This is a genomic window from Leptospira mayottensis 200901116, from assembly GCF_000306675.2.
GTDB classification, from domain to species: domain Bacteria; phylum Spirochaetota; class Leptospiria; order Leptospirales; family Leptospiraceae; genus Leptospira; species Leptospira mayottensis.
This window is the reverse complement of the sequence record NZ_CP024871.1, coordinates 3,395,172-3,452,842: the sequence shown is the minus strand read 5'-3', so window position 1 is coordinate 3,452,842 and position 57,671 is coordinate 3,395,172. Positions and strand designations below refer to the sequence as shown.

44 protein-coding genes and 8 pseudogenes (2 of these 52 cut by a window edge) are annotated in these 57,671 nt (G+C 41.8%); 14 read left to right on the top strand and 38 right to left on the bottom strand.

Annotated elements, in window-relative coordinates:
* The 4 genes from LEP1GSC190_RS15805 to LEP1GSC190_RS15790 form a co-directional block, all read right to left on the bottom strand.
* Positions 1-871, bottom strand: the 5' portion of a protein-coding gene (locus LEP1GSC190_RS15805; RefSeq protein ID WP_036048184.1) for an alpha/beta hydrolase. It extends 86 nt beyond the left edge of the window; the window shows 871 of its 957 coding nt (coding positions 1-871); its start codon is at positions 869-871; the stop codon falls past the left edge of the window.
* Positions 872-891: 20 nt separating this feature from the next.
* Complete coding sequence (locus LEP1GSC190_RS15800) at positions 892-1,965, bottom strand: alpha/beta fold hydrolase (protein WP_002747307.1); 1,074 nt, start codon at positions 1,963-1,965, stop codon at positions 892-894.
* A 56-nt stretch (positions 1,966-2,021) separates the two neighbouring features.
* Positions 2,022-2,552 (bottom strand): peptide-methionine (S)-S-oxide reductase MsrA, encoded by a 531-nt coding sequence (gene msrA, locus LEP1GSC190_RS15795; RefSeq protein WP_036048142.1) that lies wholly within the window; start codon positions 2,550-2,552, stop codon positions 2,022-2,024.
* 90 nt (positions 2,553-2,642) lie between these two features.
* Entirely contained in the window at positions 2,643-3,896 is a 1,254-nt protein-coding gene (locus LEP1GSC190_RS15790) for an outer membrane beta-barrel protein (protein WP_002747248.1), read from the bottom strand.
* 891 nt (positions 3,897-4,787) lie between these two features.
* Here LEP1GSC190_RS15790 and LEP1GSC190_RS15785 point away from each other — a divergent pair.
* The 5 genes and pseudogenes from LEP1GSC190_RS15785 to LEP1GSC190_RS21215 all read left to right on the top strand — a co-directional run bounded on the left by LEP1GSC190_RS15785 (position 4,788) and on the right by LEP1GSC190_RS21215 (position 10,447).
* Complete coding sequence (locus tag LEP1GSC190_RS15785) at positions 4,788-5,081, top strand: hypothetical protein (protein ID WP_002747493.1); 294 nt, start codon at positions 4,788-4,790, stop codon at positions 5,079-5,081.
* Positions 5,082-5,230: 149 nt separating this feature from the next.
* Complete coding sequence (locus LEP1GSC190_RS15780) at positions 5,231-6,325, top strand: IS110 family RNA-guided transposase (RefSeq protein ID WP_117344635.1); 1,095 nt, start codon at positions 5,231-5,233, stop codon at positions 6,323-6,325.
* Between the two features lie 449 nt (positions 6,326-6,774).
* Entirely contained in the window at positions 6,775-8,487 is a 1,713-nt protein-coding gene (locus LEP1GSC190_RS15775; protein WP_002747463.1) for an acyl-CoA dehydrogenase family protein, read from the top strand.
* A 403-nt stretch (positions 8,488-8,890) separates the two neighbouring features.
* Positions 8,891-9,627 (top strand): annotated as a pseudogene (locus LEP1GSC190_RS21220) (IS3 family transposase); the annotation flags it as partial.
* A 53-nt stretch (positions 9,628-9,680) separates the two neighbouring features.
* Positions 9,681-10,447, top strand: a protein-coding gene (locus tag LEP1GSC190_RS21215; RefSeq protein ID WP_420844268.1) for an IS5 family transposase whose coding sequence is annotated in 2 segments (ribosomal slippage) — positions 9,681-10,026 and positions 10,026-10,447 — 768 coding nt in all. Because the reading frame shifts where the segments join, the coding sequence is not laid out codon by codon here.
* A 10-nt stretch (positions 10,448-10,457) separates the two neighbouring features.
* On the opposite strand, the pseudogene LEP1GSC190_RS15755 reads toward LEP1GSC190_RS21215, so the two are convergent.
* A pseudogene (locus LEP1GSC190_RS15755) lies at positions 10,458-11,686 on the bottom strand (IS256 family transposase).
* Between the two features lie 65 nt (positions 11,687-11,751).
* A pseudogene (locus tag LEP1GSC190_RS20460) lies at positions 11,752-13,099 on the bottom strand (Hint domain-containing protein); the annotation flags it as partial.
* 1,189 nt (positions 13,100-14,288) lie between these two features.
* Between LEP1GSC190_RS20460 and LEP1GSC190_RS19925 the strand changes: the two are divergent.
* Positions 14,289-14,531 carry a hypothetical protein gene (locus LEP1GSC190_RS19925; protein WP_002747651.1) on the top strand — a complete coding sequence of 81 codons (243 nt, stop codon included), beginning with the start codon at positions 14,289-14,291 and terminating at the stop codon, positions 14,529-14,531.
* Between the two features lie 269 nt (positions 14,532-14,800).
* On the opposite strand, the gene LEP1GSC190_RS15730 is transcribed toward LEP1GSC190_RS19925, so the two are convergent.
* From LEP1GSC190_RS15730 to LEP1GSC190_RS15715, 4 genes are all read right to left on the bottom strand, one after another.
* Positions 14,801-15,001, bottom strand: a complete 201-nt coding sequence (locus tag LEP1GSC190_RS15730) for a DUF2283 domain-containing protein (RefSeq protein ID WP_036048221.1) — start codon at positions 14,999-15,001, stop codon at positions 14,801-14,803.
* Entirely contained in the window at positions 14,998-15,228 is a 231-nt protein-coding gene (locus LEP1GSC190_RS15725) for a hypothetical protein (RefSeq protein WP_002747646.1), read from the bottom strand. The genes LEP1GSC190_RS15730 and LEP1GSC190_RS15725 overlap by 4 nt, the downstream gene beginning before the upstream one ends.
* 189 nt (positions 15,229-15,417) lie before the next feature.
* Positions 15,418-15,606, bottom strand: a complete 189-nt coding sequence (locus LEP1GSC190_RS15720; RefSeq protein WP_002747663.1) for a type II toxin-antitoxin system HicB family antitoxin — start codon at positions 15,604-15,606, stop codon at positions 15,418-15,420.
* A 31-nt stretch (positions 15,607-15,637) separates the two neighbouring features.
* Positions 15,638-15,841 (bottom strand): type II toxin-antitoxin system HicA family toxin, encoded by a 204-nt coding sequence (locus LEP1GSC190_RS15715; protein WP_002747648.1) that lies wholly within the window; start codon positions 15,839-15,841, stop codon positions 15,638-15,640.
* A 339-nt stretch (positions 15,842-16,180) separates the two neighbouring features.
* Here LEP1GSC190_RS15715 and LEP1GSC190_RS15710 point away from each other — a divergent pair.
* Positions 16,181-17,146, top strand: a pseudogene (locus LEP1GSC190_RS15710) (IS256 family transposase); the annotation flags it as partial.
* A 35-nt stretch (positions 17,147-17,181) separates the two neighbouring features.
* On the opposite strand, the pseudogene LEP1GSC190_RS15705 reads toward LEP1GSC190_RS15710, so the two are convergent.
* Positions 17,182-18,410, bottom strand: a pseudogene (locus tag LEP1GSC190_RS15705) (IS256 family transposase).
* A gap of 64 nt (positions 18,411-18,474) precedes the next feature.
* Here LEP1GSC190_RS15705 and LEP1GSC190_RS15700 point away from each other — a divergent pair.
* Positions 18,475-18,747: pseudogene (locus tag LEP1GSC190_RS15700) on the top strand (transposase); the annotation flags it as partial.
* Positions 18,748-18,821: 74 nt separating this feature from the next.
* Here the strand turns inward: LEP1GSC190_RS15700 and LEP1GSC190_RS19920 are convergent.
* The 9 genes from LEP1GSC190_RS19920 to LEP1GSC190_RS15640 form a co-directional block, all read right to left on the bottom strand.
* On the bottom strand, positions 18,822-19,067 hold the full coding sequence (locus LEP1GSC190_RS19920) for a hypothetical protein (protein WP_167880662.1): 246 nt from the start codon (positions 19,065-19,067) through the stop codon (positions 18,822-18,824).
* Between the two features lie 322 nt (positions 19,068-19,389).
* The gene (locus tag LEP1GSC190_RS15690; RefSeq protein ID WP_002746333.1) at positions 19,390-20,112 is read right to left on the bottom strand and encodes an NADase-type glycan-binding domain-containing protein; all 723 of its coding nucleotides are present in this window, start codon (positions 20,110-20,112) and stop codon (positions 19,390-19,392) included.
* A 9-nt stretch (positions 20,113-20,121) separates the two neighbouring features.
* Positions 20,122-21,960, bottom strand: a complete 1,839-nt coding sequence (locus tag LEP1GSC190_RS15685; RefSeq protein WP_237578388.1) for a polymorphic toxin-type HINT domain-containing protein — start codon at positions 21,958-21,960, stop codon at positions 20,122-20,124.
* 460 nt (positions 21,961-22,420) lie between these two features.
* Entirely contained in the window at positions 22,421-22,954 is a 534-nt protein-coding gene (locus tag LEP1GSC190_RS15675; protein WP_117344637.1) for a leucine-rich repeat domain-containing protein, read from the bottom strand.
* Positions 22,954-25,011 carry a hypothetical protein gene (locus LEP1GSC190_RS15670; protein ID WP_117344709.1) on the bottom strand — a complete coding sequence of 686 codons (2,058 nt, stop codon included), beginning with the start codon at positions 25,009-25,011 and terminating at the stop codon, positions 22,954-22,956. Before LEP1GSC190_RS15670 ends, LEP1GSC190_RS15675 begins: the two co-directional genes overlap by 1 nt.
* A gap of 677 nt (positions 25,012-25,688) precedes the next feature.
* A complete protein-coding gene (locus LEP1GSC190_RS15665) occupies positions 25,689-26,168 on the bottom strand; it encodes a hypothetical protein (RefSeq protein ID WP_126160286.1) in 480 nt (159 codons plus the stop codon).
* An 18-nt stretch (positions 26,169-26,186) separates the two neighbouring features.
* Positions 26,187-30,800, bottom strand: a complete 4,614-nt coding sequence (locus tag LEP1GSC190_RS15660; RefSeq protein ID WP_420844316.1) for a hypothetical protein — start codon at positions 30,798-30,800, stop codon at positions 26,187-26,189.
* Between the two features lie 582 nt (positions 30,801-31,382).
* Positions 31,383-32,454 (bottom strand): IS3 family transposase gene (locus tag LEP1GSC190_RS15650; RefSeq protein WP_420844315.1). Its coding sequence is split into 2 segments (ribosomal slippage): positions 31,383-32,208 and positions 32,207-32,454, totalling 1,074 coding nucleotides; the frame shifts between segments, so codons are not numbered across the junction.
* Positions 32,455-32,498: 44 nt separating this feature from the next.
* The gene (locus LEP1GSC190_RS15640; protein ID WP_237578318.1) at positions 32,499-34,091 is read right to left on the bottom strand and encodes a TIGR04388 family protein; all 1,593 of its coding nucleotides are present in this window, start codon (positions 34,089-34,091) and stop codon (positions 32,499-32,501) included.
* A 265-nt stretch (positions 34,092-34,356) separates the two neighbouring features.
* Between LEP1GSC190_RS15640 and LEP1GSC190_RS15635 the strand changes: the two genes are divergently transcribed.
* The gene (locus LEP1GSC190_RS15635) at positions 34,357-35,742 is read left to right on the top strand and encodes a DDE-type integrase/transposase/recombinase (protein WP_117344640.1); all 1,386 of its coding nucleotides are present in this window, start codon (positions 34,357-34,359) and stop codon (positions 35,740-35,742) included.
* 97 nt (positions 35,743-35,839) lie between these two features.
* Here the strand turns inward: LEP1GSC190_RS15635 and LEP1GSC190_RS19915 are convergent, their stop codons facing one another.
* The 4 genes and pseudogenes from LEP1GSC190_RS19915 to LEP1GSC190_RS15615 all read right to left on the bottom strand — a co-directional run.
* Positions 35,840-36,235, bottom strand: a complete 396-nt coding sequence (locus tag LEP1GSC190_RS19915; protein WP_081606733.1) for a hypothetical protein — start codon at positions 36,233-36,235, stop codon at positions 35,840-35,842.
* 257 nt (positions 36,236-36,492) lie between these two features.
* Positions 36,493-36,708: a hypothetical protein gene (locus LEP1GSC190_RS15625; RefSeq protein WP_036036322.1), complete on the bottom strand. Its 216-nt coding sequence runs from the start codon at positions 36,706-36,708 to the stop codon at positions 36,493-36,495.
* 323 nt (positions 36,709-37,031) lie between these two features.
* On the bottom strand, positions 37,032-37,760 hold the full coding sequence (locus LEP1GSC190_RS15620) for an NADase-type glycan-binding domain-containing protein (RefSeq protein WP_173380601.1): 729 nt from the start codon (positions 37,758-37,760) through the stop codon (positions 37,032-37,034).
* Between the two features lie 9 nt (positions 37,761-37,769).
* Positions 37,770-39,356 (bottom strand): annotated as a pseudogene (locus LEP1GSC190_RS15615) (polymorphic toxin-type HINT domain-containing protein); the annotation flags it as partial.
* 900 nt (positions 39,357-40,256) lie between these two features.
* Here LEP1GSC190_RS15615 and LEP1GSC190_RS19580 point away from each other — a divergent pair.
* On the top strand, positions 40,257-40,424 hold the full coding sequence (locus tag LEP1GSC190_RS19580) for a hypothetical protein (RefSeq protein ID WP_161970106.1): 168 nt from the start codon (positions 40,257-40,259) through the stop codon (positions 40,422-40,424).
* Positions 40,425-41,535: 1,111 nt separating this feature from the next.
* Here LEP1GSC190_RS19580 and LEP1GSC190_RS15605 read toward each other — a convergent pair.
* From LEP1GSC190_RS15605 to LEP1GSC190_RS15580, 5 genes are all read right to left on the bottom strand, one after another.
* A complete protein-coding gene (locus tag LEP1GSC190_RS15605) occupies positions 41,536-41,832 on the bottom strand; it encodes a hypothetical protein (RefSeq protein ID WP_173380561.1) in 297 nt (98 codons plus the stop codon).
* Between the two features lie 3 nt (positions 41,833-41,835).
* Positions 41,836-43,041: a ParB N-terminal domain-containing protein gene (locus LEP1GSC190_RS15600; protein ID WP_002747165.1), complete on the bottom strand. Its 1,206-nt coding sequence runs from the start codon at positions 43,039-43,041 to the stop codon at positions 41,836-41,838.
* Entirely contained in the window at positions 43,038-43,799 is a 762-nt protein-coding gene (locus LEP1GSC190_RS15595; protein WP_002747174.1) for a ParA family protein, read from the bottom strand. Before LEP1GSC190_RS15595 ends, LEP1GSC190_RS15600 begins: the two co-directional genes overlap by 4 nt.
* 176 nt (positions 43,800-43,975) lie before the next feature.
* Positions 43,976-45,043, bottom strand: coding sequence for a tyrosine-type recombinase/integrase (locus LEP1GSC190_RS15590; protein WP_002747169.1), 1,068 nt, complete (start codon positions 45,041-45,043; stop codon positions 43,976-43,978).
* Positions 45,044-45,420: 377 nt separating this feature from the next.
* A complete protein-coding gene (locus LEP1GSC190_RS15580) occupies positions 45,421-48,330 on the bottom strand; it encodes a CHC2 zinc finger domain-containing protein (RefSeq protein WP_036048097.1) in 2,910 nt (969 codons plus the stop codon).
* Between the two features lie 208 nt (positions 48,331-48,538).
* On the opposite strand from LEP1GSC190_RS15580, the gene LEP1GSC190_RS15575 reads away from it, so the two are divergent.
* From LEP1GSC190_RS15575 to LEP1GSC190_RS19910, 3 genes and pseudogenes are all read left to right on the top strand, one after another.
* Complete coding sequence (locus LEP1GSC190_RS15575; RefSeq protein ID WP_002747181.1) at positions 48,539-48,892, top strand: helix-turn-helix domain-containing protein; 354 nt, start codon at positions 48,539-48,541, stop codon at positions 48,890-48,892.
* Positions 48,893-48,997: 105 nt separating this feature from the next.
* Positions 48,998-49,246 (top strand): hypothetical protein, encoded by a 249-nt coding sequence (locus LEP1GSC190_RS15570; protein ID WP_173380610.1) that lies wholly within the window; start codon positions 48,998-49,000, stop codon positions 49,244-49,246.
* A gap of 12 nt (positions 49,247-49,258) precedes the next feature.
* Positions 49,259-49,479: pseudogene (locus LEP1GSC190_RS19910) on the top strand (hypothetical protein).
* 105 nt (positions 49,480-49,584) lie between these two features.
* Here LEP1GSC190_RS19910 and LEP1GSC190_RS15560 read toward each other — a convergent pair.
* The 4 genes from LEP1GSC190_RS15560 to LEP1GSC190_RS15550 all read right to left on the bottom strand — a co-directional run bounded on the left by LEP1GSC190_RS15560 (position 49,585) and on the right by LEP1GSC190_RS15550 (position 51,328).
* Positions 49,585-49,854 carry a hypothetical protein gene (locus LEP1GSC190_RS15560; protein ID WP_237578316.1) on the bottom strand — a complete coding sequence of 90 codons (270 nt, stop codon included), beginning with the start codon at positions 49,852-49,854 and terminating at the stop codon, positions 49,585-49,587.
* A 90-nt stretch (positions 49,855-49,944) separates the two neighbouring features.
* Positions 49,945-50,592, bottom strand: a complete 648-nt coding sequence (locus tag LEP1GSC190_RS15555) for a hypothetical protein (protein WP_002747157.1) — start codon at positions 50,590-50,592, stop codon at positions 49,945-49,947.
* Between the two features lie 5 nt (positions 50,593-50,597).
* Entirely contained in the window at positions 50,598-50,837 is a 240-nt protein-coding gene (locus tag LEP1GSC190_RS20455) for a M23 family metallopeptidase (protein ID WP_237578387.1), read from the bottom strand.
* On the bottom strand, positions 50,750-51,328 hold the full coding sequence (locus tag LEP1GSC190_RS15550; protein ID WP_237578317.1) for a M23 family metallopeptidase: 579 nt from the start codon (positions 51,326-51,328) through the stop codon (positions 50,750-50,752). The genes LEP1GSC190_RS20455 and LEP1GSC190_RS15550 overlap by 88 nt, the downstream gene beginning before the upstream one ends.
* Before the next feature lie 1,026 nt (positions 51,329-52,354).
* Between LEP1GSC190_RS15550 and LEP1GSC190_RS19575 the strand changes: the two genes are divergently transcribed.
* Positions 52,355-52,522: a hypothetical protein gene (locus LEP1GSC190_RS19575; RefSeq protein ID WP_161970106.1), complete on the top strand. Its 168-nt coding sequence runs from the start codon at positions 52,355-52,357 to the stop codon at positions 52,520-52,522.
* A gap of 1,111 nt (positions 52,523-53,633) precedes the next feature.
* Here the strand turns inward: LEP1GSC190_RS19575 and LEP1GSC190_RS15540 are convergent.
* The 5 genes from LEP1GSC190_RS15540 to LEP1GSC190_RS15515 form a co-directional block, all read right to left on the bottom strand.
* Positions 53,634-53,930, bottom strand: a complete 297-nt coding sequence (locus LEP1GSC190_RS15540; RefSeq protein ID WP_173380561.1) for a hypothetical protein — start codon at positions 53,928-53,930, stop codon at positions 53,634-53,636.
* Between the two features lie 3 nt (positions 53,931-53,933).
* Entirely contained in the window at positions 53,934-55,139 is a 1,206-nt protein-coding gene (locus LEP1GSC190_RS15535; RefSeq protein ID WP_002747165.1) for a ParB N-terminal domain-containing protein, read from the bottom strand.
* Positions 55,136-55,897, bottom strand: a complete 762-nt coding sequence (locus LEP1GSC190_RS15530; protein ID WP_002747174.1) for a ParA family protein — start codon at positions 55,895-55,897, stop codon at positions 55,136-55,138. The genes LEP1GSC190_RS15535 and LEP1GSC190_RS15530 overlap by 4 nt, the downstream gene beginning before the upstream one ends.
* 176 nt (positions 55,898-56,073) lie before the next feature.
* On the bottom strand, positions 56,074-57,141 hold the full coding sequence (locus LEP1GSC190_RS15525; RefSeq protein ID WP_002747169.1) for a tyrosine-type recombinase/integrase: 1,068 nt from the start codon (positions 57,139-57,141) through the stop codon (positions 56,074-56,076).
* A 377-nt stretch (positions 57,142-57,518) separates the two neighbouring features.
* A protein-coding gene (locus LEP1GSC190_RS15515) for a CHC2 zinc finger domain-containing protein (RefSeq protein WP_036048097.1) crosses the window boundary here: on the bottom strand, positions 57,519-57,671 show its final stretch. Its footprint extends 2,757 nt past the window's final position; the window shows 153 of its 2,910 coding nt (coding positions 2,758-2,910); its start codon lies beyond the right edge, outside the window; its stop codon occupies positions 57,519-57,521.

Here is a 57,671-nt window from a genome sequence, read left to right as displayed (position 1 = left end):
CGTCTTTGTAGGCGAAAAGTCCTAAATGATCATAGTCGATCGACGTCCCATTATCCCTTCCCACTTCCCAATACTCTTTTTTTCCTTTTTTTCTTTTATAAGTCGGATGAATACTTTCCGTTGGAGATACATTGTCGATTCTTCCTCCGATAAAAAGGGAAGGGAAACTCGTAGACTCAAACGGTTCCCAAGTTTTCGGGTTTTCCTCCAAAGTAGGCAAGTAATTAAAAAGATTCTGATATACAAATAGAATCGTAGGATCGTCTTCGTCGAAAGAGATAAATCGTTTGCAGAAACTATCCTTGTTTTTGCAGGAAACACTTAAGTCAGTCCCGAATCTTTTTTCGGCCTTCATTTGTTCGATAAAACTATCGTTGTATTTATAGTCCATTCCAGTTCCAAGAAAAAACGCTTTAGAAATATCCGGTATCTTTTTGGCTTTGAAAGAATGTAGTATCGCTTGTCCTCCCAAGGAAACACCGCCGAGAATGTATTCCTTTTGACCGGTGACTTTTTGAATTTTTGCGATAACGTCTGGAATTAGATTTTCCCCCGTTTCCTTGAGATTTACGGATTTGTAATCTTCAAAGTGCAACAGCCAAACCGAAAAGCCGTTTCCGTTTAAAACTCCGATTAATCCAGATTTATCCCCTAGATACAAAACCTTTTTGTTGATAAAGACCGGGTCTACGAGAAGGACTGGAGGATAGGGAGAATTTTCGTAGGAAAAGGTGGTTAGGAATACATTTGGCCCTATGTTCGCGGTTTGTGAAGTGAATTTCTGTTCCGTAATGACCACATAACGTGTACAGCTTACAAATGCGGCCACAAAAAATACGATTACTGCCAATTTCATGTTCGTAGGTTTCATTTTTAAATCCAAAATAGAAATTAGTTTCTCTTATTCAACCAAACTACAAGAGGAACAAAGACATCTTTATCGGCATTCTTTCCGACGATCAAATCCATATGACCATAATCTTCGGAATGATTGTTCGCTCTGGATACGATAAAAAGGGTTTTATCTTCGGAGGAAATTGTATCATATGCGTAACGAAGAGAATAGGCCGTTCCGATCTTGTCTCTTCTTCCCGCAATCAACAAAGTAGGAATTTTAATATTCTTAAGTCCGTTTGAGTAGGAAATTTTACGATCCAAACTTCGGAGTTCTCCGTTTTCTACAAGATCTTGAAACTGAAAGACTTCCTTCTTTGTTCCTGGATTGATCGAAGTCGTTTTTACTCCCGAAAGAATCGAAGAATCAATATTGGGTTCGTGCCAAAAAAGTTCTTCGAGAAATTCTTGGGGTAGAAACGGAATCCCCGTTGCTCCTTCGATTCCAATCCAGGTTTCGGCGGGAACGACTGGCAAAAGGTTTGCTAGCCAAGAAAGAGAAACCCAACTTTTAAGGGCAAAACTCGGAGAATCGAGAATTGCGGAAGAACCGATTGCAACAAGATTTACGATTCTTTTTTCACTAAAGCTCCCAATTCTCGAATAGATGATCGTACCGCCCAAACTATGACCGACCCAATTGACTTTATCCTTTCCAGTAGAATTTAACACGTGTTTAATGGCTGTATCCACGTCGTACCGAATATAGTCGTCCATGCTATAGGAGAAAGTTTTGTCTCCGAAAAACAAAGAAGGATAACCTGCATCCCTTCTCCCTCTTAAATCCAACAGCCAAACGTCATAACCTTCTTTTTGAAGTCTTCCGACGATGGAGCTTTTCTCATTGATCTTCATATAAGTTCTATTGGCTATTAATCCGTGGCATAGTATAACAGGATATTTTTTGGAAGGGGAACCAGGTGCTGGTGGAAAATGTTCCAACGTCAGATCCCAACCGTCTTCGGTTTTGGGATGATGAATTTCACCTTGAAGTTGTATACTTGCCTTACATTGGGAAAGGAACGTTCCCAGGAGGAGAATCAGAAAAATCCTTCGTATAGTAGCGTTCATTAGAAAATCAAACTATCCTCCGATTCGGAGAGGGGCAAGTAGAATTCTTAGACGATCTAGGAACCTTCTTTCCTAACTTTGAAACCCGTTTTGAGATATTTATCGATTTTTGGTTTGATCACATAATGACAATAAGTCTGTTTTGGATTCGTTCTGAAGTAATTTTGATGGTAATTTTCGGCAGGATAAAATTCTTCCAATGCTTCCACCTGAGTTACGATCGGATCCGAAAAATGTTCTCCGGCTTTTTGTATAGATTGTTCCGCTTGTTTTTTCTGTTCGGGAGAATGATAAAGTATGATGGATCGATACTGAGTTCCCGCGTCGTTTCCTTGTCGGTTTAACGTAGTGGGATCGTGAGAGATCCAAAAAATTTCGAGAATTTCAAAATAACTAATAATCTTCGAATCGAAAGTGATTTGAACCACTTCTGCGTGTCCCGTCGTTCCCGAACATACGGAGCGGTAATCCGGATTTTTCGTCTGTCCGGCCGCGTATCCAGACACGACGGATTCTATCCCTTCCACCATTTGATACACAGCTTCGAGACACCAAAAACAACCGCCACCTAATGTTGCCTGTTCCATACTTACAACCTTACCACAAATTTCGTTCAATCTTCGCGAGATTTTCCTTTGTTATTTTACTTCCGTGCAACCGAAATTCGAAATCAAAGTTTAGATTTTCAGGGAAATCGCAAAAACGATAAACTTTTCCTCTTTGGATTTGGACCGATCACGATCAAAAACAGCATCATAGGAACGAAAATAACGTCCTTCTAGCCGAATCATTGCGCTTTCGTTTGGAATATAATCGAATGTGATTGTGGCACCCGAAGTTAAAAATCCGTTTTTCGTACCGGTTCGAATAATCGTCTGCTCCGGGTCAAACATCCTTTCTAAGCGCAAAGAAGTTCTGAATTTCTCGACTGGCCTCAGAGTTATCCAAAACGTTCCGTGATACCATTGTCTATAAGCTTGAACGCCCGAATCGGGTACCCTTTGGATTCCAATGTCACCCGATCCTGCCACGATGATGTATTTTGTGAAATTATATTTGAATATTAAATTATTATAATATATTGTTTGTCTAGATTGATTATCGGGAGCCTCGTTTCCGAAAAAGGTGTTGTGTGTGATCTTGAACTTATCCGTAACTTTATAATCGATTTGAGTTCCGATCGCTTTATCCCGATTTGTTTCGGTGATATTCGACCAACCGTTCATCAAATGGAATTGAAAGGATAATTTATCCGAATATTGATAAGAAAGTCTGAAACCGCTCGAATAATAAGGCACGTAATCCAGAGCGAGTGCCCTTGAATAGTTCCAATTATTCTGAGAAATCCAATTTTCAAGTCCTATATTTCCGAAATAAACTCCTCCATCGAGCCAGAGATTTTTTGCGAGTTTGATTCCGGCGTACGCTTCTTGTATGTTTCTTACGGAAAGTTCATTAGAATTTTTTTCCGAACTGACTTCGTTTTTGTAATTCGCGTTTACGGAATTTCCAAATTGGAAAGCGACCCTGCCCCGGTATTGGTCCGTTTCGATTTTCCCGTCTACATAAGCGAGATTGATATTACCTTCATCCCAACGCGCCGGTTGAGTGAGATATCGATTGTCCCTCGAATTGGAACGATACGGATTGTGTGCATAATACGAATCTATAAAAAAACCGAACGTGGGCTGATATTTGTTTATCTTCTGTTCTTCGATTTCCTTTTTAGGGACTTCTTCTGAGAATTGGGGTTGGGTTTGTATTGAAATTTGCGTTTTTGTTTCCGGTTGTTTAGAAGAATCTGAATTTTTTTCTTGAGAATACAACGGTGCAACATAAAAAGTTGTCCATAAAAAATAAATCAATATGGCGTTTTTGCGTTTTAAAAACGAACTCAGGCCATTCGCTTTTGTTTTTTCTTTCGGAAACATTTTAACTTTTTAATATTCCGTTTTTGGATCATGATTTTAAGTCGTTAATAACAAAACGCTGTGTTCCCCACAGGTTGAGTCTCTTTGGAGAATTTATAGGTTTTTAAATCGTATTTTCGCCGTTAAACCAACCCCTTTGGGACGAGTTCTGAAATTCTGCACCCGATGCTTTTAAAAATCCAGCTAAAAAGAAAGGTCAATTCCAAATCGATTTCGAGAAACGATTCTAATATTTTGCGACGTAATCCGGTCTGATGTTCGGACAAGTGCTGTCGTCGGTTTGATATAAATCTAATCTTTGTCAAAAAGAAATTGATTTGGTTTATAGAAGTCTCTTGTGTTTACGTTCTTTCAGTCTAACTGAAGTTTTGCGATACCGGTAACTCCTGATCTTCAGTCTATGTTGTTGAAGCATTGAATATTCCCTTGTAGACAGTTGTTCATCCTTAAAAGATTTTGCTTTTGTTACGCTTTTATGTTTTAGAAGTCGTCCCTCATTGCAAAAGCCGATTATTCCTTAGGAACATTTGTAAAAATCATGTGTTGATTAGACAATCTTATCGCGATTCTTTCGGGAAAAGATTCTCTTGCGAAAAAAAGAAAAAATTTATTTCCTCATTCTCGGATTAAAAGCTTTTCCTAAAAACTTAGGACATGAGATCCATAGGAATTTAGCAACGAAAGACTGTTCTAAAGCCTATAAACCCCTAAGGAAACGGGGAGTTCCTGCATTTTATTACGAACTTACTGAATGATTGAAATGTTTTTTGGGCATGCTTTAATTCAAAAAACTGCACGATTTTCGTCCTCTCCAAGAAGTTTTAAAATGGGAAACCGTTGGTTTTGACTATGAGGAAATTATGCATCATGTGAACGACGTCTGGAGTATGATTGATCGAAGGTGGGTTTCGGAACAAAGACGAAAAATATAATTTCGATTATAGAGCCGTATCGTATCAAAAATTCGTATTCAATAAATCGAATGCGATCGAAGAAAAAATGAACACACTCATCGGGTTGATGTCTATATGGTCGCACATTTCGGATCGGACGGTGGAGGAGATGTTTGCCGGGTTAGTCTTGAAAAGTTCCGCCGAAATTCATCGATACAATTATACGTTGTCTTTTGTAGAAGTGGCATTAGCTTTCGGACTTCTGATATTCTTCTTCTTATTATTACACTAAAAATGCAGGAGCTATTACAATTTTCCTTTTCTAGGTCTTTCCGATCTTTTATACTGACTAAGACAAAATGGCGCCCCTTCTGGGCTTGAAAAGCGTGGGTTCGATGCAAGCATATACCACAAAACAAGAAAACCAACAGAAGGAACGTAATGAAAAGAAAAGTATATGTAGGAATGGATGTCCACAAAGAAACGAACAGAATTGCGAATTTAACGAGCAATACAAAGGAAATAGTAAAAGAACAGCAGATAAAACATAATGAGGTTCAGATCAAAAAGTTCGTCAATAAACTAAAATCAGAATGGAACGAGATACATAGTTGTTACGAGGCGGGAGTAACCGGTTATCCACTTTACAGATATCTAAAGTCTTTGGGAGTGAATTGTATCCTTGTAGCACCCGGAAAGATACCAAGACAAAGTTCGGATAAGATCAAAACGGATAAGAGAGACGCGATCAAGTTAGCAAAATTATTACGAAGTGGAGAATTAGAATCGATTCATGTACCGAGTGAAGAGGACGAAGCGGTAAGGGATTATCTAAGATCCCGTGACAGCCTTCGTTTGGATTTAGGAAGGAATCGTCAGAGGTTGATGAAATTCTTATTAAGAAAGGGTATAACTTACTCAGCAACAAAGTATTGGACAGTCAGTCATAACAAATGGTTGAACAATCTACAGTTTAACAATGAGATCCTTCAAGAGACGTTTAACGACTATTATAGTCGAGTAAGAGTTCAAGAAGAGAATTTAAAAGCGATGGATAAGAGGATACAAGAGATAGCGGAAAGTGAACCGTATCGAGAGAAAGTAGGAATATTAAGATGTTTCCGAGGAGTGGATTATTTAACCGCAATGTTTTTACTTTGTGAGGTTTGTGACTTCAAACGATTCAAAACAGCCGGTTCGTTCATGAGTTTTTTAGGACTTGTTCCGGGAGAATATTCCAGCGGTTCCAAAAGAAAACAAACAGGGATAACAAAAACTGGAAGTCCCAGACTTCGAAGAATATTGACAGAAGCAGCTTGGCAACATCGTTTCCCTGGAACAGGAAGTAAAATTGTAACCGCACGTAGATCGGGACAACCTGCGTTAGTTGTTGCTTTGGCGGAAAAAGCATCTCTCAGATTACACAAGAAGTTTCGTAATCTACAGCAAAGAGGAAAAACTCCTCAGGTAATGATAACGGCAGTTTCAAGAGAGTTATCCGGATTTCTTTGGGCGGCGATGAATCTGGTTGCATAGAGTTAGAGTAATGTTTCATCCAATAATTGAATTCGTTAGAGAAGATGTACGATAAAGGAGGAATACTTGTTGGCTCAGTGTTGAAGCAAATTTGAATTTCAAATTTGACCTTCGTTTTAAGACTAAGAATAGCTCCCGATGTATAGATTATCCTGCGGTATCCAACCCGCGAATATCAGTCTGATCAATCGTCGCGAATGCTTTTCTCTAACGAGTTAAATTATTGGGTGATTAAAAAAAAATGCGAAAAAATATTTACGGCTCTGATTGGGGGCGCCATATCAGAGTCTGTCTTAAAAACCTTAAAAGAATATCTCTAAACGATCTGGCAAGTTTCTAAAAAACGTGGGAGTTTCCACAGATTACGTCGCATTGGCGGTTTTTTCCTGTCGTTTAAAATTGTAGTAGTTCCTACATTTTGAGGCGGGCTCTTAGTCCCAGGAGACTCTATGATTCAAAACAATTACTTTTCGGATAACCAAGATATCCAGAATCATTTTGAGCACATTCTTCCCTGGACTGAAATCATACTTGATTACGAAAACGAATTTCCCGACCCTTCTGACGGAGGACCGGCAAATCCATCCGAAACAAAAGAATATTATAAAACTCTTTTAAACACCGTAGGGGATTTAGCCGGAAATATTCTTTCTCCGCATGTAGCGAAACTCGACAGAGAAGGATTAAAATTCAAAGATGGTAAAGTCGAATTTCCGCCGAAGATGATCGAACTGGTTTCCAAAGTCGTAGAAGCCGGAGTTCAAGCTTACGGATTTTCGAGAAAATACGGCGGACTTGGTATACCTTGGACTGTGAAATCTTTTATTTCCGAAATTTTTTACAGAGTAGATACATCACTCGCCATTGCCATTGGATGTGTAAATCTCGCCGAAATTTTGGAACACCATGCGGCTCGGGAAATGAAAGAGGAATGGATTCCGAAATTTGCCGCCGGAAAATTTGTCTGTGCAATGGGACTCACCGAGCCCGATCACGGTTCTGATCTTTCTAATCTTAGAACCAAAGCCACGAAAGATAAGTATGGAAATTGGGTGTTGAATGGAACCAAACGGTTCATTACACATGGTTGTGGGTTCGGTGACATTCCTGCGATTTTATTGACCCTGGCACGTTCGGGAAAAACAAATTCCGGTGCAAGGGGACTTTCGCTTTTTCTCGTTCAAAGCAAGGATGTTCAAATTGCGGGAATTGAACGCAAACTAGGGCTTCATTGCTCTCCTACTTGCGAAGTAGTCTTCGAAAATTCTCCCGGACTCTTAATTGGTGAAGAAGGTCTCGGACTCATAAAATATACGATGGGAATGTTGAACGGAGCGAGAATGGGTATTGCACAACAATCCACCGGACTTGCAACCGCAGCATATTATGAAGCTCTAAAATACACAAAGGAAAGAATTCAATTTGGAAAACCTTTGATAGAAATTCCTGCAGTAAAAAAAATCATCGATCGAATCGAAAGGGAAACGTATGCGATGCGATGTCTGACTCTGGAAGGTTCTCGAGTGATGGATCGTTATTATTGGAGAATGTTTCGTCTTGAAAAACAAGGAGCTACCGAAAAAGAAGCAAAGAACGATATCATCGTGCACTATTGGGAAAAAATCGCAAATGTACTTACTCCGATCAGCAAATTTTATTGTTCCGAAACCTGTTTGAAAGTAGTCAGCGACGCACTTCAAATTCACGGAGGTTCTGGTTATACCGAAGACTATGATATCTCTAGAATTTATCGTGATGCAAGGATCACTACGATCTATGATGGGACCTCGCAAATTCAAATCAACGCGTGTATCGGGGGAATCACTTCCGGTTTGACTCATTCGTTCGGAGAATACATCTCCGAGCTTGTAAACAAATCGGATTTTCCTCTTACTCATAAATTGTTTCACGAATTTCAAGAGTTGGTATCCCTTTACAAAAATTTTTCAAAAAAAGAAAATAAGGACCTATACGCAGAAGAGATCGTTTTTACTTGTTCCAGACTTTTAGCGGGAATCTTACTCGAACTTTCCTGCAGAAGACTTCCGGAAGAGAGAAAACAAGCCCGACTCAAACACACGAAAGATTATCATCTTGATACTCTTTTCTTTCTGGAAGGTAATCTTGCAAAACTAAAAGAGGCAAACCGAGTTCCTATTTAAACGAATCGTTCTCCAAACTACTCCCGCTTCAAGGTGTCGTGGATAGGGGAGTTTTCCCTTATCGAGCGGCCGGGCCTGTGGGGGAGTGAGATTGAGTTTTATCTCTACTTTCTGCTTTTTGAATTTAGTAATATCTAATTGTCTATTTGGACTCTGTATCCGTTGCCCTAAGTTCCAATTATGGAAATGGGCCTGCTGAATTGCTTCGGTCTATTTTTGTAGTAAAAAATAATAATAGTTTTTTATAATTTAATAAAATTTAAATATTTTATTTGAATTCTAGGTATGCTTTTGTGGCTAAGGTTTATTTATTATTCGAGGGCTTTTGTGACCTATCCCCCGAATTTAGGACCAGTTAGAATGTTTGAAATCCTCCAGAAGAATCATAAACTTGGAGGAAAATATGAAGAAACGATTCAGCGAAGAACAAATCCATAAGATTCTAAAGGAATCGGAATCAGGAGTTTCGACCCCAGATATTTGTCGGAAGTATGGAATCAGCGGAAATACATTTTACCGTTGGCGTTCGAAATATGGTGGTCTCGAACTGAGCGATCTAAAGCGGATGAAAACTTTGGAAGAAGAGAATAGTAAGCTCAAGAAACTGTATGCAGAATTAGCTTTAGAAAATGAAGCAATCAAGATGTTACTTGAAAAAAAGTGGTAAGCCGAGAGCAGAAACAAGAGGCGGTCATGTTAATCAAATCAAAGCTCGGGGAACGCAAGTCCTGTAGACTCTTGAGCGTTTCGCGGACTGGCTTTCGGTATCGTTCCAAAATTCAGGATCCAGACATAGAACTAAAAGATCGAATTCGTTCTTTAGCGTATAAGTATAAAAGGGCGGGTTACAGACAGATCCATGACTTCATACGACAAGAAGAACGAGTAAATCATAAACGAATCTATCGCTTGTATTCCGAATTGGGCTTAAAATATCGAATCAAACCAAAGCGAAAGAAACTATCGTTACCATCAGTTCCAAAGCTTGTTCCTAAGAATTCTGGAGAAAGATGGTCCATGGATTTCATGTCGGACTCACTCTACTCGGGAAAAAGATTCAGAATTTTGAATATTATCGATGACTTTGGAAGATTCGCCGTGGTAACGCAGACAGAATTCTCAATCACTTCCGAACGCTTAGAGCCGGTCTCAAAACTGGTTGTACAGAGAAAGTGTAAAAATATAAATGTGAAATGGACAAATATTATTCAGAAATCCCCGATGCGCTTTGGGAAAAAATAGCACCATTGATTCCTAAAGAAAAGCCCAATCTTCAAGGAGGTCGCAATCGTGTTCCTTCAAGAATAGTAATGGCAGGTATCATCTATCGAATGAAAACAGGCTGTCAGTGGCGTGCAATTCCCAATGAGTTTGGATCTGGTCAAACTTGTCACAGAAGATTTCAAGAATGGGAACGGGCAGGAGTATTCAAAAAGATCTATAAATCTATTTTAAAATATTATGATGTAAAGAATCAGATAGCATGGGACTGGGCTTCGATGGATTCGGCAATGGTTAAAGCTCCCAAAGGGGGAGTTTAACCGGGAAAAATCCTACAGACCGTGCCAAATTAGGGGTTAAACGGCATATCCTTACGGATGGAAATGGAATTCCTTTGGCAATTACGTTGACTGGAGCTAACGTTCATGACAAACACGGTGTAAAAGATACGTTGAATTCAATCCTAATATTTTCCGGAAAAAGAAGAAAAAAGCCAAAACATCTTTGTTTAGATAAAGGTTATGACTTCCAAGATATAGAAGTTTTAATCAAAAGAAGAAACATTCAATCTCATATTCGGAAAAAAGGTGAAAAGCCTCTCATCGGTAAATACAATGGAAAATCTAGACGATGGGTCGTTGAAAGAACTAACAGTTGGCACAATCGATTCAGAGCTATCCTAATTCGTTGGGAAAGAAAATCTGAAAATTATCTTGAGGGTGTCGTGTCGATTGTGTAAATGACATATCTTAAAACGAATCGAACTTCAACCGATCGCCGAAAATAATCGAAAATTGATTCATTGCTTTTCCCCAATCTTGAATAGGCATGGTCCATTTTTTAGACATATTATTCAAAGCTAAATAAAGAAGCTTGATAGCCGCTTCATCGGTAGGAAACGAACCCCGATTCTTGATAATTTTTCTTAAACCCATATTCATAGATTCGATGGCGTTTGTGGTGTAAATCGCCTTACGAATATTAGGTGGATAAGCCAAAAAAGGAATCACCGATTCCCAATTGTTTCTCCAGGACTTGCTGATCATCGGATATTGACTGTCCCATTTGGTTGAAAAATCATCAAGGCTTTTCTTAGCAATCTCTGCCGACGGAGATTTGTAGATAGCCTTTAAATCAATCATCAACTCTTTCTTCTGTTTGTAAGAAACCCATTTCAAAGAATTCCTTACCATATGAACGATACAAAGTTGAACTTGTGCATTAGGAAAAACTGATATGATCGTATCCGGAAATCCTTTTAACCCGTCAACGCAGGCGATTAAGATATCTTCAACTCCGCGATTCTTTAAATCGGTTAAGATCTGAAGCCAGAACTTCGCTCCTTCGGTGCGCTCCACCCAAATCCCAAGTATCTCTTTTGTGCCCTGTAGATTGATTCCTAAAGCCAAATAGAAGGATTTGTTTTGAACGTGGTGCCGTCTCTCACCTTTACGACTAACGCGTCCATGATGAGAATTGGATATACTTTATCCAAAGGGCGATTCTGCCACTCGATCACCGTTTCCAGTACCGAATCGGTGACTTCTGAGATCAGATCCGCTGAGACTTCCACTTGATAGATTTCTTGGAGATGTTGGGTAATTTCTCGTGTGGTCATTCCGCGTGAATACATCGAAATGATCTTATCGTCGAAGCCGGTAAAACGTGTCTGACCTTTTTGTATGATCTGCGGTTCGAAACTGCCGTTTCTGTCTCGAGGTATTTCCAAATCGATTGTTCCAAAATCTCCTTTGAGCTTTTTGCTACTTTTTCCATTCCGAGAATTTCCTGTGTTATTGCCCAACGAGGAATTCTTCTCGTATCCAAGGTGATGCGTCATCTCACCTTGCATCGCTCGCTCTATCAGTGATTTCGTTAGTTGCTTTAAGAGGCCTTCATTTCCCAGTAGATCTTCAGGACTCTTATCTTTGATTAATTCATCGAGTAGCTCTTCAGCTCGATTTTTGGGGTTGCTCATATTGGGTTTATCCTTGTTACTTTTTGGTTATTCACAAGTCATTTACACAATCAAGCCGACACTCTCCTTACAATATTAACCGTATCATTCCCACCCTGGTGGATAAAGACTTCGGTCATCTTTTTCAAGTTCTCCATCGATCTCTCAGCGGCACTGTGGTTTCCGTCCGCATTTGCGTCTCTTGCTCCTGGAACCGTTCCGTCCGCCATTCCCGCTAAATACGCGTGTTTCCATTCCCCCAGCTGTCTTGTCCACTCCCACCATATTAAAGTGGCCTGTCGATATTTCTCCCACTCCTCCGAGAGCCGCACTACTTGGGCTTCCTGTTTTCGAATTTGCTGGATAACTATTTTGTCCAGGTTGTGTAGACGCAAAATGCACCGATTCCAACTTACCCTTGTTAATCGCTAACATAAAGTCGTTGTGAGTCGCATTCTGAGAATCCACAGGAACTCTAATTCCAACCATGTTCAAACCGTTGTCGTTCCAACCATATCCTTTCGTCATCGCAAGCCCTTTGGAATACGCAGCCAAATCTCCGTTAGCCGCTCCTTGGGCCATCAATGCTTGGCCTTCCGCATGTCTCTCCGGATTCATCGTTGCCGGATTAACCTCGACCCATTCCGTCTTTCCACCTTTTGTCTGCTTTTGATACAGCTTTCCGTTAGAATCTTCTAATATATCTCCCGTAGCTTTACCACCTCCGGTTCCTGCCACTATTTTCACAGGACCCGAGTTTAACGATGCGTTCGTATTGAATCCGTTTCCACTCATCAAGTTGCTAAACTTTTCTCCAAGGCCTGAAAAGAATCCAGGTTTCTCACCGCCGAGTCTCTCCTGCAACATCTTCACACTGTCGTTGTGAACCAGAATACAAGTTTCTCCAACGTAGTAGGTGTGATAATCTTCGACCTCGAAGTTGAACACACTCGTCTTTTCTTTCAACGTTTCCTTCTCAATCGAATGAATCCTTACGCTCTGTTCGGATTTGTCGAATAACAAGTCTTTGGTCGTAAGTTCACTTGCTAACACAAAGCCTCTGTTGTCCGTAAAGAATCTGTGACCGGGTGTTGTATTTACTTCTTCTCCGTCTCCAAAGTTGATTTTCAAAAGTTCTGAACTTTCATTGTTAAACAAACGAACCACCGCCTTGAACGTCTGAGTGTTTGTTCTCGGATCATACGCCAAGACTTCCTCTCCGACTTTGATTCTCTCGATCGTTTTTAATCCTCTGCCTGTCAGCACAAGTGTTCCCGCAACAAAACAAAGACTTTCTACTTCATTGCCACCAAACGCGTTCTTAGCACCATCCCAAGCACTTGAGGCAACTCCGACAACGCTGTCGATTGCTCCATCGATCTTGTTACCTACCCAATCCAGACCGCCGCCTAACGTCTCAGCCGCCTTACCCAGAATGTGATCAAGGATTCCGTCTTCTTCTCTTCTTTGAGTTTCAACGCCCATACCGTCTAAATTGCCCTAACCCTGAAACTGCTGGAATTGCAATTTTCCCATAGCGTTCGTCAATCCAAAGCGTTTTAGCCCTTAGCAAACTCACACACCGAAAAAAAATCCCGTACAAGCGTTTTTGAAAATACACAAGAAAATTTCCCTAAGAACACTTTCTTGAATATTCAACTTTCTTCATGTTCTTTCCGAAGAAAACGGAAAAAAACGAAGGATTTTTTCGTTTTCTCTCACATTTTCCGGAAAATATGGTGATTCAATTTCCAAGTTCTACATCTCAATTTAACAAACTTTGAAATTGCGGAAAACTTCGGATTTCTTCACATTTTTCAACATACAAGCAATAATCTTGCTCGTTTCTTGGTTCCAATTCGTATTCTGCAAGAATTCTCCAATCCGAGCTTGTATTCTCGCTTTCTACTGCTTCAAAATCTCTCTTAGAACTCGAACAAGACCTGAACAGGTCTCACACAAGTCCCGAACAGGACCACTTTGAAAATCACAGGTCTCGAACAAGTCCCATACAGGACCCGAACAAGTCCTGTTTGAAATGCGGTAACGCCAAAATCAAAGTTGTTTTGCGTTCGTCCTTTTTTCATCTTTGGTGAAACACGAGAGAATGAGAAACGAAGAACAAGACAAAACAGGACAAAACAAGACAATCTGAAAAACTTTAAGTAAATGAGTGGATAACGACAGGACAAGATAAGTTAACGATAGCTCAGGTAAAAATCAGACTTCAGAGAAATGTTTCTCTAAACAAGCGGCCACTTCCTCTTTTAGTCGTGAAATGAAAGTTCTACCCGAATTCGATTCGGGTGGCCACTGCGATTGCTTGTCTTTCGCTTCCGATGAAACTAAAAACCATGTTAGTCAATGCTAGTGTTTTTTCGACTTTGGAACTCTTCCGAATAACAGATAAGAGCGTTTTTCTCAAACAAGAAGATCATATCTCTAAAAAAATGCGAATTCCTTCAAACGAATTAGGTTTCATCGAGAGTTCTTTCGAAAACGAGAGAAAAGTATATTTTTCCTTTTGAAATCATTCAATATCGTTCTGTCTTGATTTTAAAAGGAATATGATTTGCGCCGGGGTAGTTACTATCCCCCCTCCGCCCGGACGTTTCCGTCGGGTTTGTCTTTGAGAGAGGATCCCAAAGATCGTTTGATTTTAAGTTTAGAGGCTCCACGTTTGGAGCGCAATGAATTAGGGCAGGGGTGTGAGATGCTTTCCTCTTTGAATTCAAGAAAGCGATTGCTTAGAAAGTCTCTTTGGTTCTGCAATACTAGGCAACTCGTTTTTTTCAAAGAATCCGTTTTAGGACTCGCACAAGTTCCATTTTCCGTACTTTTTTTGTCTTACTGGCAAGAGTTCTAAATCACCCGGTTTTTTTCCCGGTTTTTTCCGGTTCCACTCTTACTTCCCGTTAAACCGAAGTCCTTCCAACCATTATTGTGGATTATTGTGCCGTGAAATCGATTCTAAGATTGTGCATTTTTGTGCCGAGATCTCTATTTTCCAGCGGCCTTCTTGTCTCTTTAACTTGAATCCGAAAGCCCTGCGTGTTTTGGAATTTCAAATGATCACAGCTAAAGAGGGAAGCTTCTTTCTCATCTTGCTAACGAAAGAATATCGAATCTTGAAAACTACGGTTTTGCAGTCTCAAAAAGGATCGAGGATATATCAACGTATTTGGAAGCCTGTCCATGAATATCAATCCCTACAGGTCTACCGTTTTCATCCAAGTCTACGTTTAGGTCTGAATTAATCTCTTTCGTCTCGAAAGAAGGGCGGTTCGACAAATCAATATAGATTGAATCAGTTTCAGGATAGTGTGTTATTCTCATTCTTTAAAACCTCTATCAAAAAAGCCGTTGTGGATTGTCTCACCATCTTCTAAGGTCACTACTCGAAGATATTTTCCCGCTTCCACAATCCATTTCCAAAAGCGAATTCTTCCATCTTCTTGGACTTCTTTTTTGTCCGGATAATAAACCGTCTCTTCTAACCATTCAAGGCGAAGCTCAGGACGTTTTCTAAGTACCTCGTTTTCAAAATAACGAGTGTATTTCATAAGCCCATAGCATATCCTTTCATTCCAAGTTTCATTTTCTCTTTGTCCAACCCTTTTTCAACTTCTTCCTTTGAGGAAAATCGAGGAATTTTGAGGGAAAAATTGAAAGAGTTAAATTCAACGAAAACGCCGGATCTTACCGGCGTTTGGAGGGTGTCAGGTGAATACTGTTATTGTACACATAATCTATTAAACCGCAATTAAGGTTACCTTGGAAGGATTCGGAACAGGCTCTCCATCTTTACGCATACCTTCTAAATGAAACTCAATCGCTTCCTTAATTAACTGAGTTACTTCCGCTTCCGTTTCTCCAACTGCGACACAGCCAGGTAAATCCGGAACATACGCTCCATAACCGGTTGAACTTTTTTCAATCATTACTGGATATTCCATTTTTATTCTCTCGCTATTACTTTAGACCGGATTGTTTTAAGATACTATTCAAGGTTCCAGGAGGTATATCCAGGCTCGGCTTTCCCGCTACTGTTACTCTCCCTGATTTTAAGGCATGCTTAAACTGTTTGTGACTTCCTCTTTGATCCACTAAATACCAACCGTCATCCTCTAAAATTTTGATAATCTCTTTTACTTTCATTCCTTTCAAATATCTCAATAATTACTTTTAATTGTTTCATCTTGTATATTGAAGCCTCCAATTCTACTCTTTGTCCAACCATTTTTTTCACTCTCATCACAGCTAAAGTTTCTTTCTACATCCTTTAATACGAAAACCTTTCTTCTTTCGAAAACGATAGTAAGGATTTTTCAGGAAATTTAAGGGTAGTTTCAAGTGAGGAAATTGGAGGAAATTGGAGGATAAATGAGGGTTTCTATTTCATTCTAAAAAAATGAAGAGCCTACCTCCTCATTCTTTCCCCGATCATTCGAGAGTGTCGGCTTGATTGTGTAAATGACTTGTGAATAACCAAAAAGTAACAAGGATAAACCCAATATGAGCAACCCCAAAAATCGAGCTGAAGAGCTACTCGATGAATTAATCAAAGATAAGAGTCCTGAAGATCTACTGGGAAATGAAGGCCTCTTAAAGCAACTAACGAAGTCGTTGATAGAGCGAGCGATGCAAGGTGAGATGACGCATCACCTTGGATATGAGAAGAATTCCTCGTTGGGCAATAACACAGGAAATTCTCGGAATGGCAAAAGTAACAAAAAGCTCAAAGGAGATTTTGGAACAATCGATTTGGAAATACCTCGAGACAGAAACGGCAGTTTCGAACCTCAGATCATACAAAAAGGTCAGACACGTTTTACCGGCTTCGATGACAAAATCATTTCGATGTATTCTCGTGGAATGACCACACGAGAAATTACCCAACATCTCCAAGAAATCTATCAAGTGGAAGTCTCAGCGGATCTGATCTCAGAAGTCACCGATTCGGTACTGGAAACGGTGATCGAGTGGCAGAATCGCCCCTTGGATAAAGTATATCCAATTCTCATCATGGACGCGTTAGTCGTAAAGGTGAGAGACGGCCACCACGTTCAAAACAAATCCTTCTATTTGGCTTTAGGAATCAATCTACAGGGCACAAAAGAGATACTTGGGATTTGGGTGGAGCGCACCGAAGGAGCGAAGTTCTGGCTTCAGATCTTAACCGATTTAAAGAATCGCGGAGTTGAAGATATCTTAATCGCCTGCGTTGACGGGTTAAAAGGATTTCCGGATACGATCATATCAGTTTTTCCTAATGCACAAGTTCAACTTTGTATCGTTCATATGGTAAGGAATTCTTTGAAATGGGTTTCTTACAAACAGAAGAAAGAGTTGATGATTGATTTAAAGGCTATCTACAAATCTCCGTCGGCAGAGATTGCTAAGAAAAGCCTTGATGATTTTTCAACCAAATGGGACAGTCAATATCCGATGATCAGTAAGTCCTGGAGAAACAATTGGGAATGAGGGTGTCAGCGCTCCTGTGTAAATGACATATCTTAAAACGAATCGAACTTCAACCGATCGCCGAAAATAATCGAAAATTGATTCATTGCTTTTCCCCAATCTTGAATAGGCATGGTCCATTTTTTAGACATATTATTCAAAGCTAAATAAAGAAGCTTGATAGCCGCTTCATCGGTAGGAAACGAACCCCGATTCTTGATAATTTTTCTTAGCCCCATATTCATAGATTCGATAGCGTTTGTGGTGTAAATCGCCTTACGAATATTAGGTGGATAAGCCAAAAAAGGAATCACCGATTCCCAATTGTTTCTCCAGGACTTGCTGATCATCGGATATTGACTGTCCCATTTGGTTGAAAAATCATCAAGGCTTTTCTTAGCAATCTCTGCCGACGGAGATTTGTAGATAGCCTTTAAATCAATCATCAACTCTTTCTTCTGTTTGTAAGAAACCCATTTCAAAGAATTCCTTACCATATGAACGATACAAAGTTGAACTTGTGCATTAGGAAAAACTGATATGATCGTATCCGGAAATCCTTTTAACCCGTCAACGCAGGCGATTAAGATATCTTCAACTCCGCGATTCTTTAAATCGGTTAAGATCTGAAGCCAGAACTTCGCTCCTTCGGTGCGCTCCACCCAAATCCCAAGTATCTCTTTTGTGCCCTGTAGATTGATTCCTAAAGCCAAATAGAAGGATTTGTTTTGAACGTGGTGCCGTCTCTCACCTTTACGACTAACGCGTCCATGATGAGAATTGGATATACTTTATCCAAAGGGCGATTCTGCCACTCGATCACCGTTTCCAGTACCGAATCGGTGACTTCTGAGATCAGATCCGCTGAGACTTCCACTTGATAGATTTCTTGGAGATGTTGGGTAATTTCTCGTGTGGTCATTCCGCGTGAATACATCGAAATGATCTTATCGTCGAAGCCGGTAAAACGTGTCTGACCTTTTTGTATGATCTGCGGTTCGAAACTGCCGTTTCTGTCTCGAGGTATTTCCAAATCGATTGTTCCAAAATCTCCTTTGAGCTTTTTGCTACTTTTTCCATTCCGAGAATTTCCTGTGTTATTGCCCAACGAGGAATTCTTCTCGTATCCAAGGTGATGCGTCATCTCACCTTGCATCGCTCGCTCTATCAGTGATTTCGTTAGTTGCTTTAAGAGGCCTTCATTTCCCAGTAGATCTTCAGGACTCTTATCTTTGATTAATTCATCGAGTAGCTCTTCAGCTCGATTTTTGGGGTTGCTCATATTGGGTTTATCCTTGTTACTTTTTGGTTATTCACAAGTCATTTACACAATCAAGCCGACACTCTCTTGGGAATCGGTGATTCCTTTTTTGGCCTATCCACCTAATATTCGGAAGGCGATTTACACCACAAACGCTATCGAATCTATGAATATGGGTTTAAGAAAAATTATCAAGAATCGGGGTTCGTTTCCTACCGATGAAGCGGCTATCAAGCTTCTCTATTTAGCTTTGAATAATATGTCTAAAAAATGGACCATGCCTATTCAAGATTGGGGGAAAGCCATGAACCAATTTTCGATTATTTTCGGCGATCGGTTGAAGTTCGATTCGTTTTAAGATATGTCATTTACACAGGAACGCTGACACCCTCGCCAAGTTTGGTACACGTTACATTTTCGATTTTAAAAGGACTAACCAAACTCGTATTCGACAATTCTCATGTATTTCGAAACGTGAATCTGTCTTACCGTTTCCTTGATCTTCTCCAAGTCATCAAACGAAACTTCCTCTTTTACAAACGTTCCCTTCTCTGAGTCAAAGTAAACACAAGGAACCTTGTCGTCCCAGGTTGTATCCACATACATCTTTTGACCGCTTCTCTTGTCTCGGACCGCTTCGCCTAATACGTATCCTTTCTTACTTTTGTTTTCTTCCATTCTTCCCCCAGTTTGAAAACTCACTCTTCTGGGTTCCGATTTTTCTCTTTCCTTTTTCTCTCCCTTACGCTTTGTCTTTAATGCGAAAGGGAGTTTTTTGTTTTGGTTCTATTTTAGTCAGCTTACAAACAATGTAGTGGACTCACGACTCTTTCACTCTTTATTTTTCTTTAGGTTTAACGTCTTCCATCAATTGCAGTTTCTCTAATGCTCTTTGGGGAGAAATTCCCCACAAAAAACAAGATCCACGATTGCTACCTTTCATGTGGATTCTGCACTGAACTCAATCCATCGCTTTCGCGAGCTGTAGTTCAAAATCAAATCACTTCCTCTCCCGAGTAATTCTAAATTTCTTTTTAACATCCTCCGAATATGCATGGAACTCAGTCAGAAATACATTCTTGCTCTTGGTTCCTGGATATATTTCGAGGATCGTGAGTTTGAAAAGTAGATAACGTCCGTAGAAATCATCTTGCGGCTTGATCTTCGTAAAAATCTCTCTTTCAAAGGTTTGTTCTTCCGGAGTGTCTGCAAGTTCCAATTCAAAAGAATCATTTTCAATTGGATAATTGTGATAGACGAGAGGATCTTTTAAATTCGCCATCGTTTCCGTGCCCTCTAATTCATACACATCGATTCTTACTTTTTTGATTCTTCCGTTTTCTTGAAAAGAAGTAGCGTCTTTTGCCAATCCATTCAAAAAACTGAAATAGTTTTTCTGGCTCTTTCCGACAAGTTGGTGATAATGATTTGTATTATAATCTACGTAATTGTATGTGTATATCCATTCCCCAATTCCTTCATTTTTGCTTACGCCCCAAACTGTATCTTTATTAATATCATCAATATTATTTGGTCCGTAATTGTTCTTTGGTTTGCCTTTCTCAATCAAGGAGGAACTTGCAACTAAAGACAAATGCTCATCGGGTCGATAGCACTTTTTAAAAATCGGAATCAAATCCTTTCTCACTTTCTCACCTTCTGCTTGTAACATGAACGTTACTCCTAATATCAAAATTGCTAATATTCGTTTCCGATTCTTCATATCTCTTCCTTAGTCCTTGGTTACGTAGTAGGCTTGATTTCCAGCCAAATTGAACTTTCCGTATTCGTAATGGGCAAACATTCCGTTTCCTTTGTAACCTTTTGTATTTGCATCGCCATACGGGTCAAACACAACCCAGCCTTTCGAATCATATCCAACAATCGCGTTCCGGTGATCTCCAACGGGAAACTTTCCACCGGCCGACACGATATGACCGTCGCGAAGGGCTTGTTGTATCACCGTTTTCTTGTCTTCGAAAGTTGCCTTATTCGGATAAACAAGCATATTTTGCTTTAATCCATATTCTTTATTAATTCGGTCTGTACCGGCATACGTCTTCAATTCTTCTCCACCTTTGACATGGTCATTTGAATTCAAGATCCCTTTGCCTTTCGCCGTAAAGAGCATATCATCCACCATCTGTTTCGATGGATCTCTCGGTGTTACTCCTGCGTGTTCCGCCATCACCGCGTTACTCGTTATAAAGCACTGCGCCGAAGGTTTGTTGTGATAATCTGGTAAACTCTTAGTCCCAAAGAGACCAGCTTCCTCCCTCTTGAAATACTCGCTCGTCTTGTTGTCCAACTGAAGGTCATACTTTCCATTCGTGATGATGACTCCTTCACCGTTTCTTAATATAGCTTTCTTTCCATCGATCGATTGAATCTTGTCTCCGTACATTGCCGTTAACGCTTCCGTATGGATTCTTTCCTTGTTCTGGTTGTAGTATTCAATCCGAGATTCGTTGAATCCTTTCGATTTACTTCCGGATATATCTGCGGACAACTCTTTCAACTTCTTGTATTCGGGTGAACTTTCGCTCAGGCCATTGGCTTTTGCAAAATCCTTCAACGCCGCTTCCACATTGCCCGATTTCGTTTTGTCAAAGCTGTTCACTTGGTCTAAGATCTTGTCGATCCCCTTGTTTACAAGTGGACCGTTCAATTCTCCATTTGCCGCAATTCTCTCCTGCAACATCTTCACACTGTCGTTGTGAACCAGAATACATTCCTCACTCACGTAGTAGGTGTGATAATCTTCGACCTCGAAGTTGAACACACTCGTCTTTTCTTTCAACGTTTCTTTCTCGATCGAATGAATCGTTACCGTATTGCCCGATTTGTCCAAAAACAAGTCTTTGGTCGTAAGTTCGCTTGCTAACACAAAGCCTCTGTTGTCCGTAAAGAATCTGTGACCGGGTGTTGTATTTACTTCTTCTCCGTCTCCAAAGTTGATTTTCAAAAGTTCTGAACTTTCATTGTTAAACAAACGAACCACGGATTTGAACGTCTGAGTGTTTGTTCTCGGGTCATACGCCAAGACTTCCTCTCCGACTTTGATTCTCTCGATCGTTTTTAATCCTCTGCCTGTTAATACAAGTGTTCCCGCAACAAAACAAAGACTTTCTACTTCATTGCCACCGAACGCGTTCTTAGCACCATCCCAAGCACTTGAGGCAACTCCGACAACGCTGTCGATTGCTCCATCGATCTTGTTACCAACCCAATCCAGACCGCCGCCTAACGTCTCAGCCGCCTTACCCAGAATGTGATCCAGGATTCCGTCCTCTCTTCTCTGAGTTTCAACGCCCATACCCGCGATCGCCGCCGCTCCAGATTCTTGATTGTTCCTATTTTGAGCGCCTCTCGATGCTTCTTGCGCATCCGCGTCTTCTTTCGCTTTTCCTGATATAAAGTCGGCCTTCCACTTGTCGGCTAAAAAGTTTGTGTTTGCTTGGAATCCTCCGGACTCACTCCAGTTTCCTGCATTGACTCCTCCCGATGCGTTAAGCGCTGCTGACACTCCGTCTCTTTGAGAAAAACTTAATGTTCCCCCCGCGCCTTTCATTTGGTTTGCGAGTGAATCTTTGGGTTTGTTTTTGTCTCCCGGTGCTTCGTATCCGATGTTTCCTCCGACTCCGCCTTTCTCGCTCCAACTGATTCCGCCATTGACTCCATTGCTAAAACTTTTACTAAGGCTCGCTCCGAATCCGTCTCCTTCGTTGTAACTGAGTGCTAAGCCCGTTCCACTTTGAGAAGTAAATCCTGTGCTTCCACTTACGCTTCCTGTTTTACTGTTGTAGCTGAGTCCTGCATTGAATCCGCCTTTTGTTAAACCGACATCCACCGATGTTCCACATTCAGAGGGCAGAAGACTGAAGGGGAAGGCTTTCCCCTCGCTTCATACCGAGCTTGCTGTCTTTCTAATTTACAAATGTCTAATTGTATTTCCAAGCTCGGTATTCCGCTACCCCTTCGCCGGGCTATCTCTTTGTGTTCTATCCCCGGAGCCCTGTTTTGCCTTGGAATCACTGAGTTGTAACACCGGTCTTCGGCAATCCCTTTCTCAGCTTTTTCAATCTTTGTTCGGAAATTTCCGTACCAGACAATTCTAACGTTGTCAGTTGTTTCATTTTCAACAAATGAGGAATACAACCATCGTCAATAGTAGTAATCTCATCTAAATGAAGCCGAGTAATCGTTTTACTTTTAGAAATATATTCAATCCCTTTGTTCGTAATTTTACTCCTTTCTAAATAAAGAGATTTTATTTTCGAAAGACCTGGAATTTGCTTCAAACCTTCATCTGTAATTTTGGAGTCACCTATTCCCAAAGTGTCCAAATTTGGAAACACGGCAAGATATTGCATTCCTTCATCCGTCATTTCCTTCATTCGTAAATTGCTAACTTTTTCAGGTTCTAATTTAGCTTCATATTGTTTGAAACTTGGACTGATGGAACTGTAATACTCATATGCCTTTTCTTTCAGACTTTTTTCCGCAAAAATTCCCATAGTTCCCGCCAATCCTAAAATTAAAATCGCCATCAACTTCGTTTTCATCAATTTCCTCCAGTTAATAAATCTAATGCTTTCTTCTTGTAATGGCTTGTATAGTCAAAAGCGGGCAAACCTTGAGATTGTCTCACCTCTGGACCAAACGTTACACCTTGAATAAAGCCTGTGTGTGTTTCCGCGTTATCTACCTTCGTGTGCATATGGTATGCCGGTGCGGATAACATTCCAAATCTTGGACTATTCTTGTCGTTGTTAATCGATACAGCCATGTTTCCTGTAATTCCTGTATATCCGATCGGAGTTCCATACGGCAATGGAGTTTTGTTTCTGAAAGCATTGTAAGCTACATCCGGCATTTGATTCATTACGTGTCTGTGATATTCTACAATTTCTTTTCCGTTAATCATGGTTCGAGTCGTAATTTCATTACCACCTAAACCGATGCTTCTAACGTTCGTAATCATAAACGTCCCTCCCTTCGGGCCCCAAACCGATTGAGCGGCTCCTTTCGGTGCATGATAATCACCGGACATGATTCCGTTGAGGCTATCCGTATGCAGTTCTGTTTGAGTCCAAGGAGACCTCACTCTTTCATTCGGATTGGTTGGAATCAATTTGCTATCAGCACCAGTTGCTTCCGTTCTGTAATACAGCTTTCCGGTTTTTTCATTTCGGATTAAATTTCCTCCGCTTACTCCAGATTCCAATTCCATGTTGATTAGCTTTTTGTGATAATCAGGATGCATACTTACATCGACTTCACCTTTCTGCAAATATGGATTCTCGCTTCTTTGTTTGTCTAAGTGATTTGATATCGCTTCTTCACCAACTCGCAAGTGACGATCGGAGGCGCTTTCGGTTGAGTCCGACGCACCATACGCAGCACCATCTCCGATATTCTCGTGATGCAGTGGTTTCATACTCAACGATTCGCCTTTTCCAAATCCAAACGCGTTCTTAGCACCATCCCACGCACTTGACGCAACTCCGACAACGCTGTCGATTGCTCCATCGATCTTGTTTCCTACCCAATCCAGACCGCCGCCTAACGTCTCAGCCGCCTTGCCCAGAATGTGATCCAGGATTCCGTCCTCTTCTCTTCTTTGAGTTTCAACGCCCATACCCGCGATTGAATCCGCACCGGAGTGAGCGGCCGCCTCTTTTTGAGCGCCTCTCGATGCTTCTTGCGCATCCGCGTCTTCTTTCGCTTTTCCGGAAATAAAGTCGGCTTTCCACTTGTCGGCTAAAAAGTTTGTGTTTGCTTGGAATCCGCCTGACTCACTCCAGTTTCCTGCATTGACTCCTCCGGATGCGTTAAGCGCTGCTGATACTCCGTCTCTTTGATTGAAACTTAAAGTTCCACCGGCTCCTTTCATTTGATTTGCAAGTGAGTCTTTCGGTTTGTTTTTGTCTCCAGGAGCTTCGTATCCGATGTTTCCACCGACACCGCCTTTCTCGCTCCAACTGATTCCGCCATTGACTCCATTACTAAAACTTTTACTAAGGCTTGCACCAAATCCGTCTCCTTCGTTGTAACTGAGTGCTAAGCCTGTTCCACTTTGAGAAGTAAATCCTGTGCTTCCACTTACGCTTCCTGTTTTACTGTTGTAGCTCAGTCCTGCATTGAATCCGCCTTTCGTTAAACCGACATCCACCGATGTTCCACCTCGTTCGGAGATGCCGACGCTCACTGTAGCGGGTCCATATCCGACTCCTACGCTTGCACCAAATCCGTTCTCTGCGGAGTAGCTAAGTCCTACGTTAACCGCTCCTCCTGTAAAACTTTTGACAGCAGCTCCTGCAGCTCCACCCACAGCACCGACGAGCGCACCTTTTAATCCTCCGCTTGCAGCTCCTGTGGCGGCACCCAGGCCTGCACCCACTGCCATAGCGACCATCAGAGAAGCTCCACCGGTGAAGGGCGCTGCCGCTACTGCTACCACTGTTGTCACCATTTGGAACTCTTGGCTTTGATACCATTGTTCTTTCGGTTTGTTCATCTTCTCCATCTGATTGGAGATAAGCCATGTAGGTAATCCGGTTGCTTTCGAAATTGCGTTTACAGTCTCGTCTTTGACATACGCTTTCACTGCGTCTTTCATGCTACTTCCACCGACAAGTGCCCCTACGAGACTTGCAGGTAATCCAGTTGCTTCTGCCACGGCTCCCGTTATGCGGCTTTGTGCTTCCGACTTCACCGCTTGGGTAAATCTTTGTCCCATGTTTCCGGATCCGCCGTTCATTCCATTCAAAATTGTAAACAGAAATCCCTTGCTTTCCTTCTCCGCGTCATTCGCCTTTGCTTGTTTCTCGATTCTATTTTGAATGTCTTCGGAGTAGACGGCATATTTTTGATTTACGTTCGAGAGTTGACTCTCTGCGTTTTGAGTTCCCACTAACTTCAAGTTGAAGTTGTAGCCTAAATTCGATATATCAAATCCGGATGTTACGATCAAATACTGCATTCCGTAGCTAATTTCTACGGGTATGCCTTTGACGCTCACCGAGCCTTTTAATTCTCTGCTTCCTCCAAAAACTGTGTCGTCGATCGAAGCTCCTTCATACATCGCTTTGCCGACTTTCTTTTTGTCCCCATTCAGAGGACAGACGACTGAAGACAGAGGACGGAAGGGGAAAGCCTTCCCCTCGCTTCATACCGAGCTTGCAATTTTTCTAATTTACAAATATTCAATTGTTCAATCAAGCTCGGTATTTCGCTACCCCTTCTCCGGGCTATTCGCCTCTGCTCCATCCCCGGAACCCTGTTTTGTTTTTGTTACTAATCCCTCTCCGGTCTTAGTCTATCAAATCTTCGAATGATCCATCTACCTTGCTCTTCTGGAAAATAGAAACCCAAACCATATTCAAAACGATCTGCAACAAGCCCCCACCAAAAACTATCTCCACTTTCACTAATCGTGCCTTTACTGCCTTTCTTTATAAGACGTACAACTTCTTCTATCGTTACGTATTTCTCTAATTTGCTAAATCCATCTTTTTGGAAATTACCACCAACCAATTCATCACCCAAACTTTCCCCTATACTAATAGTATATCCACTGTGTTCATCACTTACTTCTAAAAAGGGAGTAAAGTTTTTCTTTTCTTGAATATCCTTCAAAAGTTTAGAAAGCATTGCATCAAACATTTTCATTTTCTCTTGCTTCGTATATGTCTTCACTTTCGTTTCCTCTTTGTTAACAGGCTTGTCGCAAGAATTCAACAATATGCAACAAGCCAGTAATATCCTGAATATCATACTATTCTCATGTCTCCTTTATTTTACTTTTGGTAAACCTAACTCTAAATGCAAGTGATTGCTGTGCAACACCTTTGCACCTGGTTTGTCGGATGTCATATACAAATTTGGCAATGGATTTTTCTTAAAATATTCATGCACCGCTGGATCATTGAATTTTATAAAATTCGTCGTTTTGCTTCCAACCCCTTCCGGAATATTTCTAGAAATCGTTTTGATATATTCAATGGTTTTGTCCCGATCGTAGGCCTTGTTAACATCGTAATTCTTACCAGTCGGATCAACTCCAGGTGTGGACATATACGACAGGTCTATAGCATTTCCGTTTTTATGATGCTGGTAATATCCGGCGTCTTTTGCTTCCTGAGTACCTGTTGCGCGTGGATCATAGCCTCCCGTCTTGTAACCTAGATCGTTTGTCACTATCGGATAACCCGGATTCTTGCCCGTCCATTCATTAATGGTATTGGAAATCGTGTCAACAAGAGGCTTCTGTCCATAACGATGGTCGTCGGCTCCATCTTGGCCAGAATTACTCTTAAAGCCCGGGCCTTCCTCGTGCAGTTTGTAAGTTAGTTTATTGCCTGTGACCGTGTCATAATGTTCTGGTCCGGTAGAAATGACATGTGAAGAACTTCCCCCCGTTGCGCGATTCCACAACCCCTTAGCGCCGTCAACAACGGAACCGAAAATTGAAGAAGCTCTTTCACCTAACGTCGATGTTCTACTTCCATTCACAACAATCGGACTTCCGGTCTGATTCGAGTTTCCATAACCGGGTTTCGATTGGTTACGATAATCGTTTACAAACTTTTCAAGACCACTCGTGTCGTATCCCGCCGCTTTCAAACCGGCGATGTTCGCATCCGTTTGCGCAGGACTTTCCTTTCTCCAATCAGCTTTGAATTCCGCAACATCCGCCGCACTCAACTGACGACCTCCTGTCGGCTTTCCATCGGGTCCAAACGATCCCGATGAAGCTAACGTTTGTCCTGGATCATGAGAAGATGGGGCTCCGTGTGCAGGGTTCGGACCGTCAGCATCTCCAAAGCCAATCGTTCCTTGACTTCCCGGTAAGCCGTCCTCTCTTCTTGTTGTAGAATATCCAGCTCCTGCAACTGCATCCGCACTACCTCGGGCAGCAGCTTCTTTTTGTTTAGCCTGAGCCTCCGCTTCGGCCTGAGCTTCTTCGATCTCACCTTGTTTCGTAACAAAGTCGGCCTTCCACTTGTCGGCTAAAAAGTTCGTGTTTGCTTGGAAGCCTCCGGACTCACTCCAGTTTCCCGCGTTCACTCCTCCGGATGCGTTAAGCGCCGCCGACATTCCATCTCTTTGATTGAAGCTTAATGTTCCTCCCGCGCCTTTCATTTGGTTTGCAAGTGAATTCTTCGCTTTGTTTTTGTCTCCAGGTGCTTCGTATCCGATGTTTCCACCGACACCACCTTTCTCGCTCCAACTGATTCCGCCATTGACTCCATTACTAAAACTTTTACTAAGGCTTGCACCAAATCCGTCTCCTTCGTTGTAACTGAGTGCTAAGCCCGTTCCACTTTGAGAAGTAAATCCTGTGCTTCCACTTACGCTTCCTGTTTTACTGTTGTAGTTTAGTCCTGCATTGAATCCGCCTTTTGTTAAACCGACATCCACCGATGTTCCACCTCGTTCTGAGATGCCGACGCTCACTGTGGCAGGTCCATATCCGACTCCTACGCTTGCACCAAATCCGTTCTCTGCGGAGTAGCTGAGGCCTACGTTAACCGCTCCTCCGGTAAAACTTTTCACTGCTGCGCCGGCCGCTCCTCCTACCGCACCGACCAGTGCGCCTTTTAATCCTCCGCTTGCCGCTCCTGTTGCGGCTCCAAGTCCGGCTCCCACTGCCATAGCGACCATCAGAGAAGCTCCGCCGGTGAAGGGCGCTGCTGCAACCGCTACAACTGTTGTTACTATTTGGAACTCTTGGCTTTGATACCATTGTTCTTTCGGTTTGTTCATCTTCTCCATCTGATTGGAGATGAGCCATGTCGGGATTCCGGTTGCTTTCGAAATTGCGTTTACAGTCTCGTCTTTGACATACGCTTTGACTGCGTCTTTCATACTACTTCCACCGACTAAAGCTCCGACAAGTGAAGCCGGTAATCCGGTTGCTTCCGCAACGGCTCCCGTTATGCGGCTTTGTGCTTCCGACTTCACGGCTTGGGTAAATCTTTGGCCCATGCTTCCGGATCCGCCGTTCATTCCATTCAAAATTGTAAATAGAAATCCCTTGCTTTCCTTCTCCGCGTCATTCGCCTTTGCTTGTTTCTCGATTCTATTTTGAATGTCTTCGGAGTAGACGGCATATTTTTGATTTACGTTCGAGAGTTGACTCTCTGCGTTTTGAGTTCCCACTAACTTCAAGTTGAAGTTGTAGCCTAAATTCGATATATCAAATCCGGATGTTACGATCAAATACTGCATTCCGTAGCTAATTTCTACGGGTATGCCTTTGACGCTCACCGAGCCTTTTAATTCTCTGCTTCCTCCAAAAACTGTGTCGTCAATGTTTGCTCCTTCATACATCGCCTTTCCAATCTTCTTCATATCTCCGCTTTGGCCTTTGAAACTTTCTGTTCCGAAGTTGTATTTCGATCCTTGTTCGTGATAATTTTTGAGTCCTCCCATTTCTCCTTCGAACATGCCTTTCAAGTCGCCTGGTAAAGCTTGAAAGGAGGCTACCGTTGTATCCCGATTTTCTTTGTAGAGTTCCTTTTTGTAGTCTCGGATTTCTTGATTCTGTGCGTATTCTTCTTTGATCTCGTTTGTTTTGTCGCTGAACTGAGCAAACATCGTCTCTACGTTCTTTTGGAGATTGTCGATGTAGTTTTTAACTCCCAGTACCATTTCCGCGTTGAACCTTGTCGCGTTTGGATTCATCATATCCACGCTCAAGTTTCCTGGATTGAACTTCGTCTCAATTCGTATATATTGATATTCTAAATCGGGAGAATAACTCGTGCTCTTCATCGCACTGCCGTCGATTTCGATTTCTCCGCTGTAGATCTGTCTGTAAGCGGATATTCCTTCTCCATCCGTTCGGAAAGAATATCCTGCGTCTCGGAGATATTTGTAGTCTTCTCCGTTCGTCAGAGCTTCGAGTAACGTCTTTTGAAGTTGGTTACTTCTTTCTTCGTTGTCTTTTTGAAGTTTCTTTGCGTAGTCGTCTAAGTATTTAGATACCGCGCTGTTTGCTGCCAAGTTGATTGCCTGGCTGCTTCCTTGGAGTAGGGTTTGTAATGCATTCAAATCGTTTTGGTTTGTCACAAGTGAATTCATGTGGGCAAGTAGTTCGTCTGCCTTTTTTTGTTTTTCTTCCAGCTCTTTCTCTTGTGCTTGTATGTATTGGCTCACTCCGTTTGCGCTTACTTCTTGTGGGAGTGTACTTTGTATGCTTGCGATCATTTCTTGGAGTCCATCCAAGAGTCCTTCTCCGATATTACGGTTTGCTAATTCTTTGGATTCGAGTAGCAACCGTTCTACTCTTTGTTTGTTTTCTTCTCCTTGTTTGTTTAGGTTGGTCGCCGTTTGGATCATTCCTTGGATTTGGTTGTAACTTTCTCCTTCGGAAATAATTCCTGCTACAGCGTTTTTTCCTTCTTGGATTTGTTTTTGAACTTGAGTTGTATTCTGAAAGTTTTTGTTGAGTAGGTTATCTCTGTAACTTAGGAAAGAATTTTTGGTATATGTAAGTCCTCTGTTATCCACTTCACTTGTAATTTCTTCTCCCAAGTTGTAGTATTTCTTTTTTAAATATCCTAAAGCGTTGTTTTTTTCTCTCACCGCATAACCAGTGTAAAGGGCTGCTTCATCGAACTTTGCTTCACTTCTTGCTTTGTCTGCTAACTCTTGATACTTCTCTGATTTTTCAAAGTATTCGTTTGCGGTTTTTAGATATGTGATCTCTTCGTCGACTACTTCTGCTTGTAACGTTGTTGCGACTGCAATGTCTGCGATCATGTTCGTATACAAGGTTTCTTTTGCTTGGCTTGTGTTGTTGCGACCGTTAAAGTTAAATCCTCCGTTGGTTCCATTGATTTCATTTTGCCAAAAGCTTTGGTTTTGTCCGCTCGTTGTAATTTGATTTTGAATCTGATTTAACTCTGTATTGTCTACGATATATGCCCCGTTTCCGTAAATCGTTTGTGCTAATGCATTGATTCGATTACTTGCGCTGAGTTCTGCTGTTTTGTAGGCTTCGCTTCTTCCAAAAGAATCTGCGATTGTTTGAGAGAGGTTGGCTCCTTGTCCGTTCCAACTTGTTTGGTTTTGCAGGTTTGTAATTGCTTGTTGCATTACGTTTCCTGCCGCTGCATATTGATACGTTTGATACAAACCTGTTGCTGCGTTGTAAAGCCCGGTTGTATTTGTCTCCGAGTTTGTAATTTGTGTTTGTAGTTGGTTTGCTTGTGAGGTTGCGTTTGTTTGGAATTGTGTTTCTCCGTCAGTTGCAGTTACCGCTTGTTGTAATATATCTTTTGCGGATAAATACCAGTTGAGTTCCGATTGTTGGAAGATTGATATTGTGTTGTCCCAGTTTTCTTGTCCGCTTCTGTATTGGCTATTTGCGTTATCTGCGCTTCCTGCAATTCCTGCCATTTGGTAACCGTAAACTTCTGTGACCCAGGCTCCTCTTGCCGCCTTCATGAGATTAATCTGATTATCATAGTTGGAAATTGTAGATTGTTTCGTTTGTTCCAGTTCTAATAGTTTTGCTTGGTATTCTTCTTCGTATGTTTGCGATCTTTCTTCCCAGTCTTTCAACGGATTGACCAAGGACAAAAACGTGGATGCAATATTTGTAAACTGAGTTTTCATACTCGTCCAAAAGTTCTGGTTTGCTTGCATCGCAGAGTCTATGTATTTGTATTTGGTTTGTATTTGAACTTGGTTATTTAATCCCAACGATCCATACCAGTTAGAGCTATTTAAAGCGCTTCCTCCCAAATATACTTTTGTTTCCAATGCAACACTCGATCCGGAAACTGCATTTCCCGCTTGGGAAGATTGTCCAAATGCTGTATTATAACTTCCGAATATTGCATTTCGAATATTATTGTTGTTTGTTATCTGTTGTTGGTTGAACGTCCCGCTTGCAAATACTGTATAGTTTTGGTCGATAACTGTGTCTCGGGTGAGATGCCCCCGTTTTTAGTACCAGTGTAAAGTGTCAAAATCCACTTAAGCAGAGCGTCTTAAATATTCCTCCGGAGTAAGTCCCCCAAGAGAACTATGTGGCCTTTCAGAATTATAGAAATTTCTCCAATCCTCGACAAGGCGCTGTGCTTCTTCAATATTCTTAAACCAATTTTCATTTAAACATTCGTTTCGCATTTTTCCGTTAAAGCTCTCGATGAAGGCATTCTCAGTAGGCTTACCCGGCGTAATAAAATGAATATCGACTCCTTTTTCAAAAGCCCATCGTAAAAAAGCTTTTGATGTGAATTCGGGACCGTTATCCACAACGATTTGTTTTGGCAGGCTACGGACTTCAGATACTTCATTCAAAATTCTTACTAATCGTTCCGAAGTGATTGAGAATTCCACCTGCGTTGCCACGGCGAATCGTCCAAAGTCATCGATGATATTCAATATTCTGAATTTTCTTCCCGAGTAGAGTGAATCCGACATGAAATCCATCGACCACCTTTCCTCCGGTTTCTTAGGAACAATCTTTGGAATCGCAGGTAACGATACTCTCTTTCGTTTCGGTTTGATTCGGTATTTTAAGCCCAATGCTGAATACAAGCGATAGATTCGTTTATGGTTTACTCGTTCTTCTTGCCGAATAAAATCATGAATCTGTCTGTATCCCGCCCTTTTATGCTTATACGCTAAAGTGAGAATTCGATCCTTCAATTCCATGTTTTTGTCCTGAAGCCTGGAACGATGTCGAAAGCCGGTTCTGGAGATTTGCAAAAGACGGCAGGATTTCCGTTCTCCAAGCCGCGTTTTGATTAACAGGAGCGCCTCTCGTTTCTGCTCACGGCTCACCACTTTTTTCGAGTAACATCTTGATCGCTTCATTTTCTAAAGCTAACTCTGCATACAGTTTCTTTAGCCTACTGTTTTCTTCCTCTAAAGTCTTCATCCGTTTTAGATCGTTTAGTTCTAACCCGCCGTATTTCGAACGCCAACGGTAAAAAGTGTTACCACTGATTCCGTATTTACGACAAAGTTCAGGAGTCGATATCCCTGATTCAGATTCCTTTAGAATCTTATGAATTTGATCTTCACTGAAACGTTTTTTCATGTTTTCCTCCAAAATTTTATGTTCTTGAGAGGATTTCAAACATTCTAAATGGTTCTAAATTCGGGGGCTAGGTCACGGGTATATCCGCAGAATTCGAATCTGTCACCACAATAGACACCGTTGGACTCGTAACCTCCAAATCCACCGACACAAGTTCCGCCGAAATCCCATGCTTGACAACTGATTTGGTAATGTGAGTTTTCAATATATGCGGACGAACCATATGAACCTTGGCCCACCGTGCCGGTTTCATCCGATTGATAGACCAAAGAACCGCTGCTCGCTCTCCATCCATATACACTTCCATTACTGTTATACGTGATCGATCGATTCCCACTGGCTACGTTGTTACATCCTGATCCTTCATAATTCGTGCAACTTATGGAAGAGTTCCCCACGATCTGAGAATACGCAACCGTCTGTGTCGCATACGTCTCCTGCCATTTGGTTATATTCCAGTAGTCTGCTTTTGCGGTTGCGTTTGTTATCTGACTTTGGAAAAAATTTCCTAGTGTTTGCGCTAACGTGCCGAGGGATGCGTTAGAATTCAGAGCCTCCTGTAGATCTTCCAACAATTCGTCCATGTCCCCAAACACGGATGTCAAACTCGGATCACTCGATGCATTTGTTTTCAATTGATTTTCTTGAGAACGTATATTTGTAATTGTGGATTGAAGCGCGTTTCTCATTTGGCTTTGAGCGTTTGCAATCAATTGTTTGTTTGCCAACCATTGGGCTTTTGTTTGTTCGATTCCATTCAAATAACTTAATTTATCATTTTCGAGTCCTGTAATCGATTGATTCCATTGCAGGATTCCATTCTGGATCGCATTTAAGGAATTCTGTTCCCAGGTGTTTTGTTTGTTAAGTAAATCCTGCCATTTAGAATCCCAGAGCTGGGTTCCTTGGTAATAACTCTGTGCCGCTTGTGCGGGGTTTGTTGCTTGGGCGGCAGGAGTAGTGGTTACAGTTTGTACAGTCGGATTGATCGTATTCACCGAATTTGTGTTCGTCGATGTTACGTTGTTCGATGTGTTTTGGGATAATGTCGCTAAAAAGATTTGTAACTCTGCTTGTATGTATGCGTTTACGTCTGCGATCCATTGGTTCTTTGCCTGTTGTTTCTGCAGTTCCAGTTGTGCTCTTACAGCGTCTTTGTAAACGTTTACGTTATTCACCGTGTCCGAGTTATTCACTCCACCCACGATCGCTTCTATCTCCGCGTTGACTCCCGTTTCCCAAGCGGCTTCTAAAACTTGTTCTCCGTTGTTCACCGAATTTAAAAACGTTCCCGAATCCGTGGCTCCGGCTTTTGCCGCGTCCACGTAAGGTTTTAATTCGTCGTTTGCAAATTGTTTTGTCGATCCGAGTGTAGGCACACTTTGAGCGTCCAGAGAACTGGAGGACAAAAAACTGAAAACGGTCAGAGGTATGACAAAGGATATATGAAACGAAAAGATCGTGATTAAACTGACGATCTTCGTTTTAAAGCTAAAACGATTCGGAGAACTGACGACTGAGCACGGAAAACTGGGGACAGTGGGGCGAATTTTTCTTCGCTTCCGCGAAGAAAAACCGCGCTCTTCGCTCCAATCTGCATCGCAACATGTTAGCATTTCCGTATATTCCAGTTTCATCCTTCAATTCATGTTGCGTCGCAGGATTTCTGCTGCGATCGCTTTCGCTTCGTAGTTCGATGTTTGGTCTTTAAAACTCAAAAGCTGAATTCCAAACCCGTGATGCAACTTTTCCCCCGTTTCCGTCCTCTAAAGACTCGAACAAGATTGAAAAAATTTGTGATTTGTGTCAATTATCATATCACTGACAAATAACAAAAATTAGGCGTTCAGCAAAAAAAGATTCATATTGTGATGAAAATATTACGATGTATTCACAGATAACATGCAGACAGCGACCCATTCATCAGTCATACTTCCTACAATCCCTAAAAAAAACAGGAATTCATACGATACATTCTGGAAATTCAATGTCGCTAACGGCGTTATTACTTCCGAGCAGCTCAAAGGGTTACCGAAATCCACCGTTCACTCTCTAAAAAACAAAGATCCAGATTCCTTTCGTCATATCTACGGGTTTCGGTTTAACGGGATGGAGCCGAATCTTCAAAGAGAAGCTAACTACCTTTCCATACGCTTGGAAAACTCTCTTACCCTTCAAAAAGGGATCATCGCTCTTGCAAAAATCAAACTATGTCTTCTTCAGATCAAATCTCTTCCGAAAAAGATGAAAAACTCAATTCAAGTTAAAGAAAAAATCGTCCGTACCATTCAAAGAGTAAGGGACGACCTTGGATTCGAAAGAACATTAAGGAAGTTTCATATCTCAAAGTCCACTTTTCACAGCTGGTTTTTCCAAGTGCGGTTCCGATGTAGTAGTTCCTGGGAAAAACTCTGCCACAAGCGGTTTGTCGGTCAGATTTCAGTCAAGGAAATCGATTCTTTAAAAAATCTTCTTTTGGAAAAAGCTACTTTGTTTTGGCCTCTTTCTTCCATTTGGGGATACGCTAGAAAAAACGACATTCTGCATTGCAGCTTATCTTCCTTTTACAAATGGGCGAGAGTGATTCGTCCCGAACTCTTTTCAAACAAGTTTAAGAAGCTAAAGAAAGAAGGTTTTAAAACCTACCGTCCCAATGAAGTTTGGCATTGCGATATCACTCAGTTTGTCACCAAAGACAACGTCAAATCTCATATTTACATCTTGATTGATAACTTCTCTAAGATGATTTTAGCGTTTAGAGTCGCTCCCCAAGTCGACAGCGACATCTGTGCTTCGTTAGTCGAGGAAGCCATTTCCAAGTATCAAACCTCTTTTTCCAAATTGACCTTGCCCGATCTTTTTCCTTTAATCAATCTCAATCTTTCTAAAGAATCTTCTTTCGTTCATTTGATGACCGACGGGGGGCCCGAAAATCAAGGCGCTCTCGACAGAATCATTTTTGATTACAAGCTTCCAATCAACAAAATTACCGCAGGTAAAGACGTTTCATTTTCTAATAGTCCCATAGAGGCAATCCACAAAATCACAAAGTATCAGTGCCTTCATCATTTAGATATTCCTAATAGACAATCTTTGATTCAAAAATTGTCCGAATGGATTCCCATCTACAACGATCAACGGCCCAACAGAGCCGGCCGTTATCTACTCACTCCTTCCGAAATCTTTCGCGGTAAATCCATTGATTCTAATTTGCTAAACCAACAATCGAAAGACGCTAAAAAACAAAGATACCTCCTTAATAAAGTTACATCCTGTGGAGTTTGTTAGAATACAGGTTTCAAATCCGGTAATTAACCCAATCATCATTTACACTTTTATAATGTGATGTCTCTCTTCACATCATCCCTGCAACTTTCATGCCGGTTCACTTTTGTGAACCGTTTAGTCCAGTTTGCACTCGGAATGTGCTGGTGTCGTCCCAGTTTTCTTGTCCCGTTCTAAATTGGCTATTTGCGTTATCTGCGCTTCCTGCGTTCAGAGGACAGTTGGGCGAATTTTTCTTCGCTTCCGCGAAGAAAAACCGCGCTCTTCGCTCCAATCTGCAACGCAACATTTCGCTTTTTCCGTATATTCTAAAGTAAGAATAGAAAGATTCATGTTGCATTGCAGTATTTCCGCTGCGATCGCTTTCGCGGTTGTGGATCGAGGTTTTGTCGTTAAAAAGAAAGTGTGAACCGCTGGTTCGCACTTTCTTTTTCAAACTCTTGTCATGTTCTAATGTTCTTTCGTTTAACATTGAATAAGGAGTTTCAACTAACATATAAATTTGCCGTTCTTACTATACTCATTCTATATAAACATAGATTAGAGTCAATATCCTCTTGATTTTCTTTTTCGTTAAACGATAAAAAAGACAAAACTTTGCGACTTTTTTCACTAAAGATTCTAAAGTTAATTCTCGAACGAAAGTTCTTCATTCAAATGGATTCCTTTTGCGGGCCATGTTTCATAATCCAAGACTCTATCGTTTTCGGTTCTTGTTAAAGCAGTTTTCGGTTGTCATTGTTTTCTCCTTCTTTACTTCGGAAGATAGGGAAGAACGCCTTGAATCCGCTCCAAATCCTCCGGAAACACCTGAACTTTCACAAGGCTTTCCTTCTCTGCGTCAAAGTAAATGCAACTCACTTCCGGATTCCAAGCTACTTCCACATACATCTTTTGGCCCGTCGTTTTGTTTCGAACCGCTTCCCCTAACACATATCCTTTCTCTCTCTTCTTTCCAACTTCTTCCATTCTTCCCCCAGTTTGAAAACTCACTCTTCTGGGTTCCGATTTTTCCTCTTTCCTTTTTCTCTCCCTTACGCTTTGTCTTTAATGCGAAAGGGAGTTTTTTGTTTTGGTTCTATTTTAGTCAGCTTACAAACAATGTAGTGGACTCACGGCTCTTTCACTCTTTATTTTTCTTTAGGTTTAACGTCTTCCATCAATTGCAGTTTCTCTAATTCTCTTTGGGGAGAAATTCCCCACAAAAAACAAGATCCACGATTGCTACCTTTCATGTGGATTCTGCACTGAACTCAATCCATCGCTTTCGCGAGCTGTAGTTCAAAATCAAATCACTTCCTCTCACGGGTGATCTTGAAACCTTCTTTCTTAATATCTTCCGAATACGCGTGAAACTCTGTTAAAAATACATTTTTGCTTTTGGTTCCCGGATACGTTTCGAGGATCGTAAGTTTGAAAAGTAAATAACGACCGTAGAAGACATCTTGCGGTTTTATCTTCGTAAAAATCTCTCTTTCAAAAGTTTGTTCTTCGGGAGCATCCTTGAGTTCCAATTCAAAGGAATCATTTTCAATCGGATAATTGTGATATATGAGAGGATCGTCTAAATTTGCCATTGTCTCTCCACCTTCTAATTCATATACATCGATTCGTACTTTTTTGATCCTTCCGTTTTCTTGAAAAGAAGTCGCATCTTTTGCCAATCCATTCAAAAAACTGAAATAGTTTTTCTGGCTCTTCCCTGCAAGTTGATGATAATGATTCAAATTATCATCAAAATAATTGTGCACGTATATCCATTCCCCAATTCCTTGATTTTTGCTTACCCCCCAAGCCGTGTCCTTGTTGTAATCCTTAATCGCATTGGGAAAATAGAAATTCTTTGGTTTCCCTTTCTCAATCAAAGTAGAACTTGCAACCAAAACCTTATGTTCATCTGGCCGATAACATTTCTTGAAAATCGGAATCAAATCCTTTCTTGTCTTCTCGCCTTCCGCTTGTAACATGAACGTTACTCCTAATGTAATCAATATTGCTAATATTCGTTTTCGGTTCTTCATATATCTTCCTTAGTCCTTGGTTACGTAGTAGGCTTTGTTTCCACCCAAATTGAACTTTCCGTATTCATAATGGGCAAACATTCCATTTCCTTTGTAACCGTTTGTATTCGCATTGCCATACGGGTCAAATACAACCCAACCTTTCGAGTCATATCCTACGATCGCATTTCGGTGATCCCCAACCGGAAATTTTCCACCCGCAGACACAATGTTCCCGTTTCGAATGGCGGCCTGAATCGCAGCTTTCTTGTCATCGAAACTCAAACCTTCTCGATTATTGAACAGATGCTGTGTAAGTCCATATTCTCTGTTCAGTTTTTCATTAGCAGGATAGTCTTGTAACTCTTGCCCACCGTTTTTGTGATCATTACGATTCAAAATCCCTTTTCCTAACGCGGTCGAAAGCATATCATCCACCATTTGTTTCGATGGATCTCTTGGAGTCGCTCCTGCGTGTTCAGCCATCACCGCGTTCGTCGTTGGAAAACATTGTGCTGAATTTCTTAGATGATAATCTGGATCGCTTGATCTCATCCCAAGAAAGTTTTCGCTTTCTCTTTTGAAATATTCGCTCGTCTTGTTATCCAACTGAAGGTCATACTTTCCGTTCGTGATGATAACTCCTTCACCGTTTCTTAATATAGCTTTCTTTCCATCGATCGATTGAATCTTGTCTCCATACATTGCCGTTAACGCTTCCGTATGGATTCTTTCCTTGTTCTGGTTGTAGTATTCAATCCGAGATTCGTTGAATCCTTTCGATTTACTTCCAGCAATATCAGCCGACAGCTCTTTCAACTTCTTGTATTCGGGTGAACTTTCGCTCAGGCCATTGGCTTTTGCAAAATCCTTCAACGCCGCTTCCACATTGCCCGATTTCGTTTTGTCAAAGCTGTTCACTTGGTCTAAGATCTTGTCAATCCCCTTGTTTACAAGTGGACCGTTCAATTCTCCATTTGCCGCAATTCTCTCCTGCAACATCTTCACACTGTCGTTGTGAACCAGAATACATTCCTCACTCACGTAGTAGGTGTGATAATCTTCGACCTCGAAGTTGAACACACTCGTCTTTTCTTTCAACGTTTCTTTCTCGATCGAATGAATCGTTACCGTATTGCCCGATTTGTCCAAAAACAAGTCTTTGGTCGTAAGTTCGCTTGCTAACACAAAGCCTCTGTTGTCCGTAAAGAATCTGTGACCGGGTGTTGTATTTACTTCTTCTCCGTCTCCAAAGTTGATTTTCAAAAGTTCTGAACTTTCATTGTTAAACAAACGAACCACGGATTTGAACGTCTGAGTGTTTGTTCTCGGGTCATACGCCAAGACTTCCTCTCCGACTTTGATTCTCTCGATCGTTTTTAATCCTCTGCCTGTTAATACAAGTGTTCCCGCAACAAAACAAAGACTTTCTACTTCATTGCCACCGAACGCGTTCTTAGCACCATCCCAAGCACTTGAGGCAACTCCGACAACGCTGTCGATTGCTCCATCGATCTTGTTACCAACCCAATCCAGACCGCCGCCTAACGTCTCAGCCGCCTTACCCAGAATGTGATCGAGGATTCCGTCTTCTTCTCTTCTTTGAGTTTCAACGCCCATACCTTCTAACTTGCCCTAACCCGGAAACTGCTGGAATTGCATTTCTCCCAAAGCATTAGTCGTTTCGAAGCATTTTAGCCTTAGAAAAGTTTCAACCCTGAAAAAAAATCCCGTACAAGCGGTTTTGAAAATACACAAAACTTTTCCCCTAAGAACACTTTTAGAATATTCAACTTTCTTCATGTCTTTCCGAAGAAACCTGAAAAATACGAAGGACTTTTTAGGATTTCACTTCCAAATTTCGGAAAACTTCGGATTTCTTCAGATTTTTCAAGCATACAAGCAACAATCTTGCTCGTTTCCTCGCCTCCCATTCGTATTTCGCAAGTATTCACCGATTCAAGACGATATTCGCTCTTTCTGCTTCTCCAAAATCTCCCTTAGGTTCCAGACAAGGCTCACACAGGACTCGAACAAGTACCGAACAGGACCCATTTGAAAATTACAAGTCTCGAACAAGTACCGCACAGGACTCGGATAGGACCCATTTGAAAATAAAGATTTACCGAATTCTTCCATCAAAGTTTTCTTTTTTCATCGATAGTCGAATCCTTTTACCAAAAAAGAAGGCAACTAAAGAGAAAACCTCGACCTTTCAAAGAAAACTCTCTTCTCCAATACCTCCTGAACCTCATTCGAAACCAAAGAATTCAAATCAACTTCTACTAATATATGTGTAAGCAATTTCCTTAGCGAATTTCGAGGCGGTTGGATCAGCAATCACGCGGCCAATCAAAATCGAAACTTGGAGGGATATAATATAAGTAAAGGAGGCAAGGATGAAAAAAGATAAATCTGTTTTGAAACTGTTTCTTCGGATCGTTTTGAAGATTCTCGATCTGATCCGAATATTCTTCGGATAATCGAATACGTTGCGAGGATCGGTAAAGTGGGGCTTTGAGCCCTGCCTTACCGGGTTTACCGTTTCTCGATTTGGATTTACCCTTACTTTTCGGAGTCCATAAAAGAAAGGAAACCGAAACCGGATTTTCGGAACTTCTCGAATCTGTGTTAGTAAATGCTAGTCTTTTTTCGGCGGATAAATTCGGAAATATTCGATTTTAATCAAAAGAATTAGGTTTCATTGAGAGTTCTTTCGAAAACGAGAGAAAAGTAGATTTTTCCTTCTGGAAATATTCCATATCTTCCATTCTTCATTTCAAAAAGTTTTGGAGTTAGCGGGGTGGTGTTACTCTTCCCCCTCCGCCCGATGTTTCCATCGGGTTTGTCTTTAGAAAAGATTCCAAAGATCGCTTTTTTGAGTTTAGAGGCTCCAAAACAAGGAGCGCAATGATAAAGGCAGGAGTAGTTTTCTTTCTCTTGAGAGGTTCGAGAGAAGTAGTTCGAAAAGGCTCTTTCAGGTTCCTGTTACTGGCAACTCGTTTTTCCAGACAGCAGCGTTTTAGGACTCACACAAGACTCATTTTCGAAACTTTTTTTAATCAAAACGAAAAACTTTTCCACCCACACACCTTCTTTCTTTAGCCGCAAATCTTCCGGCTCTCATGTGGCAGAATGTTTGTTCTGTCAAGCGGATGTGAGGGAATCCGAGCGTGTGCGGTGGAAAGAAGGAATTGTTTTTCGGCACAATAACGCACTGTATAAAATTAGAATATACGCACACGCGAGGACACTTCGGATATTAGCTAATATCGGAAGTGCCGAACATCCGCGTCATGAGAGCCGGTTAAACGATAATATTGAAAGTAGGTGTGTGGGTGGAATATGCAAGTGCCGTTTCATTCCGATGTAACGGCATCAAGGAAGCCATTGTGGTTTCCCAGCTTCTCGGCACCAAGTCAACGGCGTCTAATTCCCGCGTAACCGCTTGCGGGCTTTCGCCAAATCCTCGCGGCTTTGTTTCAGGTGGGGAATTTCCCCACTTGAGAAAACAGCTTTCCTTCTTTCAGGCTCGGACTTCGGTTACGCGTCCGGAACATTAAACGCCATTGAAATCGTTTCGTATTTGGAAAACTTTTCGATTCACAGCTAAATAGGGAAGCATCCTTCTACATCCTTGAAAGGAGAGTCCTGTTTCATTCGAAAACAGGATTAAGGAAATTTCAGGATTTTTCAGGGTAGTTTTGAAGTGAGGAAAATCGAGGAAATTTGAGGGAAAAATCGCAGTTTCAAATACAAGAAGATCAAGCAGAAAGCAATGCTCCTTTCCTTGAAATCAAATCTTCCGCTTCCCTCCCATTCTTTCTCCGATCACTCGCAACTTTCTTCTAATCTCTCTTTCCTTCTCGAAATGATTCTTCCATTCCAAGATCATCGTTTGAACTTTCTTTTCGTATTGAGTGAGGAGAGAGATTAGCTTTTTCACTTCCTCTCTTTTCTTCGTTGAACTCAACTTCTCGAATCGATTCCAAAATCCTTCGATTCTTTTTTGGAACAGTTTCTCTTCTTCCGTTGTCGATGACTTCGAATTCACCAACCTCAAGGTTACTTTGGTTCGTTTGCTCTCTCTCATATACTAAAGACCCTGAACCCGTTTCTTTTCTCCAACTGAAAGGAGCTTCTCCACAATTTCGGAATCTTCTTTGGCTAAAGTCGTTACTTGAGCTTCCAGCTTTTCTTTCTGCTTCCTTACTTGAACGAGCTTCCCAACCAAACGACTCACTTCCGCTTTCTTTGCCGATGCACTCAGCTTGGAATATCTCTTCTGAAATTCTTTTACCTTGTCCTTCTTTGTGAGAGTTTCTTTTTTCTTCTCGGTCTTCTTCTTGGCCGGTTTCGGTTCTTTGGTTTTTAATTCCTTCTTTAATTCCGTTACATATCTCCGAGCCGTTCCAAGTGGTATATTCTCATTCTCTGATACTTTCTTGGCTAAGTCATGCTTCTCGTTCAAAATATCACCCTGATATTTTGATTTTTCCTTTGGGCTTTGTTTCAAAGGTTCTCCTTGAACTTTTGATCTTGAAGAGTCTGTTCCAACCAATGAAAAAGATTTCTTCTTTGATTCTTTGTCTGATCCGACTTTCAAGTCCGCGCCTTCAAGGTTTGTTCCCTGCGCTTGCTCTTCTAAGGTGCCAACTTCACCGAAGAATAGCCCAAGCCCCATTTCAGATTCCGTTTGTTCTTCCATTGAAGAAGTTTCATTCTCTTGTTTTGTTTCTTCTTCTGGATTCTCAGCTAATGAATGAGACGATTCATTCTTGCGGTTCCCGCCTCGGTTGTCTTGCAAGAGATCATCTTTGTATTTCCGAAGGATTCTTCTCTTTAGCCGCTCTTTTCTTTGCTCCGCTGTTAGATGTCTGCGAAATAAATTGTCTCCTTCTAATATATCGTATTCCTCTTCGTCGTTAAGTTCGTTCATATAATAACGGACAGGGATACTCTCGACACGACGACGCACGTTCTCGTCTTCGTGGTCCTTCAACTCAAGAGCGATTCGGTAACGGTTTTCTCCTGTAATGATCGTCCCGTCCTTCTTCGCTGTAAGTGCGTCCAAAATTCCATTGAGAGCAATGTTCTCTTTGAGATTTGCGTATTCTTCTTCACTCAAAGGGTCAAAGTCGTTTTTCGGATTCGGCTTTAAACTCGAAGGGAGAACCATCTTTACAATCGGGTTGAGGGTCACTCCTTTTGGAATATACTGTTTTTTGAATGTAGATCCGGGACGGGGACTTGCTTCTTGCGTTTCCATCCATTCTTTTGCTCTCTCTTCTTGGCTTCTCATACATTCACCCTCCGATTTGTCTTGAACGATTCTGATTCTCCTTCAAGTTCCATTACTTCTTCCGCCAATGCCTCAAACCAAAGATCGCCCTTGCTTCCAGGTTTTAATTCTCTTCCTTCCTCCGATGCTTTCTCGATTCCACTGAGCTTTCCGATACTCACACGAGAGACTCGAATCTTCTTTTTCAAATTTAGGATTCTCTCGCTCTCTTGTTTGCCTCGTCCCACAAGAGAAGGAACGACGACTAACTTCTCGGCAATCCCTTGGGCTACTTCCTCTAAGTCTTTCATCCCTTGAAACGACCACCTCTTCGGACAAACAGGAGAAAGAACCAAGTCCGCAACCAGAACTGCAAACTCAAGCTCCACAGACAAATGTCCCGGCGTATCGAGTATGAGATAGTCGTAGCTTAATTTTTGAAATTCACCCCCAAGAACCGAAAGAAGATATTCCACTTCCAAATTCTTGACTCCCGCTCCAAACGAAAGCGTGGAAGGCAACACATCCAAGCCCGCAAATCTACTTTTGTGAATACACTCTCCAACCTCTCTTTCTCCCAAAAGAACGCTCAGTATGTTTCTCTCTTCCAACACTCCGCGTTTTAAGTATCTCAGGAAGAAATCGGTTAGGTTGTTGTTCAGATCCAAGTCAGCCGCAAGAACTCTCTTTCCTCTTCTTGCAAGTTGAATCGCTAAATTCGTGGAGTGCGTTGTCTTTCCAACCCCTCCCTTGGATGATGCGATCGCTACAATATACATGCCTTCGGCCTCCCTAACATTCGTTAGCTTTTTTGATTTCTTGTTTTTAGTTTTGAATGAAAGAAACCGCTAAAAGAAGAAGTCCTCCTTCATCCGATTCCTTTCGTTTGGTTGTTTAGAGATATGGAATGTTTTAGAATTCTAAAACGAGAACATCCACTCTCTCAATTGGAAAATCAGCTCGTGTTCGGTTCTTCTTGGTTTGAATCTTTGTCTTTCGAGACAGTCTCTTCTTTTTTCGAAATCCTTCCCACAAGAGAAGTCGAATCCGGTGTATGGATCGACGGGTGAGTCTTGTCATACACTTCCTTGAGTTTTCGAATCGCTACGTGGGTATATATTTGGGTCGTGCTTAGAGTCTCGTGTCCAAGCATCTCCTGAACATGCCTAATATCCGCTCCGTTGTCCAGCATCCCCGTCGCAGTCGTGTGACGAAAGATATGCACCGCTTGCCGCTTCCTTACATCCGCCGCCTCTCTAAACACCGCAAAGAGGCTCGTAATACTCGCATGCTCCAGCTTCTTGCCGCTCTTACCTAAAAACAAATGGGGCTCGTCCGTATTCCGCAATAACGCGACCCTCGACCGCTCTAAATATCTCCTTACCCACGACAATGCCCTTTCACTGATCGGGATCAGTCTCGTTTTCTTTCCCTTGCCTTCTCGAACAAGAACCGTCCTTCCAAAAAAATCAATATCACTCACATATAAATTTCCAAGCTCCATTCTGCGTATCCCCGTCGAATACACTACCTCAAGCATCGCCCGGTCCCTGAGTCCTAATACGTTTTTCACATCCGGTACAGACAAGATCCTCTCCGCTTCTTCCACACTGAGTACGTTGTGCGGTATGTTCCGTTTCACATACCTCGGGATCTCCCAATCCAAAGAAGGGTCCACAAGCAACACGCGCTTTCTTGCAAGCCATCCGAAATATTCCCGCACGCTTGCAAGTCGTTTGTGTTTGTTGTTGTTCGAAAGCTCTTTTCCGTTGTATTTGTTTTTCAATCCGACTACCTGATTTCTGTATCTTTCCAGTAAAGACAAAGTTACTTCGTTCGGATACCGAATCTCTCGCAAAGCACACCATTCAAAAAAATCAATGAGGCAAGCATGCGTATTTTTTAATGTACTCAGGCTGTGTCCTTTTCCCGTCCGGTTCCTCTCTAAATAGCTGTAACAGTAGTTCTCAAAACTCCCCACCGGTGAAATTCGTAACGTCTCTAACTTCTCTTGCCAGCTCATTTGAATTCAAAACCAACCTGCAAGCAGCCGCACGGACAGCGTCCGGAAAAACTTTTTTGGTCCTAGAAGACCTTTTTTGGATGTGAAATCCGTGTTTTGCACGGAAACATACTCTAAACCCCAACAGAATGCGAGAGTGAGGGGGCGGCTACCCCCAGGCGAAGGGCAGGCGACCCCTAGGCTACCCCCCGGCGAGGTTGCCGTTTTGCTAGGCGAGGTTAGTCTTTTTAGGGGTGAGGTTTGCGTCAAACGTGCGGCAAAAAGCAGGTTTTCCCGAGCCTTGCTGGTAGGGATACAAACTGTGTGCATCCACAACGGAAATTTCTCCAAATTCCACAAACAAAAATATACAAGAAGTTCGGTATATTCGGATTCTTTCATACACTCTCCAACCTCTCTTCCTTTCTGGCAAGTCCTAATACCTCTCTCCAAGACAATACTGTGTTTCCTTCCACTAACAAGCCTGAGTCTTCGGAATCTGTTCCCCGTTTTTCTCCCGTTTCTCTTTCTTGGGCAAAAGAAAGTCCAAGGGCAAATTCCTCTCCTTCTTTTCCCTCTCCGTCGTAAAGGAGTTCGTATTCTGTGATTTGTCCCACTCGGCCATTGCGTACGATTAAATACTCAAGCTCTTCTAATCGCCTCAAGTGGACCCGAAGTCTTGTGTCGCTCATTCCGAGTCGTTCCCGCGCATCCCGTCTTGTAAAACGAACCTCGCTCTTGGAAATCTCTTGAGTTTCGCTCTCTTGCTCGACCATCGTATGAAGGGAAAACAAGACTTCCTTAGTCTGGGGTGTGAGTTCTTCGAGGGTTCTTCCCAAAATCTTGGATGCGAGAATACTTCCAAGCTCCAAGTCTTCTCTTGCCACCTCGATGTATTCAAAACTCTCTCCGTTCTCGTCCTTTCCTAATTTCTTTTCTCTTTGGTATTGGTGCAAGAGTGCGATCGATTTGATTAAGGTTAAATATTTCTTTTGGTCCCGGCGCATCCTGAGTTTTGTATCCGGGAACTTTAACTCTTTTGCATACGGGTTCACAACCACTAAAGGACGAAGAACCCTTTGTATATTCTTGTGGAGTTTCAAAATCTTCTCTTTGTCTCTCTTCTTTACGATTCCTTCCAAGGTCTCCAGTTCTCTTTGAATCTCCAGGATCGTTCTTGTTTGTTCTCTTCCTTCGTTCACCGTGAGAATGAGACATCGGTTCTCAAGCTCCTCATCGATCTCCAAGTTGGTGGTTGTGAGGAATATCACGACCGGTCCTTCCACGCTGTATTCTTCCGTCACAGTTCTTCCGGTGGTCGGGTCTTTCATTGCGCTTGCGATGCTGATTTTCTTTTCACTCTGCAAAATCTTTAACGCATACTTCGCTCTCTCAGCTCCTTCTTCTTCCGAGATCGCAAGAACTTTGTTTTTGAGATTGGTTGTGGACATATAGAAAAGAGATTGGCCGGTCATCGCTGAATACTTCTCTTTCTCTTCTTCCGGCACAAAGTCGAGGACCGCATCCATCAAAGTCGATTTACCTGCCGACGAAGAAGATTGTATGATAACTGCCAAAGGATTCTCCGTTCTTCTTGTGATACTCGCAAGATACCCCACAAGTGAATTCACTCTCTCTCCCACAAGCCCGCATCTCTCAAAGTCCATTAAGATATTGTAAAGTAGGGATTTGTCTTCTAAATACAATACCGCTTCCGCCCTTTCCTCGGGGGTGAGCTCAACTTCCGTCTTTACGTTTCTTTCTTTTTCTTTCTGGTTCAATACATCTTCTAATACGTTGATGAGTTTCCCCAGTTCCTTCTTGATCGTTTCCTCTTTTTCTTTTAACTCGTGGGTGGCCGTCCCTAAATACGAAGTCCTCGCTTTGTAGCTGAGTAAGTCCACGTTGTCTACGTGATACCTCTCTCCTTGGCTTACCTTCAAAGTCACTTTCAACGTCTCAAGGCTTGCGTTGTTGCGAAAGAGTCCTTTCGCTAAATACGTTCTTTCTGGGAAATCTACTTGGACTTCTTCTTTGGTGACCTTTACTTCCGGTTGAGTTTGTGTTTGGGAAGCGGTCAGGGCGGCCAGTCCTTCCGAGGTCAAGAGCGGTTCTTGTGGCCGCGCGGTGGAAAGAGTTGTTTCAATGGGAAAGAATTCTTGGATTCGTGGGCTTTGCTCTTCCTCTGTTAAAGGAACGCTCTCCTCTAAAAGTCCCAAGAGTGTGTCTTGAACTTCTTCGCTTCGAACCGCCACTTCGTTCACATCCATTCCAAGCGGTAACAACACTCGATGGATTAAAATTCCTTTGTCTTTCAGTCTCTGATATACAGAAGCAGCTCCCTTGTCTCCTGCCGCGTCCGCGTCATACGCGATGTATATCTTTTGAATTTGTTTTTCGAGGATTCTTTCCTGGATTACTTCCGTGAAGCCTTCGATTCCATAACTGCATGTCACGTTTCGGATTCCGTTCTCCCAGAAGGTAAGCGCGTCGAGAATCGATTCGCAAAGCACTAACTCTTTCTTTTCAAACGCGTCTTCTTCATTCCAGATCCCTAAATGTCTGCCCGGTAAGTAAAGATGATTGGGAATCGCTACCTCTCTACTTGCTACGACTCTTCTTCCATACATCCCGCAAAGTTCGCGGCCTTGCGTGAAGATCGGAAATACGATTCTTGCCTTGAAATACTCATTTCCACTCTCTCCAAAAATCCCGAACTCCTTAAATACCTCTCTCGCTCTTCTCCCTACGTTGCTTCCTCTCGATGGCAAAATCTTTCCTAAACTTCCATCGCTGTAACCGATCTTAAATTTGGATATCGATTCCTCACTTCCCACCTTTCTCGTTTGTAAATACGAGAGCGCGTTCCTATTTTGTCTCAATGTGCTTTCGTAATATGCCAAAGCCTGAAAGATCAGTTCTCTTTCTTCACTATTTAGTTTCTCCGTCGTCGGGATCTTTCGTCCTAACGCCTTCTCCAATGCCACCGGTGTTTGAGGTTTACCTCCCAGAGACACCGGCCGCGGTTTGAACTTGAGTAGCACTTCTACCGCTTCGTTAAACCCCAAGCCTTCCCGTTTCATCACAAAGTCGATCGCGCTTCCGCCCGTCTTGCAAGCTCCCATGCAGTGCCACAGATTCTTTACTGGCGTTACGATGAAAGACGGCGTGCGGTCGTCGTGGAACGGGCACTTTGCTACCCAGTTCGTTCCGTGGTTCTTCAGCTCGATCCCATAGCTGCGGACAAGTGCCAGGAGGTCCGTTTCCGTTTTCAGGCGGGTAATCTCTTCTTTTGGAATAAAGGGCATGGGGCGAGGCTCCTTTGAGGATACAGTATAAAGGTTGAATAACAGGGCAAAAGATGATTCAATCAATTGAATCAATATATCAATCTAAAGACTGTACATGACAAGAGAAAATTTACCTTTCTACTCGTTTTTTTCTTCTTTTTCAAGAATTACTTTATATTTTTTCAAATATATACAGCCTCTACGCTCCATGTATAAGGATTGAATCATGCCGTCTTTTGGTGATAAAGTTAAGAAATTAAGAAAGGAAAAGGATTGGTCGCAAGATGAATTCGCCGCTAAGATCGGAGTCCATGGTCGACACATTGGAAAATATGAAAACGGCTCAACCATGCCAAACTCTGAGACGGTCATTAAGATGGCGAAAGTATTTGAAGTCTCAACAGACTATTTACTTTTAGAAGAAGGAAATGCAAACCCTGCCTCCAAAATTAGAGACCAGGCTTTACTCAAAGAATTTGAAATTGTAGATCAGATGAGCGAAAAAGATCGAGAAGTCATTAAATCACTCATAGACGCTTTCATCAAAAAAGGACGAATGGAACAGGTTTTAGGAAAATAATAGAATAAAAATCTAAAAAAAGTTCAAATCGCTAAAAGAAACATATATGATACCAAATCAAACATCCATAGTTTATTAAATTTACTGAATATAATGAACTCTTCCATGAAAGCAATTCATCCCAAATTCATCACAGACCATAAAGGCAAAAAACTCTCAGTCGTTATTTCAATCAAAGAATTCAACACTCTTTTAAAAGAACTCCAAAATGCACGTCGTAGTCGGGCAAATGACAAAGAACCAACTAAAAAAGAAATCCTCGCAAGTATCAAACAAGGGATGAAAGAGGTCGAACTCCACAAACAAGGTAAAATAAAACTTAAATCCGCTAAAGAATTGCTCGATGAACTTTAAAAAGAACAATCAATGATTAGAACAAGAATCACTCCCAAAAACACAGATCTCCATCTTTCCATTCCGGAAATGTATGTAGGGAAAAATATCGAAGTCCTCCTTTACGCAGTCGATGAAATCAAAGAAGAACCAAAAAGCCCGGTTACCATGAAAGACTTTCGTGGAACGCTCTCAAAAGAATCAGCCGCTAAACTCCAAGAAAAGATTCAAAAGAAAGAGAAGAATGGAACTGAAATTCCTTCTAACATTCTAAATACAAAAAAGCCGACGCTCCCGCCGGCCAAGTTTGGTACACGTTACACTTTCGATTTTAAAAAATATTTCAAACTCGAAGTCGTTTAAGAACCAGCCAGCTCGTATTCAACTATTCTGATATATTTAGAAGTATGAATCTGTCTTACCGTTTCTTTGATCTTTTCCAAGTCCTCAAACGGAACTTCCACTTTTACAAGCGATCCACTCTCTGTATCAAAGTAGACGCAAGGAACTTTACCGTCCCAAGTTGTATCCACATACATACGGCGGCCCGTCGTTTTGCTTCGGACCGCTTCGCCCAAAGAGAAGCTCGTTCGAGAGGTCGGGAAGTGTGGTTCTGTTCGGTCTTGCATTGTTGGAGGGTGTTAGTTTGTGTGTGATGGCTCAGGATATCCGGACTAACCTCTTTAGCTTTCGCAGAGAAGATACACCGTATTTAAACTTCACATTCGAATTAAAATATTACCTTTATTCAAAGCTGGTATTAAATCTTTAGCATCCTCAGGCAAGCCGCCTTCTCTGTATTTTTCTGAATCAATTATTTCAATTGTATTGTTAGTTAGAATCTTAACTGTTAAAATCTCTTTATTATTCGAAATAACCTTCATTAAACTACCATTCTTAATATAAGAAATGTTATCGAATTCGAAGCGGCCAAAATCGCCATACGGATTCAACAAAACTTTGTTAAGTCGAATTTCTAAAAAAATAAATTGAGAAAAATCTTGAGGGAAGTAGCTGAGTGGTAATTCGGACCAGGTTCCAGATAATTCAAATTTATTCACATCTTTCGTAGAGTCGTTTTGTAATGAATTTACTGAGGAACTTAAAGTCCAACCTTGAGTATTATTTACCTTTACAAGAGACCATTCAAATTCTTTTTCCTCCGCACCAAGAAAGTCAGTAATCTTAACGATTTTTTTTTCTTTAATCTCGAATTCATTTCCTTTCACTAAAGAAGAGACAACCTCACTCCCGGAGACTGTCTCTTTGTATAAAGGCAATTTTACGTTGGATGAAAATTTCTGTTTTTCAGAAGCAAATTTTGAACATGCAACAACTAATATAAGCAAAAAAATGATTCTTTTCATAATTTCTAATTTTTACCCTCAAATTTATTCCAATCAAAAAGCATTGGATCAGTTTCTTTTAACTTACCATTCGTAGGTTTGTAAATCGTAAAATGCATATGTGGCCCTCCTGGAGTGTTTCCAGATTGGCCGGATAGTGAAATTAAATCTCCTTTTTTTACGATTTGACCGGGTTTAACAAGAATTTCTGAGTTATGAGCATAATATGTATATACCTTTTCTCCATTCGCATTCGTGTGCTCGATTGAAATTGTTGCCCCCCTTTATCGTTTTTATTCACTTTATTAGGATCGCTATTTCTTAGAAAATTATCCGGTTTATCATGAAGTAAAGAAACTTTACCATCCGCTACAGCTACAATAGGAGTTCCAATCGGAGTCATCAAATCAACCGCACCGTGTAATTGATTTGTTCGAGGTTCAGAGAAGACGCCATCTCTTCCTTCTTTAAATGGGATTGGTGTTCTGGCTCCATTCGAATATTCAGTTAAACCACCGCCTTTACTCGTCGTATTTGAATTTGTCTTTTCCTGATTTCCCTTGTCGGCCGGAGCCCTTAGCTCGGCTGATCTGTCAGACTGTTGCTTCAACCCAGCCCTTTGGCTTTCTAAATGTTTCAATTCATCCATTTTTTGGGAAATGATTTTCGCCGCTACTTTCTCTGGAGTGATACCGGATTCATCCATTGCACCGTTACCACTTGCAAGTGAGACTCCTTCTTCAAGCTCTCTCTTCAATTTAGAAATTCTTTCATCTAAATTATGCTCAGGAGAATCAGGTTTTTTAGAATTATTCGGATCGGAGGACGTTCCATGACTTGCATCTCCGTCACCGTCATTCTTTCTCCCCGCAACCTCAACTCCAGCCCCTTCTAACTTGCCCTAACCCGGAAACTGCTGGAATTGCATTTCTCCCAAAGCATTAGTCGTTTCGAAGCATTTTAGCCTTAGAAAAGTTTCAACCCTGAAAAAAAATCCCGTACAAGCGGTTTTGAAAATACACAAAACTTTTCCCCTAAGAACACTTTTAGAATATTCAACTTTCTTCATGTCTTTCCGAAGAAACCTGAAAAATACGAAGGACTTTTTAGGATTTCACTTCCAAATTTCGGAAAACTTCGGATTTCTTCAGATTTTTCAAGCATACAAGCAACAATCTTGCTCGTTTCCTCGCCTCCCATTCGTATTTCGCAAGTATTCACCGATTCAAGACGATATTCGCTCTTTCTGCTTCTCCAAAATCTCCCTTAGGTTCCAGACAAGGCTCACACAGGACTCGAACAAGTACCGAACAGGACCCATTTGAAAATTACAAGTCTCGAACAAGTACCGCACAGGACTCGGATAGGACCCATTTGAAAATAAAGATTTACCGAATTCTTCCATCAAAGTTTTCTTTTTTCATCGATAGTCGAATCCTTTTACCAAAAAAGAAGGCAACTAAAGAGAAAACCTCGACCTTTCAAAGAAAACTCTCTTCTCCAATACCTCCTGAACCTCATTCGAAACCAAAGAATTCAAATCAACTTCTACTAATATATGTGTAAGCAATTTCCTTAGCGAATTTCGAGGCGGTTGGATCAGCAATCACGCGGCCAATCAAAATCGAAACTTGGAGGGATATAATATAAGTAAAGGAGGCAAGGATGAAAAAAGATAAATCTGTTTTGAAACTGTTTCTTCGGATCGTTTTGAAGATTCTCGATCTGATCCGAATATTCTTCGGATAATCGAATACGTTGCGAGGATCGGTAAAGTGGGGCTTTGAGCCCTGCCTTACCGGGTTTACCGTTTCTCGATTTGGATTTACCCTTACTTTTCGGAGTCCATAAAAGAAAGGAAACCGAAACCGGATTTTCGGAACTTCTCGAATCTGTGTTAGTAAATGCTAGTCTTTTTTCGGCGGATAAATTCGGAAATATTCGATTTTAATCAAAAGAATTAGGTTTCATTGAGAGTTCTTTCGAAAACGAGAGAAAAGTAGATTTTTCCTTCTGGAAATATTCCATATCTTCCATTCTTCATTTCAAAAAGTTTTGGAGTTAGCGGGGTGGTGTTACTCTTCCCCCTCCGCCCGATGTTTCCATCGGGTTTGTCTTTAGAAAAGATTCCAAAGATCGCTTTTTTGAGTTTAGAGGCTCCAAAACAAGGAGCGCAATGATAAAGGCAGGAGTAGTTTTCTTTCTCTTGAGAGGTTCGAGAGAAGTAGTTCGAAAAGGCTCTTTCAGGTTCCTGTTACTGGCAACTCGTTTTTCCAGACAGCAGCGTTTTAGGACTCACACAAGACTCATTTTCGAAACTTTTTTTAATCAAAACGAAAAACTTTTCCACCCACACACCTTCTTTCTTTAGCCGCAAATCTTCCGGCTCTCATGTGGCAGAATGTTTGTTCTGTCAAGCGGATGTGAGGGAATCCGAGCGTGTGCGGTGGAAAGAAGGAATTGTTTTTCGGCACAATAACGCACTGTATAAAATTAGAATATACGCACACGCGAGGACACTTCGGATATTAGCTAATATCGGAAGTGCCGAACATCCGCGTCATGAGAGCCGGTTAAACGATAATATTGAAAGTAGGTGTGTGGGTGGAATATGCAAGTGCCGTTTCATTCCGATGTAACGGCATCAAGGAAGCCATTGTGGTTTCCCAGCTTCTCGGCACCAAGTCAACGGCGTCTAATTCCCGCGTAACCGCTTGCGGGCTTTCGCCAAATCCTCGCGGCTTTGTTTCAGGTGGGGAATTTCCCCACTTGAGAAAACAGCTTTCCTTCTTTCAGGCTCGGACTTCGGTTACGCGTCCGGAACATTAAACGCCATTGAAATCGTTTCGTATTTGGAAAACTTTTCGATTCACAGCTAAATAGGGAAGCATCCTTCTACATCCTTGAAAGGAGAGTCCTGTTTCATTCGAAAACAGGATTAAGGAAATTTCAGGATTTTTCAGGGTAGTTTTGAAGTGAGGAAAATCGAGGAAATTTGAGGGAAAAATCGCAGTTTCAAATACAAGAAGATCAAGCAGAAAGCAATGCTCCTTTCCTTGAAATCAAATCTTCCGCTTCCCTCCCATTCTTTCTCCGATCACTCGCAACTTTCTTCTAATCTCTCTTTCCTTCTCGAAATGATTCTTCCATTCCAAGATCATCGTTTGAACTTTCTTTTCGTATTGAGTGAGGAGAGAGATTAGCTTTTTCACTTCCTCTCTTTTCTTCGTTGAACTCAACTTCTCGAATCGATTCCAAAATCCTTCGATTCTTTTTTGGAACAGTTTCTCTTCTTCCGTTGTCGATGACTTCGAATTCACCAACCTCAAGGTTACTTTGGTTCGTTTGCTCTCTCTCATATACTAAAGACCCTGAACCCGTTTCTTTTCTCCAACTGAAAGGAGCTTCTCCACAATTTCGGAATCTTCTTTGGCTAAAGTCGTTACTTGAGCTTCCAGCTTTTCTTTCTGCTTCCTTACTTGAACGAGCTTCCCAACCAAACGACTCACTTCCGCTTTCTTTGCCGATGCACTCAGCTTGGAATATCTCTTCTGAAATTCTTTTACCTTGTCCTTCTTTGTGAGAGTTTCTTTTTTCTTCTCGGTCTTCTTCTTGGCCGGTTTCGGTTCTTTGGTTTTTAATTCCTTCTTTAATTCCGTTACATATCTCCGAGCCGTTCCAAGTGGTATATTCTCATTCTCTGATACTTTCTTGGCTAAGTCATGCTTCTCGTTCAAAATATCACCCTGATATTTTGATTTTTCCTTTGGGCTTTGTTTCAAAGGTTCTCCTTGAACTTTTGATCTTGAAGAGTCTGTTCCAACCAATGAAAAAGATTTCTTCTTTGATTCTTTGTCTGATCCGACTTTCAAGTCCGCGCCTTCAAGGTTTGTTCCCTGCGCTTGCTCTTCTAAGGTGCCAACTTCACCGAAGAATAGCCCAAGCCCCATTTCAGATTCCGTTTGTTCTTCCATTGAAGAAGTTTCATTCTCTTGTTTTGTTTCTTCTTCTGGATTCTCAGCTAATGAATGAGACGATTCATTCTTGCGGTTCCCGCCTCGGTTGTCTTGCAAGAGATCATCTTTGTATTTCCGAAGGATTCTTCTCTTTAGCCGCTCTTTTCTTTGCTCCGCTGTTAGATGTCTGCGAAATAAATTGTCTCCTTCTAATATATCGTATTCCTCTTCGTCGTTAAGTTCGTTCATATAATAACGGACAGGGATACTCTCGACACGACGACGCACGTTCTCGTCTTCGTGGTCCTTCAACTCAAGAGCGATTCGGTAACGGTTTTCTCCTGTAATGATCGTCCCGTCCTTCTTCGCTGTAAGTGCGTCCAAAATTCCATTGAGAGCAATGTTCTCTTTGAGATTTGCGTATTCTTCTTCACTCAAAGGGTCAAAGTCGTTTTTCGGATTCGGCTTTAAACTCGAAGGGAGAACCATCTTTACAATCGGGTTGAGGGTCACTCCTTTTGGAATATACTGTTTTTTGAATGTAGATCCGGGACGGGGACTTGCTTCTTGCGTTTCCATCCATTCTTTTGCTCTCTCTTCTTGGCTTCTCATACATTCACCCTCCGATTTGTCTTGAACGATTCTGATTCTCCTTCAAGTTCCATTACTTCTTCCGCCAATGCCTCAAACCAAAGATCGCCCTTGCTTCCAGGTTTTAATTCTCTTCCTTCCTCCGATGCTTTCTCGATTCCACTGAGCTTTCCGATACTCACACGAGAGACTCGAATCTTCTTTTTCAAATTTAGGATTCTCTCGCTCTCTTGTTTGCCTCGTCCCACAAGAGAAGGAACGACGACTAACTTCTCGGCAATCCCTTGGGCTACTTCCTCTAAGTCTTTCATCCCTTGAAACGACCACCTCTTCGGACAAACAGGAGAAAGAACCAAGTCCGCAACCAGAACTGCAAACTCAAGCTCCACAGACAAATGTCCCGGCGTATCGAGTATGAGATAGTCGTAGCTTAATTTTTGAAATTCACCCCCAAGAACCGAAAGAAGATATTCCACTTCCAAATTCTTGACTCCCGCTCCAAACGAAAGCGTGGAAGGCAACACATCCAAGCCCGCAAATCTACTTTTGTGAATACACTCTCCAACCTCTCTTTCTCCCAAAAGAACGCTCAGTATGTTTCTCTCTTCCAACACTCCGCGTTTTAAGTATCTCAGGAAGAAATCGGTTAGGTTGTTGTTCAGATCCAAGTCAGCCGCAAGAACTCTCTTTCCTCTTCTTGCAAGTTGAATCGCTAAATTCGTGGAGTGCGTTGTCTTTCCAACCCCTCCCTTGGATGATGCGATCGCTACAATATACATGCCTTCGGCCTCCCTAACATTCGTTAGCTTTTTTGATTTCTTGTTTTTAGTTTTGAATGAAAGAAACCGCTAAAAGAAGAAGTCCTCCTTCATCCGATTCCTTTCGTTTGGTTGTTTAGAGATATGGAATGTTTTAGAATTCTAAAACGAGAACATCCACTCTCTCAATTGGAAAATCAGCTCGTGTTCGGTTCTTCTTGGTTTGAATCTTTGTCTTTCGAGACAGTCTCTTCTTTTTTCGAAATCCTTCCCACAAGAGAAGTCGAATCCGGTGTATGGATCGACGGGTGAGTCTTGTCATACACTTCCTTGAGTTTTCGAATCGCTACGTGGGTATATATTTGGGTCGTGCTTAGAGTCTCGTGTCCAAGCATCTCCTGAACATGCCTAATATCCGCTCCGTTGTCCAGCATCCCCGTCGCAGTCGTGTGACGAAAGATATGCACCGCTTGCCGCTTCCTTACATCCGCCGCCTCTCTAAACACCGCAAAGAGGCTCGTAATACTCGCATGCTCCAGCTTCTTGCCGCTCTTACCTAAAAACAAATGGGGCTCGTCCGTATTCCGCAATAACGCGACCCTCGACCGCTCTAAATATCTCCTTACCCACGACAATGCCCTTTCACTGATCGGGATCAGTCTCGTTTTCTTTCCCTTGCCTTCTCGAACAAGAACCGTCCTTCCAAAAAAATCAATATCACTCACATATAAATTTCCAAGCTCCATTCTGCGTATCCCCGTCGAATACACTACCTCAAGCATCGCCCGGTCCCTGAGTCCTAATACGTTTTTCACATCCGGTACAGACAAGATCCTCTCCGCTTCTTCCACACTGAGTACGTTGTGCGGTATGTTCCGTTTCACATACCTCGGGATCTCCCAATCCAAAGAAGGGTCCACAAGCAACACGCGCTTTCTTGCAAGCCATCCGAAATATTCCCGCACGCTTGCAAGTCGTTTGTGTTTGTTGTTGTTCGAAAGCTCTTTTCCGTTGTATTTGTTTTTCAATCCGACTACCTGATTTCTGTATCTTTCCAGTAAAGACAAAGTTACTTCGTTCGGATACCGAATCTCTCGCAAAGCACACCATTCAAAAAAATCAATGAGGCAAGCATGCGTATTTTTTAATGTACTCAGGCTGTGTCCTTTTCCCGTCCGGTTCCTCTCTAAATAGCTGTAACAGTAGTTCTCAAAACTCCCCACCGGTGAAATTCGTAACGTCTCTAACTTCTCTTGCCAGCTCATTTGAATTCAAAACCAACCTGCAAGCAGCCGCACGGACAGCGTCCGGAAAAACTTTTTTGGTCCTAGAAGACCTTTTTTGGATGTGAAATCCGTGTTTTGCACGGAAACATACTCTAAACCCCAACAGAATGCGAGAGTGAGGGGGCGGCTACCCCCAGGCGAAGGGCAGGCGACCCCTAGGCTACCCCCCGGCGAGGTTGCCGTTTTGCTAGGCGAGGTTAGTCTTTTTAGGGGTGAGGTTTGCGTCAAACGTGCGGCAAAAAGCAGGTTTTCCCGAGCCTTGCTGGTAGGGATACAAACTGTGTGCATCCACAACGGAAATTTCTCCAAATTCCACAAACAAAAATATACAAGAAGTTCGGTATATTCGGATTCTTTCATACACTCTCCAACCTCTCTTCCTTTCTGGCAAGTCCTAATACCTCTCTCCAAGACAATACTGTGTTTCCTTCCACTAACAAGCCTGAGTCTTCGGAATCTGTTCCCCGTTTTTCTCCCGTTTCTCTTTCTTGGGCAAAAGAAAGTCCAAG

Excerpts from the sequence above, each read along its gene's own strand:
- LEP1GSC190_RS15800 (WP_002747307.1), bottom strand. The coding sequence starts at position 1,965 with ATGAACGCTACTATACGAAGGATTTTTCTGATTCTCCTCCTGGGAACG.
- msrA (WP_036048142.1), bottom strand. The coding sequence starts at position 2,552 with ATGGAACAGGCAACATTAGGTGGCGGTTGTTTTTGGTGTCTCGAAGCT.
- LEP1GSC190_RS15790 (WP_002747248.1), bottom strand. The coding sequence starts at position 3,896 with ATGTTTCCGAAAGAAAAAACAAAAGCGAATGGCCTGAGTTCGTTTTTA.
- LEP1GSC190_RS15780 (WP_117344635.1), top strand. The coding sequence starts at position 5,231 with ATGAAAAGAAAAGTATATGTAGGAATGGATGTCCACAAAGAAACGAAC.
- LEP1GSC190_RS15775 (WP_002747463.1), top strand. The coding sequence starts at position 6,775 with ATGATTCAAAACAATTACTTTTCGGATAACCAAGATATCCAGAATCAT.
- LEP1GSC190_RS15730 (WP_036048221.1), bottom strand. The coding sequence starts at position 15,001 with ATGAGAATAACACACTATCCTGAAACTGATTCAATCTATATTGATTTG.
- LEP1GSC190_RS15725 (WP_002747646.1), bottom strand. The coding sequence starts at position 15,228 with ATGAAATACACTCGTTATTTTGAAAACGAGGTACTTAGAAAACGTCCT.
- LEP1GSC190_RS15720 (WP_002747663.1), bottom strand. The coding sequence starts at position 15,606 with ATGATTGAAAAAAGTTCAACCGGTTATGGAGCGTATGTTCCGGATTTA.
- LEP1GSC190_RS19920 (WP_167880662.1), bottom strand. The coding sequence starts at position 19,067 with ATGGAAGAAAACAAAAGTAAGAAAGGATACGTATTAGGCGAAGCGGTC.
- LEP1GSC190_RS15690 (WP_002746333.1), bottom strand. The coding sequence starts at position 20,112 with ATGAAGAATCGGAAACGAATATTAGCAATTTTGATATTAGGAGTAACG.
- LEP1GSC190_RS15685 (WP_237578388.1), bottom strand. The coding sequence starts at position 21,960 with ATGAAAGGCGCGGGGGGAACATTAAGTTTTTCTCAAAGAGACGGAGTG.
- LEP1GSC190_RS15675 (WP_117344637.1), bottom strand. The coding sequence starts at position 22,954 with ATGAAAACGAAGTTGATGGCGATTTTAATTTTAGGATTGGCGGGAACT.
- LEP1GSC190_RS15670 (WP_117344709.1), bottom strand. The coding sequence starts at position 25,011 with ATGAAAGACGCAGTGAAAGCGTATGTCAAAGACGAGACTGTAAACGCA.
- LEP1GSC190_RS15665 (WP_126160286.1), bottom strand. The coding sequence starts at position 26,168 with ATGATATTCAGGATATTACTGGCTTGTTGCATATTGTTGAATTCTTGC.
- LEP1GSC190_RS15660 (WP_420844316.1), bottom strand. The coding sequence starts at position 30,800 with ATGGCAGGAATTGCAGGAAGCGCAGATAACGCAAATAGCCAATACAGA.
- LEP1GSC190_RS15640 (WP_237578318.1), bottom strand. The coding sequence starts at position 34,091 with ATGAAACTGGAATATACGGAAATGCTAACATGTTGCGATGCAGATTGG.
- LEP1GSC190_RS15635 (WP_117344640.1), top strand. The coding sequence starts at position 34,357 with ATGCAGACAGCGACCCATTCATCAGTCATACTTCCTACAATCCCTAAA.
- LEP1GSC190_RS19915 (WP_081606733.1), bottom strand. The coding sequence starts at position 36,235 with ATGTTAGTTGAAACTCCTTATTCAATGTTAAACGAAAGAACATTAGAA.
- LEP1GSC190_RS15625 (WP_036036322.1), bottom strand. The coding sequence starts at position 36,708 with ATGGAAGAAGTTGGAAAGAAGAGAGAGAAAGGATATGTGTTAGGGGAA.
- LEP1GSC190_RS15620 (WP_173380601.1), bottom strand. The coding sequence starts at position 37,760 with ATGAAGAACCGAAAACGAATATTAGCAATATTGATTACATTAGGAGTA.
- LEP1GSC190_RS15605 (WP_173380561.1), bottom strand. The coding sequence starts at position 41,832 with ATGAGAGAGAGCAAACGAACCAAAGTAACCTTGAGGTTGGTGAATTCG.
- LEP1GSC190_RS15600 (WP_002747165.1), bottom strand. The coding sequence starts at position 43,041 with ATGAGAAGCCAAGAAGAGAGAGCAAAAGAATGGATGGAAACGCAAGAA.
- LEP1GSC190_RS15595 (WP_002747174.1), bottom strand. The coding sequence starts at position 43,799 with ATGTATATTGTAGCGATCGCATCATCCAAGGGAGGGGTTGGAAAGACA.
- LEP1GSC190_RS15590 (WP_002747169.1), bottom strand. The coding sequence starts at position 45,043 with ATGAGCTGGCAAGAGAAGTTAGAGACGTTACGAATTTCACCGGTGGGG.
- LEP1GSC190_RS15580 (WP_036048097.1), bottom strand. The coding sequence starts at position 48,330 with ATGCCCTTTATTCCAAAAGAAGAGATTACCCGCCTGAAAACGGAAACG.
- LEP1GSC190_RS15575 (WP_002747181.1), top strand. The coding sequence starts at position 48,539 with ATGCCGTCTTTTGGTGATAAAGTTAAGAAATTAAGAAAGGAAAAGGAT.
- LEP1GSC190_RS15570 (WP_173380610.1), top strand. The coding sequence starts at position 48,998 with ATGAAAGCAATTCATCCCAAATTCATCACAGACCATAAAGGCAAAAAA.
- LEP1GSC190_RS15560 (WP_237578316.1), bottom strand. The coding sequence starts at position 49,854 with ATGCAAGACCGAACAGAACCACACTTCCCGACCTCTCGAACGAGCTTC.
- LEP1GSC190_RS15555 (WP_002747157.1), bottom strand. The coding sequence starts at position 50,592 with ATGAAAAGAATCATTTTTTTGCTTATATTAGTTGTTGCATGTTCAAAA.
- LEP1GSC190_RS15540 (WP_173380561.1), bottom strand. The coding sequence starts at position 53,930 with ATGAGAGAGAGCAAACGAACCAAAGTAACCTTGAGGTTGGTGAATTCG.
- LEP1GSC190_RS15535 (WP_002747165.1), bottom strand. The coding sequence starts at position 55,139 with ATGAGAAGCCAAGAAGAGAGAGCAAAAGAATGGATGGAAACGCAAGAA.
- LEP1GSC190_RS15530 (WP_002747174.1), bottom strand. The coding sequence starts at position 55,897 with ATGTATATTGTAGCGATCGCATCATCCAAGGGAGGGGTTGGAAAGACA.
- LEP1GSC190_RS15525 (WP_002747169.1), bottom strand. The coding sequence starts at position 57,141 with ATGAGCTGGCAAGAGAAGTTAGAGACGTTACGAATTTCACCGGTGGGG.